The organism is Xenorhabdus stockiae, from assembly GCF_002632825.1.
In the GTDB taxonomy this organism is placed as follows: domain Bacteria; phylum Pseudomonadota; class Gammaproteobacteria; order Enterobacterales; family Enterobacteriaceae; genus Xenorhabdus; species Xenorhabdus stockiae.
Window position 1 is genome coordinate 57672 of record NZ_NJAJ01000013.1, and the last position, 57671, is coordinate 115342.

Annotated in this window: 56 protein-coding genes and 2 tRNA genes (1 of these 58 only partly in view); 33 read left to right on the forward strand and 25 right to left on the reverse strand. The window is 42.8% G+C overall.

Going from position 1 to position 57671, the window contains the following annotated elements; all coding sequences use genetic code 11:
- The 4 genes from Xsto_RS08395 to lolB form a co-directional block, all read right to left on the reverse strand.
- A protein-coding gene (locus Xsto_RS08395) for an autotransporter domain-containing protein (RefSeq protein ID WP_099124761.1) crosses the window boundary here: on the reverse strand, window positions 1-893 show its 5' portion. Its footprint begins 1282 nt before the window's first position; only the first 893 of its 2175 coding nucleotides appear in the window; the start codon lies at window positions 891-893; its stop codon lies off the left edge, out of view.
- A gap of 662 nt (window positions 894-1555) precedes the next feature.
- Complete coding sequence (gene prs, locus Xsto_RS08400; protein WP_141554498.1) at window positions 1556-2503, reverse strand: ribose-phosphate diphosphokinase; 948 nt, start codon at window positions 2501-2503, stop codon at window positions 1556-1558.
- A gap of 97 nt (window positions 2504-2600) precedes the next feature.
- Window positions 2601-3470: a 4-(cytidine 5'-diphospho)-2-C-methyl-D-erythritol kinase gene (gene ispE, locus Xsto_RS08405; RefSeq protein ID WP_099111198.1), complete on the reverse strand. Its 870-nt coding sequence runs from the start codon at window positions 3468-3470 to the stop codon at window positions 2601-2603.
- Window positions 3470-4087 carry a lipoprotein insertase outer membrane protein LolB gene (lolB, locus tag Xsto_RS08410; protein ID WP_099124762.1) on the reverse strand — a complete coding sequence of 206 codons (618 nt, stop codon included), beginning with the start codon at window positions 4085-4087 and terminating at the stop codon, window positions 3470-3472. Before lolB ends, ispE begins: the two co-directional genes overlap by 1 nt.
- A 244-nt stretch (window positions 4088-4331) precedes the next feature.
- On the opposite strand from lolB, the gene hemA reads away from it, so the two are divergent.
- From hemA to kdsA, 5 genes are all read left to right on the forward strand, one after another.
- On the forward strand, window positions 4332-5591 hold the full coding sequence (gene hemA / locus Xsto_RS08415; RefSeq protein ID WP_099124763.1) for a glutamyl-tRNA reductase: 1260 nt from the start codon (window positions 4332-4334) through the stop codon (window positions 5589-5591).
- Window positions 5592-5621: 30 nt separating this feature from the next.
- Window positions 5622-6704, forward strand: coding sequence for a peptide chain release factor 1 (gene prfA, locus Xsto_RS08420; RefSeq protein ID WP_099124764.1), 1083 nt, complete (start codon window positions 5622-5624; stop codon window positions 6702-6704).
- Window positions 6704-7591 carry a peptide chain release factor N(5)-glutamine methyltransferase gene (gene prmC, locus Xsto_RS08425; protein ID WP_099124765.1) on the forward strand — a complete coding sequence of 296 codons (888 nt, stop codon included), beginning with the start codon at window positions 6704-6706 and terminating at the stop codon, window positions 7589-7591. Before prfA ends, prmC begins: the two co-directional genes overlap by 1 nt.
- Window positions 7575-8390, forward strand: a complete 816-nt coding sequence (sirB1, locus tag Xsto_RS08430; protein WP_099111193.1) for an invasion regulator SirB1 — start codon at window positions 7575-7577, stop codon at window positions 8388-8390. Before prmC ends, sirB1 begins: the two co-directional genes overlap by 17 nt.
- Before the next feature lie 105 nt (window positions 8391-8495).
- Entirely contained in the window at window positions 8496-9350 is an 855-nt protein-coding gene (gene kdsA / locus Xsto_RS08435) for a 3-deoxy-8-phosphooctulonate synthase (RefSeq protein WP_099111192.1), read from the forward strand.
- Between the two features lie 197 nt (window positions 9351-9547).
- Here kdsA and dauA read toward each other — a convergent pair whose 3' ends face one another.
- Complete coding sequence (dauA, locus tag Xsto_RS08440) at window positions 9548-11290, reverse strand: C4-dicarboxylic acid transporter DauA (RefSeq protein WP_099124766.1); 1743 nt, start codon at window positions 11288-11290, stop codon at window positions 9548-9550.
- A gap of 555 nt (window positions 11291-11845) precedes the next feature.
- On the opposite strand from dauA, the gene Xsto_RS08445 reads away from it, so the two are divergent.
- Window positions 11846-12868, forward strand: coding sequence for a zinc metalloprotease (locus tag Xsto_RS08445; protein ID WP_099124767.1), 1023 nt, complete (start codon window positions 11846-11848; stop codon window positions 12866-12868).
- 75 nt (window positions 12869-12943) lie between these two features.
- On the opposite strand, the gene Xsto_RS08450 is transcribed toward Xsto_RS08445, so the two are convergent.
- Both Xsto_RS08450 and Xsto_RS08455 read right to left on the reverse strand, forming a co-directional pair.
- Entirely contained in the window at window positions 12944-14713 is a 1770-nt protein-coding gene (locus tag Xsto_RS08450; protein WP_099111189.1) for a bifunctional alpha/beta hydrolase/class I SAM-dependent methyltransferase, read from the reverse strand.
- 9 nt (window positions 14714-14722) lie between these two features.
- Window positions 14723-15346: a CDP-alcohol phosphatidyltransferase family protein gene (locus Xsto_RS08455; protein ID WP_099124768.1), complete on the reverse strand. Its 624-nt coding sequence runs from the start codon at window positions 15344-15346 to the stop codon at window positions 14723-14725.
- 624 nt (window positions 15347-15970) lie between these two features.
- On the opposite strand from Xsto_RS08455, the gene Xsto_RS08465 reads away from it, so the two are divergent.
- The 4 genes from Xsto_RS08465 (at window position 15971) to Xsto_RS08480 (ending at window position 18257) form a co-directional block, all read left to right on the forward strand.
- Window positions 15971-16657 (forward strand): helix-turn-helix transcriptional regulator, encoded by a 687-nt coding sequence (locus tag Xsto_RS08465; RefSeq protein ID WP_099124792.1) that lies wholly within the window; start codon window positions 15971-15973, stop codon window positions 16655-16657.
- Window positions 16658-16745: 88 nt separating this feature from the next.
- Window positions 16746-17177: an SRPBCC family protein gene (locus tag Xsto_RS08470; RefSeq protein ID WP_099124769.1), complete on the forward strand. Its 432-nt coding sequence runs from the start codon at window positions 16746-16748 to the stop codon at window positions 17175-17177.
- A 92-nt stretch (window positions 17178-17269) separates the two neighbouring features.
- Window positions 17270-17644 (forward strand): VOC family protein, encoded by a 375-nt coding sequence (locus Xsto_RS08475; RefSeq protein WP_099111186.1) that lies wholly within the window; start codon window positions 17270-17272, stop codon window positions 17642-17644.
- A 94-nt stretch (window positions 17645-17738) separates the two neighbouring features.
- A complete protein-coding gene (locus Xsto_RS08480) occupies window positions 17739-18257 on the forward strand; it encodes a DUF6622 family protein (RefSeq protein WP_099111185.1) in 519 nt (172 codons plus the stop codon).
- Window positions 18258-18355: 98 nt separating this feature from the next.
- Here Xsto_RS08480 and Xsto_RS08485 read toward each other — a convergent pair.
- From Xsto_RS08485 to Xsto_RS08495, 3 genes are all read right to left on the reverse strand, one after another.
- A tRNA-Ser gene (locus tag Xsto_RS08485) sits at window positions 18356-18445 on the reverse strand.
- A 31-nt stretch (window positions 18446-18476) separates the two neighbouring features.
- Window positions 18477-18566: transfer RNA gene (locus Xsto_RS08490), tRNA-Ser, on the reverse strand.
- A 210-nt stretch (window positions 18567-18776) separates the two neighbouring features.
- Entirely contained in the window at window positions 18777-19364 is a 588-nt protein-coding gene (locus tag Xsto_RS08495) for a TetR/AcrR family transcriptional regulator (protein WP_099124770.1), read from the reverse strand.
- A gap of 193 nt (window positions 19365-19557) precedes the next feature.
- On the opposite strand from Xsto_RS08495, the gene Xsto_RS08500 reads away from it, so the two are divergent.
- The 3 genes from Xsto_RS08500 to Xsto_RS08510 all read left to right on the forward strand — a co-directional run bounded on the left by Xsto_RS08500 (window position 19558) and on the right by Xsto_RS08510 (window position 22558).
- Window positions 19558-20802, forward strand: a complete 1245-nt coding sequence (locus tag Xsto_RS08500) for an MFS transporter (RefSeq protein WP_211284299.1) — start codon at window positions 19558-19560, stop codon at window positions 20800-20802.
- 183 nt (window positions 20803-20985) lie between these two features.
- Window positions 20986-21927, forward strand: a complete 942-nt coding sequence (gene ghrA / locus Xsto_RS08505) for a glyoxylate/hydroxypyruvate reductase GhrA (RefSeq protein ID WP_099124771.1) — start codon at window positions 20986-20988, stop codon at window positions 21925-21927.
- 88 nt (window positions 21928-22015) lie between these two features.
- Window positions 22016-22558, forward strand: coding sequence for a TorD/DmsD family molecular chaperone (locus Xsto_RS08510; RefSeq protein WP_099124794.1), 543 nt, complete (start codon window positions 22016-22018; stop codon window positions 22556-22558).
- A gap of 99 nt (window positions 22559-22657) precedes the next feature.
- On the opposite strand, the gene Xsto_RS08515 is transcribed toward Xsto_RS08510, so the two are convergent.
- Window positions 22658-23221, reverse strand: coding sequence for a lipoprotein (locus tag Xsto_RS08515; protein ID WP_099110180.1), 564 nt, complete (start codon window positions 23219-23221; stop codon window positions 22658-22660).
- Between the two features lie 54 nt (window positions 23222-23275).
- Window positions 23276-24481: a multidrug efflux MFS transporter MdtH gene (gene mdtH, locus Xsto_RS08520; protein ID WP_099110179.1), complete on the reverse strand. Its 1206-nt coding sequence runs from the start codon at window positions 24479-24481 to the stop codon at window positions 23276-23278.
- 175 nt (window positions 24482-24656) lie between these two features.
- On the opposite strand from mdtH, the gene rimJ reads away from it, so the two are divergent.
- Together rimJ and murJ are read left to right on the forward strand one after the other, a co-directional pair.
- Window positions 24657-25229 carry a ribosomal protein S5-alanine N-acetyltransferase gene (rimJ, locus tag Xsto_RS08525; protein WP_099110178.1) on the forward strand — a complete coding sequence of 191 codons (573 nt, stop codon included), beginning with the start codon at window positions 24657-24659 and terminating at the stop codon, window positions 25227-25229.
- A 195-nt stretch (window positions 25230-25424) separates the two neighbouring features.
- Window positions 25425-26963 carry a murein biosynthesis integral membrane protein MurJ gene (gene murJ, locus Xsto_RS08530; protein ID WP_099124772.1) on the forward strand — a complete coding sequence of 513 codons (1539 nt, stop codon included), beginning with the start codon at window positions 25425-25427 and terminating at the stop codon, window positions 26961-26963.
- A 64-nt stretch (window positions 26964-27027) separates the two neighbouring features.
- Here murJ and argS read toward each other — a convergent pair whose 3' ends face one another.
- Both argS and Xsto_RS22840 read right to left on the reverse strand, forming a co-directional pair.
- The gene (argS, locus tag Xsto_RS08535; protein ID WP_099124773.1) at window positions 27028-28758 is read right to left on the reverse strand and encodes an arginine--tRNA ligase; all 1731 of its coding nucleotides are present in this window, start codon (window positions 28756-28758) and stop codon (window positions 27028-27030) included.
- A gap of 233 nt (window positions 28759-28991) precedes the next feature.
- Window positions 28992-29177, reverse strand: a complete 186-nt coding sequence (locus tag Xsto_RS22840; protein ID WP_099124795.1) for a DUF4180 domain-containing protein — start codon at window positions 29175-29177, stop codon at window positions 28992-28994.
- Window positions 29178-29723: 546 nt separating this feature from the next.
- On the opposite strand from Xsto_RS22840, the gene cutC reads away from it, so the two are divergent.
- Window positions 29724-30470, forward strand: a complete 747-nt coding sequence (gene cutC, locus Xsto_RS08545; protein ID WP_099110175.1) for a copper homeostasis protein CutC — start codon at window positions 29724-29726, stop codon at window positions 30468-30470.
- An 85-nt stretch (window positions 30471-30555) separates the two neighbouring features.
- Here the strand turns inward: cutC and cmoB are convergent, their stop codons facing one another.
- The 3 genes from cmoB to Xsto_RS08560 all read right to left on the reverse strand — a co-directional run bounded on the left by cmoB (window position 30556) and on the right by Xsto_RS08560 (window position 32851).
- Window positions 30556-31527 carry a tRNA 5-methoxyuridine(34)/uridine 5-oxyacetic acid(34) synthase CmoB gene (gene cmoB / locus Xsto_RS08550; protein WP_099124774.1) on the reverse strand — a complete coding sequence of 324 codons (972 nt, stop codon included), beginning with the start codon at window positions 31525-31527 and terminating at the stop codon, window positions 30556-30558.
- The gene (gene cmoA, locus Xsto_RS08555) at window positions 31527-32282 is read right to left on the reverse strand and encodes a carboxy-S-adenosyl-L-methionine synthase CmoA (RefSeq protein ID WP_099110173.1); all 756 of its coding nucleotides are present in this window, start codon (window positions 32280-32282) and stop codon (window positions 31527-31529) included. Before cmoA ends, cmoB begins: the two co-directional genes overlap by 1 nt.
- Window positions 32283-32452: 170 nt before the next feature.
- The gene (locus Xsto_RS08560; RefSeq protein ID WP_099110172.1) at window positions 32453-32851 is read right to left on the reverse strand and encodes an MAPEG family protein; all 399 of its coding nucleotides are present in this window, start codon (window positions 32849-32851) and stop codon (window positions 32453-32455) included.
- Window positions 32852-33116: 265 nt separating this feature from the next.
- On the opposite strand from Xsto_RS08560, the gene aspS reads away from it, so the two are divergent.
- The 7 genes from aspS to Xsto_RS08595 all read left to right on the forward strand — a co-directional run bounded on the left by aspS (window position 33117) and on the right by Xsto_RS08595 (window position 39318).
- Window positions 33117-34886, forward strand: coding sequence for an aspartate--tRNA ligase (gene aspS / locus Xsto_RS08565; protein WP_099124775.1), 1770 nt, complete (start codon window positions 33117-33119; stop codon window positions 34884-34886).
- On the forward strand, window positions 34886-35320 hold the full coding sequence (gene nudB / locus Xsto_RS08570) for a dihydroneopterin triphosphate diphosphatase (RefSeq protein WP_099124776.1): 435 nt from the start codon (window positions 34886-34888) through the stop codon (window positions 35318-35320). The genes aspS and nudB overlap by 1 nt, the downstream gene beginning before the upstream one ends.
- Window positions 35321-35410: 90 nt before the next feature.
- Window positions 35411-36154, forward strand: coding sequence for a YebC/PmpR family DNA-binding transcriptional regulator (locus Xsto_RS08575; protein WP_099110169.1), 744 nt, complete (start codon window positions 35411-35413; stop codon window positions 36152-36154).
- Window positions 36155-36290: 136 nt separating this feature from the next.
- Window positions 36291-36812: a crossover junction endodeoxyribonuclease RuvC gene (gene ruvC / locus Xsto_RS08580; RefSeq protein WP_099110168.1), complete on the forward strand. Its 522-nt coding sequence runs from the start codon at window positions 36291-36293 to the stop codon at window positions 36810-36812.
- 91 nt (window positions 36813-36903) lie between these two features.
- A complete protein-coding gene (ruvA, locus tag Xsto_RS08585) occupies window positions 36904-37521 on the forward strand; it encodes a Holliday junction branch migration protein RuvA (RefSeq protein ID WP_099110167.1) in 618 nt (205 codons plus the stop codon).
- A 16-nt stretch (window positions 37522-37537) separates the two neighbouring features.
- Entirely contained in the window at window positions 37538-38545 is a 1008-nt protein-coding gene (gene ruvB, locus Xsto_RS08590) for a Holliday junction branch migration DNA helicase RuvB (protein WP_099124777.1), read from the forward strand.
- Between the two features lie 11 nt (window positions 38546-38556).
- Complete coding sequence (locus Xsto_RS08595; RefSeq protein ID WP_099124778.1) at window positions 38557-39318, forward strand: aminoglycoside adenylyltransferase family protein; 762 nt, start codon at window positions 38557-38559, stop codon at window positions 39316-39318.
- A gap of 226 nt (window positions 39319-39544) precedes the next feature.
- On the opposite strand, the gene znuB is transcribed toward Xsto_RS08595, so the two are convergent.
- The gene (gene znuB / locus Xsto_RS08600) at window positions 39545-40330 is read right to left on the reverse strand and encodes a zinc ABC transporter permease subunit ZnuB (protein WP_099110164.1); all 786 of its coding nucleotides are present in this window, start codon (window positions 40328-40330) and stop codon (window positions 39545-39547) included.
- Window positions 40327-41085, reverse strand: a complete 759-nt coding sequence (znuC, locus tag Xsto_RS08605; protein WP_099110163.1) for a zinc ABC transporter ATP-binding protein ZnuC — start codon at window positions 41083-41085, stop codon at window positions 40327-40329. Before znuC ends, znuB begins: the two co-directional genes overlap by 4 nt.
- Before the next feature lie 92 nt (window positions 41086-41177).
- On the opposite strand from znuC, the gene znuA reads away from it, so the two are divergent.
- The 3 genes from znuA to lpxM all read left to right on the forward strand — a co-directional run bounded on the left by znuA (window position 41178) and on the right by lpxM (window position 44578).
- Entirely contained in the window at window positions 41178-42134 is a 957-nt protein-coding gene (znuA, locus tag Xsto_RS08610) for a zinc ABC transporter substrate-binding protein ZnuA (protein WP_099110162.1), read from the forward strand.
- 21 nt (window positions 42135-42155) lie between these two features.
- Window positions 42156-43478 (forward strand): murein DD-endopeptidase MepM, encoded by a 1323-nt coding sequence (gene mepM / locus Xsto_RS08615; protein ID WP_099110161.1) that lies wholly within the window; start codon window positions 42156-42158, stop codon window positions 43476-43478.
- 131 nt (window positions 43479-43609) lie between these two features.
- Window positions 43610-44578, forward strand: coding sequence for a lauroyl-Kdo(2)-lipid IV(A) myristoyltransferase (gene lpxM / locus Xsto_RS08620; protein ID WP_099121785.1), 969 nt, complete (start codon window positions 43610-43612; stop codon window positions 44576-44578).
- 200 nt (window positions 44579-44778) lie between these two features.
- On the opposite strand, the gene Xsto_RS08625 is transcribed toward lpxM, so the two are convergent.
- Window positions 44779-45102, reverse strand: coding sequence for an AzlD domain-containing protein (locus Xsto_RS08625; RefSeq protein WP_099124779.1), 324 nt, complete (start codon window positions 45100-45102; stop codon window positions 44779-44781).
- Window positions 45102-45764 (reverse strand): AzlC family ABC transporter permease, encoded by a 663-nt coding sequence (locus Xsto_RS08630; protein ID WP_099124780.1) that lies wholly within the window; start codon window positions 45762-45764, stop codon window positions 45102-45104. Before Xsto_RS08630 ends, Xsto_RS08625 begins: the two co-directional genes overlap by 1 nt.
- A 104-nt stretch (window positions 45765-45868) precedes the next feature.
- Here Xsto_RS08630 and Xsto_RS08635 point away from each other — a divergent pair, with 104 nt between their 5' ends.
- On the forward strand, window positions 45869-46417 hold the full coding sequence (locus Xsto_RS08635) for a helix-turn-helix domain-containing protein (RefSeq protein WP_099124781.1): 549 nt from the start codon (window positions 45869-45871) through the stop codon (window positions 46415-46417).
- 53 nt (window positions 46418-46470) lie between these two features.
- On the opposite strand, the gene pyk is transcribed toward Xsto_RS08635, so the two are convergent.
- Window positions 46471-47913: a pyruvate kinase gene (gene pyk / locus Xsto_RS08640; protein WP_099121781.1), complete on the reverse strand. Its 1443-nt coding sequence runs from the start codon at window positions 47911-47913 to the stop codon at window positions 46471-46473.
- 185 nt (window positions 47914-48098) lie between these two features.
- The gene (locus Xsto_RS08645; RefSeq protein WP_099110155.1) at window positions 48099-48947 is read right to left on the reverse strand and encodes a MurR/RpiR family transcriptional regulator; all 849 of its coding nucleotides are present in this window, start codon (window positions 48945-48947) and stop codon (window positions 48099-48101) included.
- A gap of 393 nt (window positions 48948-49340) precedes the next feature.
- Here Xsto_RS08645 and zwf point away from each other — a divergent pair, with 393 nt between their 5' ends.
- The 3 genes from zwf to mdtI all read left to right on the forward strand — a co-directional run bounded on the left by zwf (window position 49341) and on the right by mdtI (window position 52019).
- A complete protein-coding gene (zwf, locus tag Xsto_RS08650; RefSeq protein ID WP_099110154.1) occupies window positions 49341-50816 on the forward strand; it encodes a glucose-6-phosphate dehydrogenase in 1476 nt (491 codons plus the stop codon).
- A gap of 512 nt (window positions 50817-51328) precedes the next feature.
- Complete coding sequence (mdtJ, locus tag Xsto_RS08655) at window positions 51329-51685, forward strand: multidrug/spermidine efflux SMR transporter subunit MdtJ (RefSeq protein WP_099110153.1); 357 nt, start codon at window positions 51329-51331, stop codon at window positions 51683-51685.
- 1 nt (window position 51686) lies between these two features.
- Window positions 51687-52019: a multidrug/spermidine efflux SMR transporter subunit MdtI gene (gene mdtI, locus Xsto_RS08660; protein WP_099124782.1), complete on the forward strand. Its 333-nt coding sequence runs from the start codon at window positions 51687-51689 to the stop codon at window positions 52017-52019.
- A 94-nt stretch (window positions 52020-52113) separates the two neighbouring features.
- On the opposite strand, the gene Xsto_RS08665 is transcribed toward mdtI, so the two are convergent.
- Window positions 52114-52458: a RidA family protein gene (locus Xsto_RS08665; protein ID WP_099124783.1), complete on the reverse strand. Its 345-nt coding sequence runs from the start codon at window positions 52456-52458 to the stop codon at window positions 52114-52116.
- Between the two features lie 399 nt (window positions 52459-52857).
- Between Xsto_RS08665 and yoaA the strand changes: the two genes are divergently transcribed.
- From yoaA to Xsto_RS08680, 3 genes are all read left to right on the forward strand, one after another.
- Window positions 52858-54774, forward strand: a complete 1917-nt coding sequence (yoaA, locus tag Xsto_RS08670) for a DNA repair helicase YoaA (RefSeq protein ID WP_099124784.1) — start codon at window positions 52858-52860, stop codon at window positions 54772-54774.
- Window positions 54775-54838: 64 nt separating this feature from the next.
- A complete protein-coding gene (tsaB, locus tag Xsto_RS08675) occupies window positions 54839-55534 on the forward strand; it encodes a tRNA (adenosine(37)-N6)-threonylcarbamoyltransferase complex dimerization subunit type 1 TsaB (protein ID WP_099124785.1) in 696 nt (231 codons plus the stop codon).
- A gap of 207 nt (window positions 55535-55741) precedes the next feature.
- Window positions 55742-56338, forward strand: coding sequence for a Slp family lipoprotein (locus tag Xsto_RS08680; protein ID WP_099124786.1), 597 nt, complete (start codon window positions 55742-55744; stop codon window positions 56336-56338).
- 50 nt (window positions 56339-56388) lie between these two features.
- Here the strand turns inward: Xsto_RS08680 and Xsto_RS08685 are convergent, their stop codons facing one another.
- Window positions 56389-57555, reverse strand: a complete 1167-nt coding sequence (locus tag Xsto_RS08685) for an MFS transporter (protein ID WP_169926611.1) — start codon at window positions 57553-57555, stop codon at window positions 56389-56391.
- Window positions 57556-57671 lie beyond the last annotated feature (116 nt).

The window sequence follows — 57671 nt, forward strand, 5'->3', positions numbered from 1 at the left end:
ACTTTAGCTTTTTTCTCTGGTGTATCGGCCTTGTCAATTTCAGCTTGAGCGGATTTTGCGGCTGCCTTTGCGGCAACTACTTTCAAGGTGCCTTCAAGGACTTTATTACGGAAAACACCAGAAGGAGTTTCGTAACTATTAATACCATCATGGACTAAGGTTAAGGTTTCTTTGCTTGCTTTCTGGAAGTTAGGATCATTTTTGATTTTTTGTTCAATGGCTACTTTGTCAGCGGCTTCTTTTTTGTCTTTTGTTGGTTCGTTAAAAACATTAGGGTCAATACCTTTAGCGACTAAAGCTTGATTAAACATAGCTTGGCTAAGTAATGTTTCTAACATTCTTGGTGTAGTACCCACATCAGGCACAGTTGGCGCTATGACTAAGCCGGCGCCAGCGTTCACCAATTGAGTGATCTGCCTTGATGCTTCTGTCGCACTTTTCCCGACAATGTCATACGATTCAGAAGGGTCCTTCGGATTTTTACTTCCCGCGATTAATGCTGCTGCAAGATCATTCCCACCTACCCAATGGATATAGATTCCATTAGAGTCAGCCTGTTGATTATGCTGTGCCAAATACTGACTTACCTGTTCCTTAGTCCCAAGACCACGCTCACTATATTCTTTCAGAGCTGTCGATCCTGCTTGTGAATAGTTGGTGCCGCCTTCTTCACTGGAGGGTTTTAATTCGATATTTGCAAGTTTTTTAGCAAGATATTCATTATAAAGCTGGCTAGTTTTACCATCCGTTGTGAAACGTTCTACACCTTTAGTATTTCCAGTATCACTCAAACTATCGCCAAAAACATAAAGATTGTCATAAGCATGGGCATTAGAAATGGTGCTGATTGAAAGTGCTAACAGTGCTGGTGTGAATAAAAATGCCTTTTTCATTAGCATTATCCTTACTTAAATAGTTTTTATTTATCAGCAACATCGGCTTTTTTAATGGCAAAGCCTGAGCGACGCCTCTTCATAAGTTTGAAGGTGCTGATAGGTTGAATATGTCTGATTGATATCTGGCTGGTCAGGTCAATATCTATGGGGAACAACTTTTCTGGATTGAATGGTGTTTCCTGTCTGAGTAGTCCAAATGAGCCTGAAATTTATCTCATCAGATAATTTTAATTTTTTCGATGAAAAATATTTACTAACATAATTGTTGTTTTTTTAAGGTATTTTTATCGTCAGTTTTCAAAACGGCGACAGGTTAGCAGCAACCACACGGGCGCACCAGTATTGTTACGTTTATAGAGGACTGGACGTACCAGATGATTTGTTATGCACAGATATGACTGCTGTTTTTCTGTTCTGATATGTCGATGGTGAGTTTTCTGGATATATAAATCATAAGACAGGTTAACTTGTTGATATTAATTATTATTTTTTGGTTGTGAATATTCTTTTGATTAATTAAATCAATATTTAATTATTTCATCCGATTGTTAAATAAACAGAAAAACCCGCTGGTACAGGCGCACCAACGGGTTTTTGCAGCGATGATTTATTTAATCACTTGTATAAGTTTGTGCTCAAAATCTGCACTGGCTTATATCTTAGTGTTCAAACATTGCAGAGATTGACTCTTCATTGCTGATACGGCGGATTGCTTCAGCGAGCATGCCAGACAGTGTCAGAGTACGAACTTTGTTCAACGCCTTGACCTCATCAGACAGAGGAATTGTGTCACAGACAATAAATTCATCTATCACTGAGTTCTTGATGTTTTCTACAGCATTACCAGAGAAGATTGGGTGTGTCGCATAAGCAAATACCCGTTTCGCTCCGCGCTCTTTCAGGGCTTCAGCGGCTTTACACAGCGTGCCACCTGTGTCGATCATGTCATCAACCAGAATGCAGTCACGGCCTGCAACATCACCAATGATGTGCATAACTTGAGAAACGTTCGCACGTGGGCGGCGCTTATCAATAATAGCCATGTCAGTATCATTCAGCAGCTTAGCAATAGCACGGGCGCGAACAACACCACCAATGTCTGGAGAAACAACAATCGGGTTTTCCAGCCCTTTCTGGAGCATATCTTCCAGAAGGATTGGGCTACCAAATACATTATCAACCGGAACATCAAAGAAGCCTTGGATCTGCTCGGCGTGCAGGTCAACCGTGAGAACACGGTCTACACCAACGCTGGACAAAAAGTCCGCAACGACTTTGGCAGTGATAGGCACACGCGCTGAACGAACACGACGATCCTGACGCGCATAACCAAAGTAAGGAATTACCGCAGTAATACGTCCGGCAGAAGCGCGACGCAGCGCATCGACCATAACGACCAATTCCATCAGGTTATCGTTGGTTGGTGCACAAGTGGACTGGATGATGAATACATCGCCACCGCGTACATTTTCATTGATTTGAACACTGACTTCACCGTCGCTGAAACGACCGACAGCAGCGTCTCCCAGGCTTGTGTACAGACGGTTGGCAACACGTTGTGCTAGTTCAGGGGTGGCATTACCAGCAAAAAGCTTCATATCGGGCACGAGAAAAACCTCAGGCTTGCGTCCAGAGAGATATTGTTGACCAATCAAACCGCTACTCATTAAAGCAAAACAACGATCCATTGGTTCAATAACATGTTTATCCCAGAGCTGTTTGTTTGCAGCGAAATGTATGCAATGGTGAAATGTTAACGCCACGCGCAACAAAGCCCTGCATCCACTCTGGGGCTTGATTTAACACCTTACGGGCCGATGCTTCTGATTCGAACTCGCCGAAAACACATGCACCTGTCCCGGTCAGGCGTGACGGAGTGTATTCTAACAGCCATGAAAGAAGCTGTTCAACCTTACGGAAACGTTTTCTTGCGATTGGCTCACAATCATTTTTGAATGGTGCCTGTAATAATGCGGGTAAAGTGCGGATCGGAGAATTTCTTTTTAATTCAGGATCTGTGAATATTTTTGGGGTCGGGATCTCAATTCCGGGGTGAGCAACCAGAAACCATTTCTCTTCAGGTGAGGCTGGTTGCAATTTTTCACCGATGCCTTCGGCAAAAGCTGCGTGCCCTTTAACGAAGACAGGAACGTCTGCGCCGAGAGTGACGCCAAGTTGTGCCAGTTCATCATCCGACAGGTTTGTCTGCCAGTGATAGTTCAGGGCAATCAGTACCGTGGCTGCATTGGAAGAACCGCCACCCAGACCGCCACCCATGGGCAAACGTTTATGAATGTGGATATCTGCGCCCCGGTATTGGGTGCCGATTGACTGCTTTTCAGCGTGCTCTTGTAATAACCGCGCAGCCCGGACGATCAGATTATCGTCATTTGGCACGCCTTTAACGGGTGTCAGCAGGCGGATCTGATTATCCTGACGGGGAGTGATGGTTATTTCATCACCATAATCCAGAAACTGAAACAGTGTTTGTAGTTCATGATAGCCATCAGAACGGCGTCCGGTGATATACAAAAATAAATTTAATTTTGCCGGAGAAGGCCAGGTTAAAGTCATTATTGGGTAGTCCAGTTATCCATTTTCAGTTTAATACGGTTTTTACCTTGGGTCAGTTCCAGCCGGTTTGGTAAGGCGGGAGTCATTGACGTATCGTATCCCTGATAATTTACCTGCCAGATTTCACCATTTTCTTTATCGCTTACCGATTTAAGCAGATAGTTTTTATCCAGCTGAAAATCGCGGGCATTGCCGGGCAGGCCGATAATCCAGCTTTTCAGATTATCCAAAGGAATATTCATATTGGTAAGCTTATAAATCAGTTCTTCCGGATTATTACTGATATATTTTTTCCCTTCATTGTCCGTAATCTGGGTGATATTAGGCTGAACAGATAATTCCAGTTCAGTTGTTCCTAATGGATTTAGCAGAAGTAGCTTGTAGTTATTTGCCGCATATTGTTGCCAGAAAAAACGGGCATACACTTTCTTTTCATTTGCCAGATAAGCGAAAGATCCCCGGGTTTGATAATGAGTCAAATTTTGCAATTGTGCTTTGCGATCATTCCATTGCGGGGAGCTCATTGACCCTGTTCCGTCTGGTGCCTGTGTAACGGTACAAGCCGTCAGCAGAACAGCGGAGAGGGGGAGTAAACGAAAAAATGATGGTATTTTCATAGGGTAGCCCAATGGTGTGATAGCGAATAATGTGCAATCAAAGTCTATAATCAAGGAGGTAATTTAGCGAAGTTTCGTTAAAATTTCCCGAATAATTATAGCCGAACTGTTTGATTGACTTTTATTGAACTGTTGCATCAAGTAGAATGCTCAACCAATGAGAGTCCTTACGAAAGGTGTAGGTTTATGAGAATGATTATTAATATTGTTATGAGCCAATGCCAGATAACTCAACGCAGTTAAGATGACTTTATTAGCACTCGGTATAAATCACAAAACAGCGCCTGTTTCTTTGCGTGAACGGGTAGCCTTTTCTCCCGATACGATAGGGCTTGCACTTGATAACCTGCTCCAGCAGCCGCTGGTGAGAGGCGGGGTTGTGCTGTCAACCTGTAATCGTACTGAACTGTATCTCAGCGTTGAACAGCAGGACAACCTGAAAGAGCAACTCATCAATTGGTTATGCGAATATCACCAGTTAAGCCACGATGAACTCAACACGAGCCTTTACTGGCATCTGGGGAGTGATGCTGTCAGCCATTTAATGAGGGTTGCCAGCGGACTGGATTCACTGGTGCTTGGTGAACCTCAAATTTTAGGTCAGGTGAAAAAAGCCTTTTCTGAATCGCAGAGCTATCAATCCTTATCAGGGGAATTAGAGCGCCTGTTCCAGAAATCATTTTCTGTTGCTAAACGGGTCAGAACTGAAACAGAAATTGGGGCGAATGCGGTTTCTGTCGCTTTTGCTGCCTGTACGCTTGCGCGGCAAATCTTTGAGTCGCTTTCCCAGTTAAATATTCTGCTGGTAGGAGCCGGGGAAACGATTGAGCTTGTCGCCCGTCATCTTAAAGAGCACCGGGTTAACCATCTTATGATTGCCAATCGCACAAAAGAGCGTGCGTATACGCTGGCGAATGAGGTGAATGCGGAAGTGATATCCCTGTCGGAAATTGATACCCGACTGGCAGAAGCAGATATCGTCATCAGTTCTACAGCCAGCCCTTTACCGATTATTGGTAAAGGAATGGTCGAACGGGCACTAAAATTACGCCGTAATCAACCCATGCTGCTGATTGATATTGCTGTTCCCCGAGATATCGAGCCGGATGTTGAGAAATTGAGTGACGCCTATTTGTACAGTGTTGATGATTTACAGGCCATTATTCAGCAAAATCTTGCGCAACGTAAAGCAGCGGCGGTGATTGCTGAAGGAATTGTACAACAAGAGAGCACTCATTTTATGGATTGGTTGCGTTCGCAGGGCGCAGTTAATACAATTCGCGAATATCGGGAACAGGCAGAAAAAATCAGGGCTGAGATGACTGCAAAAGCATTAATGTCCATACAACAGGGTGCTGACGCAGAACAGGTCATCAACCAGTTAACTCACCAATTGACGAATCGTCTGATCCATACACCAACTAAATCACTCCAAAAGGCTGCCAGTGACGGCGATTTAGAACGCCTGAATCTCCTGCGGGACGGCCTTGGGCTGGATCCATAACCCTATTCTAAATAAGGTCTGATATTACGAATGAAGCCTTCTATTGTCGCTAAACTGGAAGCATTGCAAGAACGCCATGAAGAAGTACTGGCTCACCTCGGTGATGCCGAAGTGATCGCTGATCAAGAGCGTTTCCGTGCATTATCAAAGGAATATGCTCAACTTACCGATGTAACTAGCTGTTTCAAATCCTGGAAAACAATTCAGGATGATTTACAGACAGCCGAGATGATGCTTGATGATCCTGAAATGAGGGAAATGGCGCAGGAAGAACTCAAGGACGCAAAAATTCGTAATGAAGAGTTGGAGCAGCAACTCCAGTTATTGCTGTTACCAAAAGATCCGGATGATGAGCGCAACTGTTTTCTCGAAGTTCGTGCGGGAACCGGTGGTGATGAAGCGGCAATATTTGCCGGAGATCTGTTCCGCATGTATAGCCGTTATGCCGAATCTCGTCGTTGGAAAGTAGAGATTATGAGTGCCAACGAAGGGGAACATGGCGGTTATAAAGAGGTTATCGCGAAAGTTTCTGGTGAGCAGGTTTACGGGCATTTGAAATTTGAATCAGGCGGTCATCGTGTTCAACGTGTGCCGGAAACAGAATCTCAGGGTCGTATCCATACTTCAGCCTGTACAGTAGCGGTATTGCCGGAAATCCCGGAAGCTGAATTGCCGGAAATCAGCTCAGCAGACCTGAAAATTGATACCTTCCGTTCTTCCGGTGCGGGTGGTCAGCACGTTAATACCACCGACTCCGCGATCCGAATTACCCATATTCCTACCGGAATTGTGGTGGAATGTCAGGACGAACGTTCGCAACATAAAAATAAAGCTAAAGCATTATCTGTGCTGGGTGCCCGTATTCGTGCTGCTGAAATGCAGAAGCGTCAGGAAGCTGAAGCCTCTGAGCGCCGCAACCTGCTTGGTTCCGGTGACCGTTCAGATCGCAACCGGACTTATAACTTCCCGCAAGGGCGAGTGACTGACCACCGCATCAACCTGACGCTATACCGCCTTGATGAAGTCATGGAAGGCAAACTGGATATGTTGATCCAGCCAATCATTACCGAATATCAGGCTGACCAGTTATCTGCACTGTCAGAGCAGGATTAATGAACTATCAACATTGGCTGCAATACGCAGCGGCTCAGTTATCTGATAATTTGCCTGCTGGTAGCAGCCCTAAGCGAGAGGCGGAGATCCTGTTGGGGCATGTGACAGGTCGCTCCCGTACCTACCTGATAGCATTTAGTGAAACGTCCATTTCAGGAGAAGAATCCCTTCAGCTTGATGGCTTACTGGCTCGCCGACTGAAAGGTGAACCAATCGCTTATATTGTCGGTGAGAAAGAGTTCTGGTCATTACCACTCGCAGTCTCACCCGCAACCCTGATCCCGCGACCTGACACGGAGTGTCTGGTGGAAAAAGCGCTTGAATTGTTGCCGGAAACGCCGGCACAAATCCTCGATCTTGGCACGGGAACGGGCGCGATCGCTCTGGCACTGGCAACTGAAAGGCGTAATTGCCATGTCACGGGGGTCGATATTAATCCTGAAGCAGTCATACTGGCAAAAAACAATGTTGAAAAGATCAATATTGGAAAAGTCAATGGACAAGAAGCCATTCACAATGTGAATTTTTTACAAAGTGAGTGGTTTTCTGCAGTGGGTGACAGACAATTTGATATGATTGTCAGTAATCCCCCGTATATAGATGAGAATGACCCTCACCTGAAAGAAGGGGATGTTAGGTTTGAACCGGCCACTGCATTGATTGCCGCACAAAATGGTTTGGCGGATTTACAGGCAATCGTGGAACAGGCCCGCCATTTTCTATTACCGAATGGATGGCTGTTATTGGAGCATGGCTGGAAACAGGGAGCAGTTGTCAGGAACCTGTTTTTAGAGAAGGGTTATCATCAGATAGCGACTTTTCAGGATTATGGTGGTAATGAACGTATCACGGTAGGTCGATGGAATAAAAATGAAACCCATAACTAATTATGAATTCAATGATGCTCCCCTGATTGACGGTATTATTCTGGTATCAAAGGCTATTCGCCCTGATTTCCCTCAGGCATTAGTGTCAGAGCAGTTAACTGCGTTAGTCGAAGAAGCACAGCAGGCACTTTTTTCAATCAATGGCCATAAAGAAAAACTGCAATCATTACTGACACTTTTTTATCAGGAGTGGAAGTTTGGTGGAGCAAATGGGGTGTACTGTCTATCGGATACTCTATGGCTGGATAGTGTAATTGTTTCCCGTCAGGGTGCACCGGTTGCACTGGGTGCGCTATTTGTGCATATCGCTCAGATGTTGGATATTCCTATAACGCCGGTAATATTTCCGACCCAGTTGATATTACGTATTGATTTGCCTGATCAACCTGCCTGGTTTATTAACCCCATGAATGGGGAAACGCTTAATGAACATATCCTTGATGTCTGGCTGAAAGGTAACATTGGCCCGACTGTCCGGCTGGAAAAGAAAGATTTACAGGAAGCCGATAACAGCAGCTTAGTACGCAAAATCACTGATACGATCAAAGTTTCTCTGATGGAAGAAAAAAAGATGGAACTGGCACTCAAAGCCAGTGAAGTGGTGTTGATGTTTGATCCGGATGACCCGTATGAAATCCGTGATCGTGGGCTTATTTATGCCCAGCTTGACTGTGATCATATTGCGGTTTCAGATCTGAGTTACTTTGTAGAACATTGTCCTGAAGACCCTATCTCAGAGATGATAAAAATGCAGATTAATTCTATAGATAGAGAACGCCGAACCATAGTGCTGCACTGACTACCGCATTGGTAGTCAGGTATTAAGCGGATGGTGGCAGAGTTACTCACACCTGATTTGGTGTTTTATTAAAATTTTTTACCCTTAACAACAGAAGGTATAAGCATGCAACAGAAAGTGGTTAATATTGGTGATATCAGGGTCGCAAATGATCTGCCATTTGTGTTGTTTGGTGGCATGAATGTCCTGGAATCACGGGATTTGGCCATGAAGATTTGTGAACACTATGTCACGGTGACACAAAAACTGGGCATTCCTTATGTTTTTAAAGCCTCTTTTGATAAGGCTAACCGCTCTTCTATCCGTTCTTACCGTGGCCCGGGCCTTGAAGAGGGAATGAAAATTTTTCAGGAGCTGAAACAAACCTTCGGCGTAAAAATTATTACTGATGTACACGAACCCGCGCAAGCGCAACCTGTAGCTGAAGTGGTTGATGTTATCCAACTTCCTGCTTTTCTTGCTCGCCAGACCGATCTGGTGGAAGCGATGGCGAAAACGGGTGCAGTGATTAATGTTAAAAAACCCCAGTTTGTCAGCCCGGGGCAAATGGGCAATATCGTCGAGAAATTCAAAGAAGGCGGTAATGATCAGGTGATTTTGTGTGACCGTGGCAGCAACTTCGGTTATGACAATCTGGTTGTAGATATGCTGGGCTTTGGTGTGATGCAACAGGCAACCAACGGTTCACCGATCATTTTCGATGTGACTCATGCTTTACAGTGCCGTGATCCATTCGGTGCAGCTTCCGGCGGACGCCGCGGGCAGGTTGCTGAACTGGCTCGTGCGGGAATGGCTGTGGGTATCGCAGGTTTATTCCTCGAAGCACATCCAGACCCGGAAAATGCAAAATGTGACGGCCCATCTGCACTGCCACTGGCAAAACTGGAAGCATTCCTGATGCAGATGAAAGCCATTGATGATGTAGTGAAAAGCTTTCCTGAGCTGGATACCAGTAAATAATTCTTGAGCTGGTCGGATGTATTGCTGAAATTGCGGTTGCAGATAAATATATACCCAATGGATTTCAAGTTGCATCGCGGCGGCAAGGGAGTTCATCCCCGGGAGCATAGATAACTATGTGACCGGGGTGAGTGAGCGCAGCCAACAAAGAGGCAACTTGAAAGACGAAGGGTATACCTTGTAACCGCATATTTTAATTATTGATGGGAGGCTTTATCCAGTGAGACACAAATTTCAGGTGGATATTCCACTTTCATCTCTTTTAATGCCTTAGGTAAAGTCGCATAAAAACTGAGTTGCCCTGCAATGGGTGTGACTTTAGCTCTTGCCAGTGTTTTCAAAGGTTGGAAGGGGATATCACAGACAACAACCTGTTTCGACTCTTTAGCCATCTCGCGAACAAAACTCTGAAAAGCATGTAACCCGCCTGCATCCAGTACAGGAACCGCATCCCACTGCATAATGATGTTTTGATATTCAGCACTTTCTTCTTTTAATTCAGTAAAAATGCGCTCCGCAGCTGCAAAGAAAAGTGGCCCGTTAATCCGAACAACCAAGAATCCTTTCTCAGCATCTGTTATGGCAGAAGTGCTGATACGGGTCATATTGGCGATTTTACGCATAAACAGTAGTGATGCCAGAACGATGCCTACAGTAATTGCGATCACCATATCAAACAGAACGGTCAATGACATGCATAGCAGCATCACAATAATGTCATCTCTGGGAGCATGGCGAATTAAATCCACCACTTTATGGGCTTCACTCATATTCCAGGCCACAATCAGTAAAATAGCGGACATTGCAGCTAACGGTAAGTACGAAAGCATGGGGGCCAGAAACAGTAAAGTTAATAACACCAATAAAGAGTGAATCACTGTGGCGACAGGGGAGGTTGCTCCGGCTCGCACATTAGCTGCAGAGCGGGCAATAGCGGCGGTGGCTGTGATACCACCAAAGAAGGGTGCAGCAATATTGCCTAAGCCTTGCCCGACCAACTCACTATTGGAATGATGTTTTTTTCCTGTCATACCATCAAGAATGACTGCACACAGTAAAGATTCAATCGCGCCTAACATAGCCATTGAAAATGCAGCAGGCATTAATGCGGAAATCGTATTCCAGTTAATATCGAAAGAAGGAGAATTCGGTAAATTCCACGGCAATACAAACTGTGGCAGGATTGGCGGAATGCCCTGACCTTGTGTTCCATCCTCCAGCGTATAACTGAATGAAGAGCCGATAGTGGCTACATCATGCCCCAGTAGATGCATTATTCCCATAACAGCCGTTCCGGCAGCTAAAGCGGGTAAATGCCCGGGTAACTTTAATCCCAGTTTGGGCCAGAAAATTAATATCAGAAGGGTAGTCAAGCCAATAATTGTGTCACTAAAATGAAATGAAGGAATTGCCTGAGAGAGAGTAATGACTTTATCGATATAGTTTTCCGGAACTTCGCTGATTTGCAAGCCAAAGAAATTTTGTATCTGCATGGTGGCAATCGTGATAGCAATGCCGGAAGTGAACCCAAGGGTTACAGAAAGCGGAATGTATTCGATAAGGCGACCCAGACGAGCCAGACCCATAACAATCAGGATAACACCGGACATGAGTGTCGCTATCAATAGGCCACTCAGGCCAAATTGTTGTGATACCGGATAGAGAATGACGACAAAGGCGGCAGTCGGCCCGGATACGCTATAACGTGAACCGCCGGTAATGGCGATAACGATACCGGCGATTGCTGCGGTATAAAGACCATACTGTGGTGCCACTCCACTCCCTATAGCCAGAGCCATTGCCAGAGGAATAGCGATAATACCCACAGTGATACCAGCAATGATATCTTTGATAAAACGGGAGAAAGAGTAAGATTCTTTCCAGCAAGCGTCAATAAATGCGCTAAAAATCCGTATTCCATTGATTTTTTTAGTATTCATTTCATGTAAGACCTAAGAATAAAAGATCCATTTATACACTTTGTCATTCAAGTTGCTTGCCGCCGCGATGTATCTTGAAGTCCATTGTGTATAGTGGATTGAAATAAGAAACAGGGATAAGGATATCGCTTTAGTTACCTAATAAAGGTGTTATACGTCAAAAAGTTACCTGATAGGTTAGCGTTGAATAAATAAAAATCAAACGAATGCTGTTTTTGATGATATTGTTTTGAAATCAGAGATGATGAATTTTTAAATGTAGATTTATTGACAGATAGCAACATGAGGTACTATTTTTATATGTAATTACTATTTTTGGTAACGATCAAGGTTAGTGAATAAAAAATTATAAATCAATAAGTTGTTCAAATTTCCTGTATCAGTACAAAAGTATTAATGGCGAACGCTATAAGACTGGCCATTATATGTGAGTGACTTATTAATATAAGAGACTTTTAGCTTAATAACAGGTTAATTATATTTTTATAATGGTTAAATTTAAAAAATTCTTTATGGATTGAAGTAATTGTTTGATAATGGTAGGAGGAGTGTTTTATGGGCTTAATAAATAAAATATTTATTTTAATAGTCATAGTATTATCATTTTCATCATTATCTGGCATAGCAGCAGATGATATGGATGATAACCCGTTATCTGAAAATGATATAAGATCCTCTGTTGTCGGATTATTTTATGATTTGGATCGTAATCCTTATAATCCTGTAGTAGGGTATGGCAGTGTAATGCGATATATATTGCCTGATCCTCTTTTATTTATACGTTACATTTATCCGCCGGAGGGGCATGTTGATATTTATATAGCACCACTTATGCGCCGCGCTGTAAATTATTGGAATAATGTATTAGGTGTACATTTCACTATTGCTGAAGGGCATGTTGGGGGGCCTTCAAATTTCGTGGTACAAACTATGTTGCCCACTATGTTAGATACCAGTCATAGTGACTATTACTTGGGGGATTTAGAAGCGTTCACGATTTTTCCTTATTCGAGACAATACGAAGAAGATCGATTTGATTATGGTATTACGTCATCAGGAATATATATGGCACCAGAAATCGAAGTATCTTCTTTACTTTTCACTACCTGGATAGAAACTATGGGGCTCGATCATTCTTTTAGAGAGTATGCAGAGCTTCATACATATACAATTCTACTTCATGAGATTGGTCATGCTCTAGGATTAGTACATCCTGAAGATTTAATTCGTGGAAGAAGAAACACTGTTACAGATACGAGTCCGGGACATTCTAGAAGGCATCAATACGTCGAATATTCGGTTACCAATCAGCATCATGTACCGATAATGCTTATAAGTTCAGTGGCTTTTCTACTAAGTTTGCATAACCAAATTGGTGAAGACTTAAACTTTAATAATATTGTTGTATCTAGTGAGGAAAGAAGATTGGTGGAAAACCAGGTTTCTATGATTTGTCTTCCAAGACAGATTCAAAATAATGCCAAAATATCTTCTAGTAAAAAAAATGATGAATGTAATTATCATGGAGTTTACCCTGTAGCAAAAATGATAGTGCCAATTATGTCTATATTAAATTAACGAAGGTCTTAATTTATCATTATGAAAATTTTTAATAAAATAATATGAGCCAGTGAATACTGGCTCATATTATTTTCAACGATAAACACGCTTAGCAATTGAAACGGAAAAGATACCCCAGTTATCTGTTAACTGGTATAACTTCTCAAATCCGGCCGCTTCCACCAATGCATCCATTTCACCTTGTGTGCGACGTCGCATGATCCACGGTTCATTTTCTCGGTGGCTTGAAAGAACACGAGCAATAATTTCAAGCTGCGGATGCCACGGCTGGCTGGTATATATCAGATAACCATTTTCTGTAATAGCTTCAGCAAGCCCGTGTAGGGAATTTCTGACCAGATTATTATCAGAAAATAATTCGTAGAGGCCTGAAACAATTCCCAGTGTTGGCGCGGGTGTTATTGAGGCTATGCTATCAGCATCAAAAGCATTTCCGATAACAAACTGAATCTTTTCTGACAAATGGCGTTCTTCAATATAAGCCTGCCCCTGACGTACATTAATATCGCTATAATCTCTCAATAAAACAGAATCAACTTTACTGAACTCATTGATGGCATCGAGAACATAGCGCCCATGCCCGGCAGCAATATCCACAATATGTACTGGCATTTTTTGTTCATGCAAACAACGAATGGCCTGTCGGATCAGCGTTTCGATATGAATTTTACGTTGCCGTATACCACGCCAGCCAATGCTGTTCAGGTAGTGTTTATCCAGCAGTCTCCCCCAAATTCCCTGACCTTGTGGCTGATCACGGTAGATATAATCCAGTGTAGAACCCGAATCAAATCCTGTTGTAAGACCCAGCCGTATTCCTTCTGAAGCCTTACCTAAGTGACTTTTCATGGCCTTACGCATTAATTTATAAGCGAGGTTTTTGGCACTGAAATGAGGAAGAGAGGTACTGAGTGCACGAAACTCATCGGCGGAGTAGCTCCAGATATCTTGTTGCTCATAGTTATGCTGGTAACGTGGAATAGCAAAAATACGTTCCAGAAAAAGCCGGATCTTATCAAAAATAAGGTGTCGATCTTTTTCACCCAGCGTATCGTGATAGAAACCTGCCATGACATGTTTCTCTTTTATTGGGCTACTTAATTGCTGGTAGAACTGGTGCTGTGGTTTTGAATTCACAACATAATCACTGCCTGAAATGAATAATTGAGTAGGAAGTGTGATCGCGGCGGCATCTTTAACGACACGTTCTGAGGTTTGATAAAGCTCCAGCAAGATATTGACTGCAATCTCACGGGTAATCAGTGGATCGTTATTATAAGACGCAATACGGGTTTCATCGTGAGTTAAAAATTTCGCTTTTACATAGGAATTGACGAAGAAAATTCCGCGAATCTTCTGCATCAACTGCAATCCCTGCGTAGCGAAAGGAATATATAATTTAATATCAAAAGCCGGAGCAGCAAGGATCATCGCCCGGATTTTCGGCGCATAATCATGTACCCAAGCGGACACTAATACAGCGCCGACACTCTGACCAATCACTACGATATTTTCCATCGCAATATCATATTTAGCGGCAATAAACCGGACAAATTCATCTACATCACGAATTGATGTGCCGACTGACGGACTATAGCCACGTGCTCCTTTTGTCTGACCATGACCACGGGCATCCCACGCAAAGACAGCAAAATCAGGCAGATTGAGTTCATCAACAATATGCTGAACGCGTCCGGAGTGTTCATGACCACGGTGAAAAATAATAATCGCTTTTTCTGCTTTGATTTGTTGCTGTGGCCAGTGACGATAAAACAGAGATACATCATCAGATGTAGTGAAGTAGTGTTCTTCAGCAATACGTTGTTTGAATAGCTGTGTCATTATGGGGCCTTATCTGGATTGGGATTGTTCAATTTGCCTGATCTCGTACAGGGCTTTGACAACCCGCTGATAGCAAGTCATTACAAGTAAGATAGCGATAAAAGGAAACAGGTAACTACTCCAATTTAAAGCCGAAGGAAAAATGGCAATAATCAACCCATAAGTGCCAAAAACAAAAGCGCGATCACTTTTTCCCATTGGGCCATCATAGCGTCGTGATGCGCCGATGGTTTGTGCTAATACACCAATAAACTCAGTCAAAATGGTAAGAAATAGAATAATCAGTAAACTGATATTGCTGACACCGGGTAAAAAACAGAAGGGAAGATAGAGGGCAACATCAGAAATAATATCTCCTAACTCATTATAAATAGCACCTAAATGAGATTTTTGGTTATGTTCCCGCGCCAGCATTCCATCAATTGCATTCAGTGCCATACGAATAAATAGAAAAACAGGAAGTATCCAGTATAGGGAAGGTGTGGGAAATAAACTTAATAATAAACCGATAAAAAGTGATAAAAACAGAGCGGATAATGTGACTTGATTGGCTGTATATCCCAGATGATGAAGACGAATGACGATAGGCCGTAACAGGTTCTGAAAACGGGGTTTTAGATCATATATAGTCATTATTTCCCTAGATCCGTTAGAGGTAAAAATATCAGTGTTATTAATGTACCATGTGATGTCAAATATTATGTGTAGAAAAACATACTGATATGCTATTCATTTTCCAGGTTACTTTTCAGTGAGTAATCACCATTATTCCCTGCCGTGTATAAGTCACCAAAACCAGTTTAAGTATCACTATTATGGTGACTACTGGTATGGTGGTACCTATTTTCTTTGTTGTACACGCTCTGTCAGAGATACGGCGGCTTATTCGGATGCTTTGGCAGGAGTACTTCCGGATGAGCCTTACACACCTCCGACCCCGGATTTACCATGGTTAGAACTGTCAGAGCGTGATACGGGAAAATTACACATTAGGTTTACTGTTTCACCGCCACATGGACAGATTCAGTGTTTGCCTATCCTTTCAATATTTCTGGTCAGCTAGCTATTTCACTGCCACTTGGCTGGAGTGATGAGGGTATTTCTATTGGTATACAGCTTGTCGGGCGTTATAAAAACGGGCTATTTTATGGATCTCTCGGCGTATATATTTACCAAGATCCCTTCAGATTCATTTGAGTCCACTTCAGTAGTTATCCTATGATTTAATGAATAAATAAATTGGATGAGGATGGAACATTGTCCAGAGCACAGCGTCTGTTATCTTTGATTGAAATATTACGTAGCTATCATTTTCCTGTGCAGGGAAAAGTATTAGCCCAGAAGATGAATATTAGCTTAAGAACGCTTTATCGGGATATTGCCACTTTACAGGAGCAGGGAGCGATTATTGAGGGGGAACCGGGGGTGGGGTATGTCTTAAGGCCCGGTTTTGTATTGCCGCCTTTGATGTTTACCCAGAATGAAATCGAAGCGCTGGCATTAGGTGCCAATTGGGTGGCGAAACGTGCAGATCCACAATTGAGGGAAGCGGCAAAGGGTGTTGTCAATAAAATTGCAGCGGTTATCCCAACAGAATTGAAGCAACTTCTGGAGAGCAGTTCTTTGTTAGTTGGGCCTGCTGCGGCCGCTACTCAGCCCGTGATCGATATTTCATCAATCCGGCAAGCAATTCGTGCCAGACGTAAAGTGACTTTGACTTACCGGGACTTGAAAGAACAGGATTCCGAAAGAACTATCTGGCCATTCGCATTAGGGTATTTTGAAAATATCAGTATTGTGATTGGTTGGTGTGAATTACGTGGAGAATTCCGCCATTTTCGGTCTGACAGAATCTTGAGTCTGCATGTTGAAAAACAGTGTTACCCCCGATCAAGGCAATCCTTACTGAAAGAGTGGAGAGAATTTAAGAAAATACCTCACTGATTAAGTCAGGCTACTGACAGAAACTGTCACTCAGTGTTGATACCTTACAACTATTCTAAGCCGCACAGACAATAGTTGGAGGTATTTCATGTTAGTTCTGTCTTTTTCTATCCCGGTAAAAGCTGAACCATCGCATATTTGGGCTCATTATGTTGATTTTGAGTTAAGGAAGAAATGGGAAACTGATCTTGAGTCTTTGCAGTTTGAAGGTGAGGTAAAAACCGGTCAATACGGCAGAATGATGTTAAGGGGAAAGCCAGAAATTCGATTTTACCTTTCAAATATTGAAATCAATAAAGAATTCACTGATCAGGTTAGTCTTCCGCATATAGGAACTTTACTTTTTTCTCATCAAATTATCCCACGTGAAAGCAATATGGAATATCTGATTAAGGCAACAGTATCACTTATGCCTGATTCGAATGTGCCTGCTATTCAGGTTCAGAATTTCTTTAAACAAGTCACACATGATTTAGTTGAAACAGTATTAAGGCTGAAAGCTACTGTTGAAACCTATTAAATATGAAAAATATTGATCAGGGAAAATTGAATTACATCAGTCTCTTATTTAAATACAAATAAAAATTTTGATAAAATTAATATGAGGTTAATATGGAAACAATAACTGCTAAACCTAATCTTCAGCTTGTCTATGTTTCTGATATAGAGCGTTCGACATCCTTTTATACAAAAATATTTAATTCTGAACCGGTTTTTGCTGGCCAACGTTACGTTGCATTTTCTGCTGGTGCTGAAGCTTTATTTTCCATTTGGTCTGGGGGTACGAAACCTGATTTAAATACTCCCCGATTTTCCGAAATTGGCATCATGTTACCAAATAGCGAAGATATAGATAAATTATTTGTAAAATGGCAACAGGAACTAAAAGTTAAAGTATTACAGGAGCCTCATACTGAAGTATTTGGCCGGACGTTTGTTATTGAAGATCCTGACGGTCATATGATTCGCGTTTGTTTATTGGATTAAGATGACAAAATAGAAAGCCCATTGAGGAACAATTATAATAAGAGTCTATATGGTTAGGCTCTTTTAAAAGTAATAGGACTCAGTGAGGAAAGATATGTCAATCCTGATGATTATCAAAGATACACCGGTATGGGTTTGGATCTTATTTGTTTTTTTGGTTCTCCGTGGCATTAAAGCATTAGATGACAGGGAAATGACGGTGAGTCGTCTATTTTTATTGCCAATCGTGTTTTTTATCTGGGCAGTTTATGTTGTACTACATGAAACGGTTTTTCAGGCTTCGGCATTATTAGCGCTTGTTGTGGGGATATTGGCAGGTATTGCAATAGGCTGGAAATTATGGAGTACTCAGCCCCGCTTAAGAAAAAAGCCTGACAGCGATTTGATTATCCGTTCAGGTACTCCTTTGACCTTGATTTTTATCCTGATTATATTTTGCGTTAAATTCATTATTTCCGCCTCGGCAGCAATACATCCAGCGCTAACACACTCTTTTAGCTTCAATTTATTATTTGGTTTTGCCAGTGGTTTGTTAGATGGTATTTTCTGGGGTGGAACACTGAATCTCTACATTCCTTATTATAAGGATCGGCAGAAACGAAGAGTTGAATAAGAATAAAAGGGGGAGTTTTAACCAGGATAAAATCAAAAAGCCCCGTTATTTTAACGAGGCATCATATCTTTATAAGTTATTCAACTGATATTAAATAATGGCGGTGAGGGAGGGATTCGAACCCTCGATACGTTTTCACGTATACACACTTTCCAGGCGTGCTCCTTCAACCACTCGGACACCTCACCGTTTTCTAATTTTTCAGTTGATTACAAAATATGGCGGTGAGGGAGGGATTCGAACCCTCGATACACTTTCGCGTATACACACTTTCCAGGCGTGCTCCTTCAACCACTCGGACACCTCACCATATTTTGTCATTTCAGCGATTTTGTTTGTATTCCTCGCTGCAACGGGGCGCTACTATAGGGAAAAGCAGCGCAGGCGTCAACAGGCTTATCACGATTTTTTCGTGCTTTTTGATTGATTAGACAAATAAAAAACAATTTGCATACGTGATAAGCATTTATAGCACTTTTGCAGTTGTTTTTAATCAAGGCTCTGATAGTTTTTTGTAATTTAGGGTACTGATGCTAAGCGCCGGGCAGCTTCAACAACAGAAGCCCGACGTCTTGCATGTTCTTGCTGGCTATCTGAGCCAGTGAGCATACGTGCTACCTGAGGGACTGCTGACCACCATCCGGCTAGGGACAATATCAAGAATGCCAGATGGTCGGGAGCCAGAGTCTGTGTGATTGAACCCTGTTGCTGTCCATCAGCGACAGCCTGAACCTTGGAACTATAGTATTCGCGTCGTTGCTCCTCGTCCGGCACTTCACCATCGAAAATAAGCCCTTCCCAACGCATAAGCCGGCTTAATTCAGGATGTTCGCGGTGATAATCGTAGGCTTTACCAGCATATTCAGCAAGTTCCTCAATTGTGAAAGGCTTAACCGGTACTTCTTGAGCAACTCTGGCTAATTCACTGCGTAGCACAGTTGAAAATAATGCCCGTTTATCACCAAAGTAATTGTAAATACGTTCTTTATTTACTCCGGCCAATTTAGCAATCTTATCGATAGTAGTGCCATCGGGTCCAAGGTAGGCAAATTCTTTTACTGCCGCTTCTAAAATCCTGCGCTTTGTTGCCTCTGTATCCCAAGCCATAATTTGCTTTCCTATTAATCAGTTGTTGCCATTACAAAAATCATACTATAATAAATTCCAACGTTTTAGTTGGAAATTGAGTGGTGACACACTCGATACTAATTAACAGGTGTGGCTCAGGTATTCCACACTATTCCCAGCTTTGGCGGGGTGGATATCCCATCAGCATTATCAGGATCGGAGGCTGTAGATTATGAATAATCAGATAGACCATATAAAAGAGGCTGCTGGCAATATAAACAACCAAACCGTTTCATCCGAACAAACCTATGTAGTAGGTACCGGTGTGGTTATGTTGTTGGCGGTAATAGCATTGTTTGTCTTAACTCAGCTTTATTTGGCGATCCCTTTGCTCGCGCCTGTCAGTCAGAATTTTAGTTCGGTAGATTCGGAAGAAGTTACATTTGCGCTTGCCACAAGTTTTAGTTTGGCTTATGCCATAGGATTCCTGATTTGGGGACCAATATCGGATCAGTATGGTCGTCGCGTTGTGATGTTATGGGGATTGATGGCAATATCGGTTGCTACCCTCGCATGTTCGTTTGCTCCGTCACTATCATGGTTGGCCAGTCTGCGGGTGATTCAGGGGCTGGCAGCATCTAGCTTTGCCCCCATAGCGTTGGCATATCTAGCTGAAACAGTACCAGAGCGTTATCGTGCTACCGCAATTGGAACTATGTCCACGTCGTTTCTTGTGGCAGGCATTTTTGGGCAGGTTTTAGCAGCTTGGATAGCTCTACGATGGAATTGGAACGAAGTCTTTCTAGTGACGGGAGTATTTCTGATGGCGATGATCCCACTGTTTATTATCGTGGTCAAAGAATCGAAACGTTTTGTTACCGAAGGGCATCTTGGGCACCGCTTTATCGCATTGGGAAGAATTATTGTTCGCCCGGCAGTTTTACTTCTGTCATGCGCGCATATTACGCTGTTGTTATCATTTGTCGCCATGTATATAGCATTAGGCCCCCATTTATGGGAGTTGGGACTGACGCCGGATAAAGTAATTTTACTGCGCTTAATTGGATTACCGGGTATGTTTGCGGCACTGTTGGTGGGTGTATTAGCTCGCAGAGTCAGTATGCCTGCAATTGCCATCATTGGTTATATTACTGCTGCTATCGGGTTGTCACTGGAAGCTATATTGTCACAATCCCTGACTGGCATTGCCATTGGTAGTCTGGTTTTTGTTATTGGTATCGCCCTTGCTATTCCTGCGATGATTACGCAGTTTGGTTCGCTATCAGCGCCCAATCGAGGTGCTGGAATGGCGCTTAATGGATTCATTCTATTTATTGGGGCCAGTATCGGGCCATTAATTGCGGCAGAAATATCTCACTTTGGCATATTACTATCTGTGTTTGTCGTCATGCTTCTTTTGGGGGCCATCTGTGTGGCGGGTAGCGCGTCACTTACTGCAATGCTGAAAAGACCATAAACATAGCATTGCTGCTTAAATAATTCTCAGTACACGAAAATCAGCAGGAATATAAATTGATTTAATTCAATTAAATAGTAGATATTGATGAGCGAATGGACGACATTCAGCTATGTTTTTCTTGACATTTCACCTTTCGGCAATAGTTTTAATCTATTAAAAAATAAAAAGGGATAAGATTATATGAATATCATTTTTTTTAGTCCTGCGTCTGATGCCGATAAGTGGGTTCAAGGAATAACTGAACGTTTACCTGATGCTAAAGTGAGAAAGTGGGCTAAGGGTGATAACGCTCCCGCAGACTATGCTCTCGTTTGGCATCCTCCCTATGAAATGTTGACTGAGCGCTCAGATCTTAAGGGAATATTTTCTCTGGGTGCAGGTGTTGATTCTATTCTCCAGAAAGAGTTGGAAAACCCCGGAGCTTTGCCAGCTAATGTCCCGTTAATCCGCCTCGAAGATACGGGGATGGGGTATCAGATGCAGGAGTATGCAGTGAGTGCGGTGTTACATTATTTCCGGCGAATGGACGAGTATAAACGTAATCAGGAGCAGCGCATTTGGCAGCCATTATCTCCTCACGATCGAAAAGAATTTGTTATCGGTGTACTGGGTGCCGGGGTTTTAGGGCGCTGTGTGATTGAGAAATTAACAGAGTTTAATTTTACGGTACGGTGTTGGAGTCGGACTCCAAAACAACTTACCGGCGTTGAAAATTTTTATGGTGAAGAGCAATTTGGAGAGTTCCTTTCTGACTGTAAGGTATTAATTAACTTACTTCCCAGCACGTCTGAAACCCGTGGTGTGTTAAACTTTTCGGCATTTAGTCAATTAAAAGAAGGTTCATATATCATCAACATAGCGAGAGGTTCTCATCTTGTTGAACAGGATTTACTGACTGCCATTGATAAAGGATATGTTGCCGGCGCAACACTTGATGTCTTCGCTGAAGAGCCGCTGTCAAATATGCACCCATTTTGGACTCATCCCCGTATCACTATTACGCCGCATATTGCTGCAAACACCATTCCGGAACAGGCTATGGATGCCATTTGTAATAATATTCGTCGGATGGAGCAGGGACAAACACCAACTGGCCTTGTGGATATATCGCTTGGCTATTAATAAGCTGCTTTACAGCATGGCGGATGATTAGCAAAATAACGCCATTTGAATGAGTCGTTATTTTAAATTATTGGGATTTAATGAAGTCATGAATGAATTTTCGATTGTCTGCCGCATTTTAGGCACCCTATTTAACCGCGCACCGCAAGATCCTATGTTACAGCCTCTGATGAACATGATTGCTGAAGGTAAATTAAAGCAGGCATGGCCTTTAGAACAGGATGAGTTATTGGTTCGCCTACAACAAAATAGCGATTTATCTCTAATAGAATCAGACTATCAGGCGTTGTTTGTCGGGCAGTCGGCTAAAGTTGCCATTTGCCGCTCTGATTATACTGATGGAACAGAAAATGAAGTGCGTCAGTTCCTGAGCGAGCGGGGTATGCCATTATCTGATACAGCAGCCGATCAGTTTGGCTCTTTATTACTGGCTGCGTCATGGTTGGAAGATCAGGCGGCAGAAGATGAAGTTCAGGCTCAGATAACATTATTCGATGAATATTTATTGCCGTGGTGTGGGCAGTTCCTTGGAAAAGTTGAAGCTCATGCTGTCAGTGGTTTTTATCGGACTCTGGCTATGATTACCCGTGAAGCATTACAGGCACTACGTGAGGAGCTGGAAGCGGAGTGACGTTGTCACTTAGCCGAGGCTAAGTGGATTGATTATCGATAAAATAAGGGCAAATTATTTATGAATAATTTGCCCTTATTATTTCAATGGCAATAAAAATTATTTATCAGTTAAACCAATCACCAGTTTTCCCGGCTTAATTTCCAGTCCCTTAGCGAATTTTGCCGCTGCTGCTTCGGACTTGCTTTTTTCCGGATTAAGAACATAAACCGGATGAGTATCAAAAAACTCAGTTAACGAGGTATTCAGATAAGGAATCAATGCCTTGATCGGTCCAGCTACTTTTTCTGGGGTAGTCTGATAATCGATAATTTCCAGCCCTTTGACAAAAATCGCCCCTTTCTCTGCATCAAATACAGGCTTGGCCCTGATAGCCAATGTCATATCTGCTTGTGTTGAACCAAATAATGTTGAAATTTCAACTTTTCCCTTGCTGGTCAGGATGATTTTTTCCGGATCCTGACGGCCTATCTGACTACTTAAATTTCCCAGAGAAACATTGAAATTTGCTATGCCAGCAATCCCAATTTCTTTCTGATAATGCACTTTTTTTAATAAATAATCATTGAGCAAGCCTTCACTGATGCTGAGATCTTTAAACTGACCGCAACCACTGAGTAAACCAATCAGTACTAACGCTGCCCCTAATAAAAACTTTTTCATGCCGGCTCCTATATTTATTTTTGCTGGGCAGATTCTACACCATTATTCATATTGTTAATGTCTACTAATGGTTACTGGTTCGATTTTTTTCTGATTAAATTGGCGATGAAGAGCATAAATGGTGAATAAGCCGATCAATCCTAATAAAACCCACGGCAATTGAGGCATATTCAAAGCATGACCGGTATCGTAAAGCCAGCCGCCACCGGTATAGCCCAATACGCCACCTAGCGCCAGCCCTAATCGACTGAATCCCATATAACTGCCACGAGCTCTTGGGTCTGCCAGACCGGCGCTGAGGGTTTCCCGGGCAGGCTCTGCCGTAACAGTTCCCAAGTAAAACAGGGCAATAAGGGCAAAAAGCAGGTGCAATTGGTTAATCCAGCCGATAGGAAACATGCAAAGGCTCATTAAAAATAAGCCTATCATCAGGCGCTGTTCCATGCGGAAATGTTTTTCACTCCACCGGGCGATAGGGTAAAGCAATGTCAGGGAAATAACCGCTTCGATAGCATACATCCATTTTACAGCTGTGTGGCTGCCGGACATTTCATGGATAATAATCGGGAACATCAGCATCACTTGTACTGATAAAATAAAATACCCTGTCAGGGTCAGTACATAATAAAAGAAGCGGCGATCTTTAATGACCCGCATCATACCTTCTTTGATGGGGGTGCGGATTGTCGAGATACGATATGCAGGTAGTAACCAGGCATTTGCAATGGCTGCCAGAACAAAAATCCCGGCACCTATCCAGCACACCATATTGAAATTGTATTGTAATAACCAACTTCCTATCAGTGCACCAATTACAGCGCCTGCGCTGTCTTGCATTAATAATAGTGAATAGAAACGACCGCGTTCATGTGGACGGGTTAGTTTAATAACCAGCGCCGCTCGTGGTGGATCGAACAATGTTCCGCCCAAACCAGATAAAATACAGGAAAAGATTAATATCCACGGTTCAGAAGCTATTGCCATCAAAGCGAAGCCTAATGCGCGCAGTAACATACCGCAGACAATCATCGGCTTGGCACCAAATTTATCAGCAATGGCACCACCAAAAATGCCCAGCCCTTGCTGAACAAACTGTCGAGTCCCCAGAGCGAGCCCGACAATGACGGCTGCCCAACCCATTTGCTCGACGAAACGGATCGAAATTAATGGAAAAACAACGAAAAATCCCAGAACAACCAATATGTTATCAAGTAATAAAAAATATTTACCTAAACTACGGGCCTGTGAAACCAATGACATTTCGCACCATCAATATATGAGAAAATAAAAATGAAATTTCTATCATTTTGTACGCAATTCTATTTTTAAGATAGAGGATTTATATATGATATTTTTTTATCGTAAAACAATGATATTGGCTTTTATTAGCTATAAATTATTCAGAATCTTTTTAAAATAAATATCGGGAGAGGGCATGTTTGGTTATCGGTCTACATCGCCTAAAGTTCGTTTTATTACGGACAGGATGATCGTCCGTCTGGTATATGAGCGTGATGCTTATCGTTTGGCTGAATATTATTCAGAAAATAAAGATTTTCTTAAACCGTGGGAGCCGATAAGAGATCGGAGTTTTTACCAACCTTCTGGTTGGACGAATAAGCTAAGTTATGTTGCGGAATTACAACGGCAAAATGCGACATTTAATTTTGTGTTGTTGGATCCTAATGAGAACGAAATTTTAGGTGTGGCAAATTTTACCAATGTTGTACGTGGTGCATTTCACTCCTGTTATTTGGGTTATTCGCTGGCGGAAAAATTGCAAGGGCAGGGGCTTATGTATGAAGCATTGCAACCGGCTCTTCGTTATATGCAAAATCACCAGAAAATGCACCGGATCATGGCTAACTATATGCCGCATAACCAACGAAGTGGAAATTTGCTTAAGAAACTGAATTTTGAGCAGGAAGGTTATGCAAAAAAATACTTAATGATAGATGGTGTCTGGCAGGATCATGTTCTGACGGCATTGACCAACAATGATTGGTGAACGGGAAAGAGCATACAGGGTTAAAAATAATTAATAAAAAGGAGATAGCCAATGTAGGTAGGGTTTTTGTCTGTTAAACTTTGCCTATCAGTGCTATCTCATCGGATCATATTCGGTTCCATTTTAAGCATATCTGATGACGTTGCTTTACGCTTTCACGCTCATTTCATAGAAATATACTTATTAAACAATATCATGAACTTACTAAAATCACTGGCAGCCGTCAGTTCAATGACGATGTTTTCCCGCGTTCTGGGTTTCATCCGTGATGCTATTATTGCCCGTATATTTGGGGCCGGCGTAGCAACAGACGCCTTCTTTGTTGCGTTCAAGTTACCTAACCTATTACGTCGTATTTTTGCTGAGGGGGCTTTTTCACAGGCTTTTGTTCCCATTCTTGCCGAATATAAAAATCAGCAGGGGGATGAAGCAACACGAACTTTTATCGCTTATGTGTCCGGTATGCTGACATTAATCTTAGCGATTGTTACCGTAATTGGGATAATTGCTGCGCCGTGGGTTATTTATGTAACCGCGCCGGGCTTTGTTGATACACCGGATAAGTTTACGTTGACCCGTGATTTACTCAGAATCACATTCCCTTATATTTTCTTAATATCTTCGGCATCTTTGGCAGGGGCAATTCTGAATACATGGAACCGTTTTTCAGTACCTGCTTTTGCACCAACTTTGCTTAATGTCAGCATGATCTTCTTTGCGTTGTTCGTGGCACCTTACTGTAATCCTCCCGTGATGGCGCTAGGATGGGCTGTGGTTGCTGGTGGTATTTTGCAACTGGCTTACCAGCTCCCTCATCTGAAAAAAATAGGTATGTTAGTGCTGCCTCGGGTTTCTTTCCGTGATAGCGGTGTATGGCGTGTTATTCGCCAGATGGGACCGGCTATTCTCGGAGTATCAGTCAGCCAGATTTCTTTGATTATCAATACGATTTTTGCTTCATTTCTGGTTTCCGGCTCTGTTTCATGGATGTATTACGCTGATCGATTAATGGAATTACCTTCTGGTGTCTTAGGGGTCGCATTGGGAACGATTTTATTGCCATCTCTGGCGAAAAGTTTTTCCAGTGGAAATCATGATGAATACCGGAAACTGATGGATTGGGGGCTACGCCTTTGCTTTTTGCTGGCATTGCCTTGTGCTGTGGCATTGGGGATTTTGGCTGAACCATTAACAGTATCACTGTTTCAGTATGGTAATTTTTCTGCTTTTGATGCAGCCATGACACAACGGGCATTAATCGCCTATTGCTTTGGCTTAATGGGGTTGATCGTTGTTAAGGTTTTGGCTCCCGGTTTTTATTCCCGTCAGGATATTAAAACACCGGTCAAGATTGCGATTGCAACCTTGATTTTAACTCAGCTAATGAACCTTGCTTTTATCGGGCCTCTGAAACATGCAGGATTAGCCCTTTCCATTGGTTTAGCCGCCTGTTTCAATGCAGTGATGCTGTACTGGCAATTGCGTAAGCGTGAGATATTTAAACCATTAGCAGGATGGGGAATATTCTTGCTTAAATTGCTGGTGGCAATTGTAGTTATGGTTGGCGTTCTGCTGGCGATGCTATGGCTCATGCCGAACTGGGAACAGGGCAATATGGCAATGCGTTTGTTGAGATTGATGGGCGTTGTGGTTGCCGGGGCAGGCAGCTATTTTGCCGCATTAGCTTTGTTGGGATTCCGGTTAAAGGATTTCGCACATCGGGGATTACAGTGATTATTTAATCTATTAGTGTGTTTAAATCCCCCGCCGCAAACGGCGGGGTATTTTTATAGTTCGATTACATCCGTTCTACAGTCTGAATCCCCAGAGTATCCAGACCCTGCTTCAGGGTTTTTGCCGTCAGTAAAGCCAGTTTCAGTCGGCTCTGACGCAATTCTTCATTTTCTGCATTCAGGATTGGGCAGTGTTCATAGAAACCGGAGAACAGGCCAGCCAGATCATACAGATAAGCACACATCACATGTGGTGTCCCTTCACGAGCTACTGTTGTGATTGTTTCTTCGAATTGCAGAAGGCGGGTAGCCAGCGTTTGCTCGCGTTCTTCATTCAGTACAACGGGTAGTGTCAGGCTGTTTTCATCGATTTCAGCGCGTTTGAAAATAGAGGAGACACGGGTATATGCATACTGCATATAAGGAGCAGTGTTGCCATCAAAAGCCAGCATATTATCCCAGTCAAATACATAGTCTGTTGTGCGGCTCTTGGAGAGATCAGCGTATTTTACTGCGCCAATACCAACTGCCTCGATAACTTTTTTAAGTTCATCTTCCGGCATATCCGGGTTTTTCTCGCGGATAAGTGCATCTGCACGTTCAATGGCTTCATCCAGCAGATCAGCTAATTTCACTGTACCGCCAGCGCGGGTTTTGAATGGTTTGCCATCTTTGCCCAGCATCATGCCGAACATGTGATGTTCCAGTGACATGGATTCAGGGATGTAGCCGGCTTTGCGTACAATTGTCCAAGCCTGCATTAAATGTTGGTGTTGGCGTGAATCGATGTAGTAAAGCACACGGTCTGCATTCAGGATTTCATGGCGGTATTTGGCACAGGCGATATCTGTCGTTGTATAGAGGTAGCCACCATCTTTTTTCTGGATGATAACGCCCATCGGTTCACCTTCTTTATTTTTGAATTCATCAAGGTAAACCACGGTTGCGCCATCACTTTCAACAGCAATACCACGTTGTTTCAGGTCAGCAACGACCCCCGGCAGCATATCGTTATAAAGGCTTTCGCCCATCACGTCTTTTTCTGTCAACGTGACATTCAGGCGGTCATAAGTTGCCTGATTCTGTGACATGGTTATTTCAACCAATTTACGCCACATATTGCGGCAATATTCATCACCACCTTGTAGTTTTACAACATAGCCGCGGGCGCGAATGGCAAATTCTTCGTCTTCGTCATAATTTTTCTTGGCGGCGCGATAAAATTCTTCCAAATCTTCTAATGCCATATCACTGGCATTTTCATTCTGTACTTTTTCCAGATAGGCGATCAGCATGCCGAACTGAGTACCCCAGTCGCCAAGGTGGTTAGCACGAATAACTTTATGGCCGAGGAATTCAAGGGTACGCGCTGCAGCATCACCGATGATGGTTGAGCGGATATGACCAATATGCATCTGTTTAGCGACATTAGGAGCAGAATAATCGATAACGATAGTCTGTGGTTCTACAGGAGATACCCCCAGTTTTTCTGCTGTCAGCGCGTTTTCTACATTTGTGGCAACCCATGTTTTATCAAGGAAGATATTGATAAAACCCGGACCCGCGATTTCAACTTTGCTGGCAATTCCTTGCAGATCCAGCAAATTGACAACTTTTTCTGCCAGTTGTCGTGGTGGCATACCAACTTTTTTCGCGGCCGCCATGACACCATTTGCTTGATAGTCACCAAATTGAGCTTTTGCAGATTGACGAACGTGAGCCTCACTATCGGCTGGAGCACCAGCTGCAATCAGCGCACTACTGATTTTTTCTGAAAGAATAGCCTGTATATTCACAGTGTTACCTTAAATTACGTGCCAAAACCCATACATTTTTATAATGCAGCATTTTCTGGCATGCGGGTTATGAGAAAATAACGGGGTTTATACCATATTCAATACCCTGCATGCTACTATCAGCCCAGTTGGCAGGGGGACTTTTTGTTTTTGCTTCTTCTTTTGGTGGATTCTTCGTCGAGGGAAGATATCTGATAGCATCATTAATCTCTGATACGAAGAAAAGCTGGTTATTACGATGACTTTCCACAAACAAAATCACGCAAACTAGTACTGATATGGGGGCACTTCGTAATATCCCTTAAAATAGCGATTTTTACCCGATAATTAACGAATGCTTGCAGTATTTCGCCAGCAATTTCCGTTTTTAATATGAAGCCAGCAATATTTCTGCATTCATGACTAAGGATAATATTAATGGCATCCTGCCGTTAGCGGAAAGGCTATGGGGTATCTGTAATATGGATAAATAATGTGTTTGTTATTACGCCAAAATAATAGAAATATTAATAATTATTATCCAATACAAAGAATTAATGAGTAATTATCATAATATACTCGCTTAAATTAAGAATTAGTGATTGAACAAAATATGAGCCTCTATGCAGGCAATCATCGCGCTGATAAAGAGTCATATAAATGTGATTAATACTCTGATATTTAGAAAGTATTTAGCTAATTGATTTGTTTTGATGGATGTTCAGGTTGTTATAATTGTGCAGCTAATAGCTGATAATGCCACTGTGATCAAGCATTATTCTTTTTCTATCTATTAATCTTGATAAAAATGCGGACATATCAGCAAAATTGACTTTTTCATAACGATTTATCAGCAAAAAATTCTGTTCTTGTGATTTGCAATATGTCATTTTGAAAAATAGTTGTCATAGTTAATAAGTTCGCTAATGGAATATTTCGAATCTATTTATGACGCATTGACAGATTTGAATTCAGAGGAGGGGTTAATGCTAAAACTGGAAATTTGTTGTTATAGCGTAAATTGTGCACTTATTGCACAAGAGGCAGGAGCTGATCGAATCGAATTGTGTGCAGGGCCATTGGAAGGGGGGCTGACCCCCAGTATGGGAATATTAAAACAAGCGTTGCAATGTTTATCTATTCCTGTACATCCGATTGTTCGGCCCAGAGGCGGAGATTTTTGCTACAGTAAATTCGATTTTGAAGCGATGAAAAATGATGTTTCCTTTATCCGCGATATGGGGTTTCCCGGTGTTTCTTTCGGTATTTTGAACGAAGAAGGGAAAGTTGATATGTTGCGCATGAGGCAACTGATGTCTTTGGCTGGAGATATGGCTGTTACGTTCCATCGCGCTTTTGATATGTGTTGTGATCCGCTGTATACGCTGGAGCAGCTGACCGAACTGGGTGTAAAGCGGATATTAACTTCTGGTCAGCAAAGTAGTGCAGAGTTAGGCTTACATTTATTAAAAGAATTGGCGCAGGCCAGTCGTGGCCCTAGTATTATGCCGGGAGCGGGTGTCCGGGCCAGTAATATTAGTAAGTTTTTAGAAATTGGCGTGAAGGAAGTGCACAGCTCAGCAGGGAAGATTGTATCTTCTAAAATGGTCTACCGTAAGGCTGGTGTAAGAATGAATTCCGAAGACCGTGAAATAGAGGAATACACCAATTATAGTGTCGATCCTGAGTTAGTAGAATCCATGAAAGGAGTAATGATCCTGATTGATCATTAAATCCCGGCTAAAATCACCTCTGAACATTGAAGGTGTGAACTGCCACAACGAGCAATTCACACATCAATATTTAAATTTGCAGGTTTTAAGGCTTGCGGGCAATAAGAACGGCGCGCAATGGTGCCGGATAGCCTTCAATTGTTTTGCGCTGATCTGACGGGTCAAGGAAATCAGCCAAAGATTCGGTTTTCATCCACTCTGTCTGACGTTGCTCATCTGTCGTTGTCACGGCCTGATCAACGATCCTGACATCGACAAAACCACATTTTTCCAGCCATGTTTTCAACATTTCAGCTGAAGGAATAAAGTAAACATTGCGCATTTGCGCGTAACGTTCACCCGGGATTAGGCATTGATATTCATCTCCTTCAATGACTAAACTTTCCAGAATCAGCTCTCCGCCGGAGACTAACTGATTTTTCAACTGCCACAAATGGTCAAGAGGTGAACGGCGATGGTAAAGTACTCCCATGGAGAAGACAGTATCAAACGCTTTTAATTCAGGTAACTGTTCAATACCCAGTGGGAGTAGGTGAGCACGTTGGTCATTACCCAAGAGTTTTCTGACGGCTTCAAACTGGCAAAGGAAAAGTTGAGTAGGATCGATACCGACAACTAACTCCGCACCTTCACCCACCATACGCCACATGTGATAACCACTGCCACAACCGACATCAAGTATGGTTTTTCCTTCGAGAGGGGAAATATGTGGTAAAACACGATCCCATTTCCAATCAGAGCGCCATTCAGTATCAATTTCAACACCGTATAACGAAAAAGGCCCTTTGCGCCAGGGCATCAGGATTTTCAGTATATTGCGGATACGTGCTTTTTCACCATCGGGTAATTCGGGAATGTGTGTGGCGATGACACCGTTCTTCAAATCAAGGTGAGAGGGTTGAATTTCAGGTAAGTTTTCCAGATTCTTTAACCACGAACTGAATTGGCCGTGCAGTGAGGCTTTCTGCCAATGGTTTAATTGTGCCGGTAAACATTCCAACCAATGGCTCAGATGGTTTTTGGCAATTAATTGATAAAAATTCCCGAAATCGATCATTATTCGGCTCCCTTAACAGCTAATAGCGAACCGAAATTGAAACACTGGAACCAGACTTCGCTATGTTGGAAACCGGCTTGTTTCAGGCGTGATTTATGAGTCTCAACAGAATCTGTCCGCATGACATTTTCCAGCATGCTGCGTTTTTGACTTATTTCCAGCTCACTGTAGCCATTAGCCCGTTTGAAGTCATGATGCATGCTGAACAGTAATTCACCAATGTTCTGATCTTCAAAATTGAACTTCTCAGACAGAACCAGAACACCCCCGGGTTTTAGTCCGGTATAAATTTTATTTAATATTTTCTGGCGATCATCCGGCTGAAGAAACTGCAATGTGAAATTCAGTACCACCATTGAAGCATTTTGAATGTCGGTATCAAGAATATCCTGTTCGATGATTTCAACGGGAGTTTTTGCCTTGAAAGCATCAATATGACGGCGGCAGCGTTCGACCATAGCCGGTGAGTTATCAACAGCAATAATACGGCAGCCGTCAACATTAATATTGCGGCGAATAGATAAAGTGGCTGCACCGAGGGAGCAACCAAGATCATAAATCTGGCTGTCCGGCGTGACAAAGCGGCTTGCCAGCATGCCTATCATGGAGATGATATTTGAGTAACCAGGAATGGAGCGTTTCACCATATCTGGAAAGACTTCGGCAACACGTTCATCAAAACTCCAGTCACCTAAGTTAGCGATTGGAGCAGAAAACAGGCTGTCCCGTTGGTTGTGCGGATCTTGATTTGACATAACAACATTGATTTTGGAAACAATTAAGAATTGGCTATTCTAGCAGAATGCAGGAAAAGGCAGGAAGCGCTAATCTAACAGAACTGTTTTGAGCAGTAAGATCAGGTAGTAAAGATGCCAATTGAAATGAATAATTGGCCTCTTTAATAATCAGTCAATCCGGGGGCTGGTTACGAATAAGGAGAAAATATTGGCTCCCAAGGCAAATAATATATGTTGGCAACAACCATTATGATCATTGACATAAAGGTCGCCCCCATACCCATTCGCCGCCATCGGAGTTCACGCTGCTTTAGGCCATAGAAATGCAATAACCTGCCAGCAAGTAGTAATATTCCGCAAATATGCAGCATCCAGACTGTTGCTCCATTCATTTCCATGACCAGTAACAGAAGTAAGGAAATAGGAATATATTCAACAGCATTACCATGAACGCGAATCGCTGTTTGTAATTCGTAAAAACCGCCATCACCATATGCAACCTGATACTGTGTTCTTAATTTAATCACATCAAGAGACAGTTTAATTAACAATAGTGCGCCCAATACAATATAAAGTGAGCTAACCATTTCTAACTCCATTGCCTAACCCAAAAACGGCTTACTGATGATAAACCTCAAAAGTAAAACTGTCGCTATAAATCATCATATTTAATGATAAATTGGATTTGGTTTATCTGATTGTGAAAATTGTCTTGTCATGAAACGTGTTATAGCCTTATCTCCAGATAGAATTTCCAGTATAATGGCTTCCTTTTTTGACAATTCTTCCTAAAAGAACAATGCCAAAATTTCCGCAGCAGAATGCATAACGAGCTGAGTAAAAGGATATTGTATGCGTACTAATTATTGTGGGCAGTTGAGCCGGGCCCATGAAGGCCAAAAAGTGACTTTATCAGGTTGGGTAAACCGCCGTCGTGATTTGGGTGGTCTTATTTTTATTGATATGCGAGATCGTGAAGGTATCGTTCAGGTATTTTTTGATCCGGATAGAAAAGACGCATTTGCTCAGGCTTCTGAACTGCGTAATGAGTTTTGTATTCAAATTACCGGGATTGTACGCGCCCGTCCTGACAGCCAGATCAATAAAGATATGGCGACAGGGGAAATTGAAGTTTTTGCTGAAAGTCTTGAAATCTTCAACCGTTCAGAGCCATTACCGCTGGATAGCAACCAAAACAACAGTGAAGAACAGCGCCTGAAATATCGCTATCTTGATCTGCGTCGCACGGAAATGTCTCAGCGTTTCAAAACCCGGGCAAAAATCACGAGTTTTGTCCGTCGCTTTATGGATGATGCCGGTTTTCTGGATGTGGAAACTCCGATGCTGACTAAAGCAACACCAGAAGGTGCGCGGGATTATCTGGTACCAAGCCGTGTACATAAAGGCAAGTTTTATGCACTGCCTCAGTCTCCACAGCTGTTCAAGCAATTGCTGATGATGTCCGGTTTTGACCGTTATTATCAAATCGTCAAATGTTTCCGTGATGAAGACCTGCGTGCTGATCGTCAGCCAGAATTCACTCAGATTGATGTTGAAACTTCATTTATGACCGCTGAGCAGGTTCGCGAAATCATGGAAAAAATGATCCGTGAACTGTGGCTGGAAATTCGTGGTGTCGATTTGGGGACTTTCCCTATCATGACGTTCGCTGAAGCCATGCGCCGCTTTGGTTCGGACAAACCGGATCTGCGTAACCCGCTGGAATTAGTTGATGTTGCTGATTTGGTTAAAGACGTTGAATTTGCTGTTTTTGCTGAACCCGCAAATAACCCTAAAGGACGTGTAGCAACCATTCGTGTACCGGGTGGCGCTGAGCTGAGCCGCAAACAGATAGATGAATACGGCAAGTTTGTCGGGATCTATGGTGCGAAAGGATTGGCATGGATGAAGGTTAATAACCGTGCCGCTGGTCTGGAAGGTGTTCAAAGCCCGATTGCCAAGTTCCTGTCCGCAGAAGTGGTTGAGGGCTTGTTGTCCCGTACTAATGCACAAGACGGTGATATTCTGTTCTTCGGTGCTGACCAGAAAAATATCGTTACTGATGCCATGGGCGCACTGCGTCTGAAAGTGGGTCGTGACCTGAGCCTGACCGACCTGACCAGCTGGAAACCGCTTTGGGTTGTTGATTTCCCAATGTTTGAAGGCGATGGAGAAGGTGGTCTGGCTGCAATGCACCATCCATTTACTTCTCCATGCGATATGTCTGCTGAAGATCTGGAAAGCAACCCTGAATCTGCTATTGCGAATGCATATGATATGGTTATCAATGGCTACGAAGTGGGTGGTGGTTCAGTCCGTATCCATCGTAATGAAATGCAGCAGGCGGTATTCCGCATTCTGGGTATCACCGAAGAAGAGCAACAGGAAAAATTCGGTTTCCTTCTGAATGCCCTGAAATATGGCACGCCTCCTCATGCAGGGCTGGCTTTTGGTCTGGATCGCCTCGTCATGTTGCTGACGGATACTGATAATATCCGTGATGTGATTGCATTCCCGAAAACAACCGCAGCAGCATGTCTGATGACTGAAGCACCGGGTTACGCAAGTTCGGCAGCACTGGAAGAGTTAGCTATTTCGGTTACTAAAAAAGAGAGCGAATAATGGATTACAAGCGCCCTGAATCTGTGCTGGTTGTTATTTATGCTGCCGACAGCAAAAGGGTGCTGATGTTACAACGGCGGGACGATCCTGATTTCTGGCAATCCGTTACGGGGAGCCTCGAAGAGAACGAAAAGCCGTATGAAGCAGCGTTGCGTGAAGTGCAGGAAGAGATTGGGATTGATATTGTCAGTGCCAATCTTGAACTGATAGATTGTCAGCGCAGCCTCTATTATGAGATTTTTTCACATTTACGTTATCGATATGCTCCTGGGGTAACACGGAACAAAGAACACTGGTTTTTGCTGCCGTTGCCCGGGGAGTGCGAGATCCTGCTGACAGAGCATCTGGCTTATCAATGGCTGGCAGTAGAAAAAGCGGCCAGCCTGACTAAGTCATGGAGCAATCAGCAGGCAATTGAAGAGTTTGTTATTTAGTCTGCTAAACCTGACAGATTTCACTTTACCGCAGATAAAGCAGGTAAACTGAATGATGAAGGGTACAGACGTTTTATCGGAGATATTTTCATGGCAGGTCATAGTAAGTGGGCCAATACGAAGCACCGTAAAGCGGCGCAGGATGCAAAACGCGGTAAAATTTTCACTAAAATTATCCGTGAGTTAGTCACTGCGGCACGTTTGGGTGGTGGTGATCCTGACTCTAACCCACGTCTTCGCGCAGCGATTGACAAGGCGCTGTCCAATAACATGACTCGTGATACCTTAAACCGTGCTATTGCCCGTGGTGTGGGTAATGACGAGTCAGATAACATGGAAACCATCATTTATGAAGGTTATGGCCCGGGTGGTACAGCTGTAATGGTTGAGTGCCTGAGTGATAACCGTAACCGTACAGTTTCCGATGTTCGTCACGCATTCACCAAAACAGGCGGTAATTTGGGTACGGATGGTTCTGTTGCTTATCTGTTCACCAAAAAGGGTGTCATTTCCTATGCGCCGGGTCTGGATGAAGATGCTGTGATGGAAGCGGCTTTGGAAGCAGGCGCTGATGATGTTGAAACTTATGATGATGGTGCGATTGATGTCTATACTACACCAGAGAGTTTTGGTGAAGTTAAAGATGCACTGGATGCAGCGGGTTTCAAGGCTGATTCTGCCGAAGTTTCCATGATCCCATCGACGAAAGCAGAACTGGACGCAGAAACAGCACCTAAATTACTTCGTCTAATTGATATGCTTGAAGACTCTGACGACGTTCAAGAAGTTTATCACAATGGTGAAATTTCTGATGAAGTTGCAGCTTTGCTGTAATTCACATTAGGGTTCACAGCGTAGAGAAAGTGCACCTTATGTCAGGGCACTTTCTCTAACGTTTTTATTTATGCATTCTTATTCCGGATTCCTTTATTCCATAGTTTTTATTCCATACAACAGGTGAATAAACAGCATGGCGGTTATTCTTGGTATAGACCCTGGTTCCAGAGTGACAGGGTATGGTGTTATCCGCCAGCAGGGACGACAGCTTATTTATCTTGGCAGCGGTTGTATCCGGACAAAAGTTGATGATCTTCCCGGTCGTTTACAGCGAATATATGCAGGTGTTGCTGAAATAATCACTCAATTCCAACCTGATGTTTTCGCAATAGAGCAAGTTTTTATGGCGAAAAATGCAGATTCAGCCTTAAAACTCGGGCAGGCGCGTGGTGTCGCTATTGTTGCGGCAGTTAATGGATCCATTCCTGTATTTGAGTATGCCGCACGTCAGGTGAAACAAACGGTTGTGGGCACCGGCGCAGCAGATAAAAGTCAGGTTCAGCATATGGTTCGTTCAATGCTGAAATTATCAGCCAATCCGCAGGCTGATGCGGCAGATGCTTTAGCGATTGCGATTACACATTGTCATATGAGCCAGAATTTACTCCGTATGGGCAATGCGAGGTTAAATTTAGCGCGAGGGCGTCTGAAATAACCTTTCAATTGTTTTGGCTGGATATGCATCCAGCTTTTTTTATGCTATAAGCTTTATCGAATCATTTATTTTTATTTTCAGGGGGTAAGTAGTGATAGGGCGTTTGAGAGGAACTGTATTGGAAAAACAGCCACCACTGGTTTTGTTAGAAACGAATGGTGTAGGTTATGAAGTTCATATGCCAATGACCTGCTTCTATGAACTACCTGAAATTGGTCAGGAAGCCATATTATTCACTCAGTTCATTGTACGGGAAGATGCTCAACTATTATATGGTTTTAATGATAAGCAAGAGCGTGCTCTTTTCCGTGAACTGATTAAAGTCAATGGCGTCGGGCCAAAACTGGCACTGGCGATCCTTTCTGGTATGTCTGCTCAGCAATTTGTTACTGCTATTGAGCAGGAGGCTATTTCTTCTCTGGTTAAGTTACCGGGAGTGGGTAAAAAAACAGCGGAAAGATTAGTCGTAGAAATGAAAGATCGTTTTAAAGGGCTTAACGGCGATCTGTTCAATCAAAATAGCGATATTAATTTGCCAGCAGCAACTCAACCAGCTAATTCCGATGCTGATATTGAAGCAGAAGCTGCGGCAGCTCTGGTTTCACTGGGATATAAACCACAGGAAGCAAGCAGAATGGTCAGCAAAGTGGCTAAACCGGGTGCAGATTGTGAAACCCTTATCCGAGAAGCGCTTCGTGCGGCTCTATAATGGCAGGAGTTAAGTGATGATTGAAGCTGATCGTCTGGTTTCAGCAGAAGTTCTGCAAGATGATGAGGCGGTTGATCGCGCTATCAGGCCAAAATTCTTATCTGAGTATGTTGGTCAGCCCCATGTCTGTGAGCAAATGGAGATTTTTATTCAGGCTGCACGGCAGAGGGGGGATGCGTTAGATCACCTGCTGATTTTTGGCCCTCCCGGGTTGGGTAAAACTACGCTGGCTAATATCGTTGCCAACGAAATGGGTGTGAATCTGCGTACAACTTCAGGGCCAGTATTGGAAAAAGCAGGCGATCTTGCTGCAATGCTGACGAATCTTGAACCCCATGACGTTCTGTTTATTGACGAAATCCACCGTTTATCTCCGGTTGTAGAAGAAATTCTTTATCCGGCGATGGAAGACTATCAGTTGGATATCATGATTGGCGAAGGGCCGGCTGCCCGTTCAATCAAGATTGATTTGCCTCCGTTTACATTAGTCGGTGCTACAACCCGTGCCGGTTCTTTAACTTCTCCTTTGCGCGATCGATTCGGTATCGTGCAGCGCCTTGAGTTTTATAACGTCGATGATCTGCAAAGTATCGTTTCCCGTAGTGCCCGTTATATGGGATTGGAGATTTCAGACGATGGGGCAAGGCAAATTGCCATGCGTTCCCGTGGAACGCCGCGTATTACAAACCGTTTGCTGCGGCGGGTACGTGACTTTGCTCAGGTAAAAGGTGATGGTTCAGTTGACAATGATATCGCCGCTAAAGCCCTTGATATGCTGAATGTGGATTCAGCGGGTTTTGATTATCTTGACCGCAAATTATTGGTTGCCATTATCGATAAATTTATGGGCGGCCCGGTTGGTTTGGATAACATCGCCGCAGCTATTGGTGAAGAGCGGGAAACCATAGAAGATGTTCTGGAACCTTTTCTTATCCAGCAGGGCTTTATCCAGCGTACACCGCGGGGCCGAATAGCAACCAACCATGCTTATCGGCATTTTGGCTTGAGCAAAGAAAGCGAGTAAAAATTACGTTAATGACTACTCCTCCTGAAGCAGATAATGCATTGTTAATCATCCAGAGGAGATTAGCTGAGTCGCTGGTGGCTGTTTACCTTCATGGTTCGGCTGTGGCAGGAGGTCTTCGTCCAAACAGTGACGTAGATTTATTGGTAGTTGTTAATAAACCGCTGACGACTGAAATCCGGGAATGTCTTGCTGCTGATTTAATGCTGATATCGGGCCGATATCCTTCTGATCCTGATGGACGTCGCCCGGTTGAACTGATTGTTTTTTTGCTCACTGATCTGAGAGCATCGCATTATCCTGCCCGAAGCGAGTTCATGTATGGCGAATGGCTACGTCATCAATGTGAACAAGGAAAAATGCTTAAACCTGTTTATGATCCAGAACTAACTTTAGTGTTGGCTCAGTCACGACAGGAAGCGATCCCTCTGATTGGCCCACCCGTAAGTGATCTAATTCCAGTTATTCCAAAGTCGGAGATTCATCGGGCTATTAAAGATGTTCTGCCGGGATTAATTGAGACCTTACAGGGAGATGAACGTAATGTTCTGTTAACGCTGGCGCGTATGTGGAGAACGTTAGTTACCGGAGAGTTTGTTCCTAAGGATATTGCTGCTGACTGGGCAGCGGCACGTCTTCCTTTTATGCAATCCACAGTCTTGGCTGATGCGAGGAAGGCTTATTTGAGTGGGAATGAAGAAGATTGGGAGAGTCGTCAGCAGGAACTTCATATTACGATAAGTTCTCTGCGTGACTGTGTGATGAAGAGTTAATAACATCTGATCATGCTACTAGCATTAATATTAAGACTATTTGTTAAATCTTTTATATAGTGACATTATTACTGCTTTATAATTCAATGTCGCTGTCTCTGGTTAATCAATAAATTGATATCATGAGCAATTTTGGCTTAGATAAAAAGTCCCATAATTATTAAAGCCATAATACAAGGGCCATAATTATTTAAATTATGACCCAACTATTTATTTGGTCAAAAAGTTAACTTTTTGCCTTACAAGTTAAACTTAAAGCAAATAACACCGCAGCACAAAGCACAACAGAAGGCCCTGCTGGTGTGTTATAAAACGCGGATAAAGTCAATCCGCCGGTAACGGAAAACATACCTATACCAATTGCACAAATTGCCATCTGTTCAGGTGTGCGAGCAAAACGACGAGCAGTAGCTGCCGGGATAATAAGTAAGGAAGTGATTATCAGCGCTCCGACGAATTTCATCGCCAATCCGATAGTCAGTGCAGTGACCAGCATCAACAATACACGTAACCGCTGAATATTAACTCCATCAACGAAAGCCAGATCCTGACTGACGGTCATTGACAGTAAAGCACGCCATTGCCATGCCAGTAATCCAGCCACAATAACAACACCTGCCGTAATCAGCCAGAGGTCTTCATACGTTACAGAAAGTAGGTCACCGAACAAATAAGCCATCAGATCAACTCGGATGCCGCTCATAAAGCTGACAACCACTAAACCCAGTGATAATGCGCTATGAGCCATAATACCCAGTAACGTATCAACGGCTAATTGTGGGCGTTTTTCCAGCCAGACCAGAATAACAGCCAGTATCAGTGTCACTGCAATCACCGCATAAAACGGATTCACATCTAACAGGAAGCCGAATGCCACACCAAGCAATGAAGCATGGGCCAGTGTATCGCCAAAATAGGACATTCTGCGCCAGACAACAAAAGAGCCAAGAGGCCCTGCGGCAATCGCCAATAAAACTCCGGCCAGCCAGCCCGGAAATAGTAGTTCGATCATTGGCGAGGCTCTCCACCCTTTTTCAAAATAATTTTCCCTCTTAAATCGTGATGATGATTATGATGGTGGCGATAAATTGCTAGCTGTTCGGCACCGCGGTGACCAAACATAGCAATAAATTCCGGATGCATGGATACCACTTCTGGGGTACCTGAACAGCAAATGTGTTGATTAAGGCATAAAACCTCGTCTGTTTTCGCCATCACCAAGTGCAGGTCATGCGATACCATAAGGACAGCGCAATTTAGTTCTGTTCTGATTTGATTAATTAAATCATAAAGTGCTAATTGACCATTCACATCCACACCTTGTGTCGGTTCATCGAGAACCAGCAGTTGAGGATGATTGAGTAATGCTCTGGCGAGCAAAACTCGTTGAGTTTCTCCTCCTGATAGTTTTTGCATGGGTTGCTGCAATAAATGAGCAGCTTTGACTCGTTCTAAAACAGGGGTGATATCGGCTGATTTAACCCCCGGTTTAAGCATCATGAAGCGTTTAACAGTCAAAGGAAGAGTAGGGTCAAGATTTAATTTTTGTGGAACGTATCCTATCCTTAGTGTTTGGTTGTGCTCAATGACACCGGAAGTAGGACGAATTAATCCTAGAACAATGCGTACTAACGTTGATTTGCCGGCTCCATTTGGGCCGATTAACGTCAGGATCTTACCTTGTGTAAGGCTGAAAGAAATATTGTTTAATACCGTGCGGCTACCAAACTTAACCGTAATGTTTTTCAGGGTGATCATAATTGGCATGTTACATAACAGGCATGTTAAAAGTGTCTTGCAGAATCATTGGAATGTTATAATATAACATTTTTAGATTCTATGCATGGGATATTCATAATATGTTACACAAACCACAAAGATACGCGCATACATTTTTTCGTCAGGCAGCTCTGATTTCTGTGCTGACCGCGGGTATTAATTATTCTGCACAGGCGGATGTTGTCACATCTATTCGTCCTCTGGGCTTTATTGCTGCAGCTATTGCTGATGGTGTAACTGAGACGCAGGTACTTTTACCTGATGGCGCCTCTCCACATGATTACGCTTTAAGGCCTTCGGATATCCGCAAACTTGATCAGGCGGATTTGGTTGTCTGGATTGGCCCGGATATGGAAACATTTTTAGCGAAGCCAATAGAGAAAACTGCACAAAATAAACAACTGGAATTGGCTAATTTACCTACCATCAAACCTTTATTACTGAAAAATAGCGAAGATAAACATGATTCAGGTGAATCGAATCAGCATAAACATGAAACAGATCACGAACATCATCACCATGGCCAATATAATATGCATATTTGGTTGTCACCAAACATTGCACAGAAGGCTGCTCAGGCGATATATACCCGTCTTGTCGAGCGATATCCTCAACATAAGCAACAATTAGAAGTAAACCTACGTAAATTCAATGGACAGCTTGTACAAACTGACAAGAATATTACAGACATGCTAAAACCCGCGTTAGGGAAGGGGTATTTCGTTTTTCATGACGCTTATGGCTATTTTGAAAAACACTATAAGTTGACACCGTTGGGTGTTTTTACTGTTAACCCTGAAATACAACCTGGTGCGCAGAGATTACATAACATACGAACACAATTGGTTGAGCAAAAAGCGAAGTGTATTTTTGCTGAGCCTCAATTCAGGCCAGCCGTCATTCATGCCGTTGCAAAAGGTACTGATGTACGTATTGGAACACTTGACCCATTGGGAAGCGGCATTGTATTGAATAAAGACAGTTATATGAAATTTATAACTCAGTTGTCAGAACAATACTCGAGCTGCCTGAATTAATATAATAAGGAATTATAAATAGTGCAGCAGATGGTTAAAACTATCGTTCTGGTATATAACAACCTGCCTAGACCACACAAAATCATGCTTGGTTCTTTGACATTGGTCACTTTAGCTGTGGCTGTGTGGCGTCCGGTTGTTTATCACGAACAAGAAGAAAGAATGGAAAGATCGGGGAGTATCACCATCACAGCTCCCAGCACTATCCCTGATGCAACAGATGACACGATTGGTGATAGTAATGAGCAGTTCTCTGATGAAGGGATCAGAGATGAGGAAAATGAATCGGAAGCCGCTGTAAATGTTCCTCATAAATATGTTGTTTCCAGTGGTGATACCTTAAGTTCTATTTTAAATCAGTTTGGTATTGATTCGTCCGATATTGCTTTATTGGCGAATCAGAATAAGGCACTGCGTGGCCTGAATATTGGTCAGTCATTATCATGGACTGTCGATGAAAACGGCGGTCTGAAAACGTTAACATGGGAAATGTCGCGTCGTGAGACACGGGTTTATACTCGTGAAGGTGATATCTTCAAAGAAACAAAAGAGTTTCAGAAAGGTGAGTGGGTAAACAGTGTCATAAAAGGCGCTGTGAATGGTAACTTTACCGGAAGTGCTTTAGCCGCAGGGTTAACCAGCAGCGAAGCAAGGGATGTGACTAAAGCGCTTCAATGGCAGATCGATTTCCGCAAGCTACGAAAAGGTGATCAGTTTTCTGTATTACTGTCCCGCGAAATGCTTGGCGGAAAAAGTGAACAGAGCCAGCTATTGGGTGTTCGCTTACGAAGTGGTGGTAACGACTATTATGCATTCCGGGCTGATGATGGTCGTTTTTACGATAGTAATGCATCTGGTTTGGAGCGTGGTTTTTTACGTTTCCCAACAACAAAACAATTCCGGGTCTCTTCTCCTTTTAATCCGCGTCGTTTAAATCCTGTCACGGGAAGAGTGACAGCTCATAGAGGCGTTGATTTTGCCATGCCTGTAGGAACACCTGTTCTGGCTGTTGGTGATGGCGAAGTTATTGTTGCCAAATTTGATGGTGCAGCGGGTAATTTCATTGCTATCCGGCATGGTCGTCAGTACACAACCCGATATATGCACTTAAGAAAGTTATTGGTAAAACCGGGCCAAAAAGTGAAACGTGGTGAGCGTATTGGTCTGTCAGGTAACACTGGCCGCACAACTGGTCCTCATTTGCATTTTGAATTCTGGGATAATCAGCAGCCGGTGAATCCATTGACTGCAAAATTACCTCGTTCCGGCGGATTAAGTGGTAAAGATCGTTCGGAATATATTGCGATGGTTAAGGAGCTTAAACCGCAACTATCACTAAATTAAAAATCCAGATTGTTAACACATAAAAGCGGATGATTGGTATCATCCGCTTTTATCTTTTATGTTATGTTTGTTGAAAACAGATTGAAAACAAATGATTTGGAAGTTTATGTTGGAGCCAGCAGAGTTAGCTCATGAATAAAGAAAAAGATACAGATAGCAAACTGGGTTATATCCCAACGTTTCATTTATCCTATTTGCACCCTCGTTATTGGGGTATTTGGGCTGGTGTTGGAATATTGGCGGGTTTGGCTTATATCCCCGCTAAATGGCGTGACCCTTTGCTGGCTAAAATAGGCGTTTTTGCTGGCCGGAAGGCAAAAAGTGCCCGGCGAAGAGCGAAAATTAATCTGCTGTATTGTTTTCCTGAATTATCAGAACAACAGCACGAAATATTAATCGACAAAATGTTCGCAACAGCGCCACAATCTTTTGTTATGCTTGCCGAGCTTTGCCTGAGAGGTGTGGAGCCTACACTACAACGCACTCAGTGGCATGGAGAGGAAATCACTCAGGCTTTAAAAGAGCAGGGCAAAAATGTCATTTTTATGATCCCACATGGCTGGGCTATCGATATTCCGGCCATGTTATTGGCTGCTCGGGGTCAACCAATATCAGGCATGTTTCATCACCAGAGTAATCCGGTGGCTGATTATTTATGGAACAAGGCGCGTTGCTATTTTGGCGGCCGCTTACATTCCCGTGATGCGGGTATAAAGCCTTTTATTGCATCAGTGCGTCAGGGATATTGGGGATATTATCTGCCGGATCAGGATCATGGCGAAGAACACAGTGAGTTTGTCGACTTTTTTGCAACTTATAAAGCTACTCTGCCTGCTGTCGGGCGCCTGATGAAAGTGTGTAAAGCGGCAATTGTTCCTTTGTTTCCGGTTTATAACTGCGAAACGCATCAACTGGATATTTATATTCGTCCACCGATGGACGATATAGCAGGGCAGGATGATGCTTATATCGCCCGCCGTATGAATCAGGAATTGGAAGAATTGGTGAAGCCTAATCCTGAGCAATATACTTGGATATTGAAATTGCTTAAAACCCGTAAAGAGGGTGATATCGAGCCTTATAAAAGGAAAGATATTTGATTTAATATACACAATGGATTTCAAGATGCGTCGCGGCGGCAAGGAAGAAAGTCTCCAGGAACATAGATAACTATGTGACTGAGGTGAACGAACGCAGCCAACAAAGAGGCAACTTGAAAGACGAAGTGTATAATAATCAGGGGTAGAAGCCGCCCCTGATTATTATCGAGTAAATATTATTTTGTAAATTTAAGCGCTTTTTAATTTATTCCTGCATAGCGTAGTAATGCAGTTATGAACGCCGCCGACAGAATTACCACAATTAAAGGCACTTTTCTCCAGGCCAGAAATACCGCGATAACAACACCCAATACACGCGCCATACCAGCAAAATGTTCACCTTCGTAGAAAGTTGCAGCCAGTGCTACAGCAAACAACAATGTAGTTGCAGCATCAGAAAGTAGTGCCTGAGAACGCTCAGATAAAGCTAACTTATTACCCAGTTTTGCTCCACCGAAACGCATTAAATAAGTGCCAAGCGATAGTATTGCAATACCAATAATAATCAGAGAGTAATCAGCCATTATTTTTTCCTCGCGAATAAGCCCAATAACGAAAGCAGAACCGGTAAACCCACGGGAACAAAAGGTACAACGGAAAGTGAAAGTGCGGCTCCACTGGAAGCACGAATAAGTGACGTTTTATTCTTGAATGCAGGGATCACCATCGCCAGCAGTATGGTTGGAAAGACCGCATCTAGACCAATCGTTTCTGGTGCAGGGATAAATTTGCCAACTGTACCGCCAATAAGAACACCTAATGGCCAGAATAGAGCGACTCCGATACCACAAAACCAGTATGCGGCCTTACGTTGCTCGGGAGTCGATTGTGACAGGCCGAATACCACACTCTCATCGTTCATAATATGGCAGCCGAAAAACTTTGTTTTACCTTTTCCGACTAATTCGCGTACCGCTACACCAAAAGGTAAATGACGAGCATTTACCAATAAACCCGCAGCTGCTGCAGCAAGTGGATTACCACCACTGGCAATAATACCGATAAACATAAACTCAGATGCGCCTGCCAGCACGAATGTGGATAACACAAGAGGAAGCCATAATGGAAAGCCATAAGCAATGGCGAGCGATCCGTAAGAAATTCCAACAACGCCGACAACCAGATAAACCAGAAATATTGCTTTTTTTATCTCTCCTGACAAACAGGAAAAATGGTGTGTGAACATATACATTTACCCATATCGAACAAAATTACATTATAATGAACAGTATTAAAATGTAGGTCAAGATGAACATTTTGTTCATTAAAATGAACAGTGGAGCAGCAATAATGACACAGCCAATCAGCATAATTGCGAAGAGTTTAGTTCGTGAACGTACGCGAAGTGGTCTTTCGCTGACGGAAGTAGCACGGCGCGCAGGTATTGCTAAATCTACACTTTCACAGCTGGAAGCAGGGAATGGAAATCCCAGTCTTGAAACGCTTTGGGCATTGTGTGTGGCATTAAATATTCCTTTTGCCCGTTTGCTGGAACCTCAAAGTAATAAAACGCAAGTGATCCGACGTGGTGAAGGAACTAAAGTCACGGCTGAACAAGCAAACTATCAGGCAACTTTATTAGCAACCTGTCCACCGGGCGCTCGTCGCGATATCTATTTACTGATGACTCAGCCGGGAGCCGATCGCCTTTCAGATCCGCATCCAGCCGGTTCGGTAGAGCATATTATTGTTACGAAAGGTCGGGCTTTGGTGGGGCTAACAGAAGCCTCGGAAGAATTAAGTGAAGGCGATTACATCTGTTATCCGGCAGATCAGGAGCATATATTTAAGGCACTGGAGCCAGATACACAGGCGATATTAGTTGCTGAACAAAATTAATATTATTTTGTTATTCTGCGCGTTTTTGAGATCGCGCAGAATAAGCATTTGCGTTATTCGACTTCAAGCACACGGCAAGTATTGGTACTGCCGATAGTTCCCATCTGATCCCCCTGAGTGACCAGCACCAAATCGCCAGAAGCTAAGTAACCTCTGTCACGCAGGCGGCTGACTGCTTCACTCGCCGCGGCAATACCATCAATGTGGCTGCTACAATAAACCGGTGTGACACCGCGGTATAATGCAGTACGGTTCAGCGTTGATTCATGGCGCGACATAGAGAAAATAGGCAGACCGGAGCTGATACGTGACATCATACGTGCTGTACGACCTGATTCGGTCATAGCGATAATGGCCTTGACCCCTTTCAGGTGATTGGCTGCATACATTGCAGACATTGAGATAGCTTCTTCAATACTATCAAATGTGATATCCATCCGATGCTTGGATGCATTGATCCCCGGCATTTTTTCTGCGCCCAGGCAGACTTGAGCCATTGCAGCAACAGTTTCTGCTGGATATTGACCCGCCGCTGTTTCCGCAGATAGCATAACCGCATCAGTACCATCAAGGACGGCATTGGCAACATCCATCACTTCCGCTCGTGTTGGCATTGGGTTGGTAATCATCGATTCCATCATCTGAGTCGCTGTGATTACGACACGATTCAGTTGACGAGCACGACGAATAAGTTTTTTCTGGACTCCAACTAATTCAGGATCGCCGATTTCAACACCCAAATCGCCACGGGCTACCATGACTACATCAGATGCCAGAATAATTTCATCGATAATTTCATCGCTGCTGACCGCTTCAGCACGTTCTACTTTGGCTACAATTTGCGTTTCGCAGCCAGCGTCCCGTGCCAACCGGCGGGCATAATTCAGATCTTCACCAGAGCGAGGGAAAGAAACTGCGAGATAATCAACGCCGATTTTTGCGGCAGTGATGATATCTTCTTTGTCTTTCTCTGTCAGTGCTTCGGCAGATAAGCCGCCACCCTGTTTATTAATACCTTTGTTATTGGAAAGCGGGCCGCCTACAGTCACTTCTGTAAATACTTTCATGCCCTGCACATCAAGTACTTTTAATTGAACTCGTCCATCATCCAGCAGCAGAATATTGCCGGTTGTGACATCTGATGGCAGTCCTTTATAATCAATACCGACTTTTTCTTTATCACCTTCTCCTTTTCCTAAGTTGGCATCAAGCAGGAATTTATCCCCGATATTGAGGAATATTTTCCCTTCTTTAAACGTCGATATACGTATTTTAGGGCCTTGTAGATCACCAAGGATAGCAACATGGCAACCCAGCCGGGCTGCTATTTCCCGTACTTTGTTTGCGCGCAGGATATGATCTTCTGCGGTACCATGAGAAAAATTAAGGCGGACCACATTGGCTCCCGCATTGATCACTTTCTCTAAATTGTTGTCACGATCTGTAGCAGGACCAAGTGTAGTGACGATTTTAGTTCTTCTGAGCCGTCTGGACATGTATTACTCCGTTGACCTGTAAAGTATGGATGCTTGGTTACCGTGAGATAACCATACAACTTTTTTGATTATCAACCCCGAAATATGTGTAGTATGCATGATATTGACGGGGATAAACTTTCCATTATGCTATCAGGCTGGAGAGTTGATAAATAGTGAACAAAAACACAGTCTATTTTTATGCTTTAGTCGTGCTTATCAAACCGCGAATTGCGTAATGCTTCCTTGACTTTCTTCAAGTTATCTCTGAATTTTGAACCCCTGCGCAATGTAAAACCCGTTGCCAGCACGTCAATGATGGTAAGCTGAGCAATCCGGGAAACCATTGGCATATAAATATCGGTATCTTCGGGAACATCCAGCAGAATAGAGAGAGTGGCTTCCTGTGCCAGCAATGAATCTGTTGAAGTGATGGCAATTACTGTTGCGTCATTTTCACGGGCAAGTCTGGCCAGTTCCACCAGATTTTTAGTCCTTCCTGTATGAGAAATCAGCACGACAACATCACCTTCAGTACTGTTAATGCAGCTCATTCGCTGCATAACAACATCATCAAAATAGCTGACAGGGATGTTAAAGCGGAAAAATTTGTTCATGGCATCGTGTGCGACAGCAGCAGAAGCACCCAGACCAAAAAAAGAGAGTTTTCTTGCCTGTGTCAGCAGGTCCACAGCACGGTTAATGGTTGCGATATCCAGATTACTCTTGACTGTTTCCAGATTAGCCATCACCGATTCGAAAATTTTATTGGTATAAGAGGTGACGCTGTCACTTTCTTCCACATTGCGATTTACATAAGGAGTGCCATTCGCCAGACTTTGTGCCAAATGCAGTTTAAAATCAGGAAAGCCTTTGGTATTCAGGCGACGGCAAAAACGATTAACCGTAGGTTCACTGACATTCGCCATTTTTGCCAGAGTAGCGATACTTGAATGAATGGCAGTATTGGGTGAATCGAGAATGACCTGCGCAACTTTTTTCTCAGACTTACTCAAAACATCAAGGCTATTTTGGAGCCGTTCCAGTGTGTTCATAAGACGCAGTTAAACCTCGGTTTTAACGATTTCATTAACAGGGGAAATCTATGTAATTTTCGTGAAAATATACTACTTGTTATTGAAAGCTGGCAGAGGTAAAAGTCAATAACTTGATATTTTTCATGAAAATATGACAAACATCTAACTTTCAACTTGGTAAGATTACTTCTTACTCGTAGTAAATTTTCATCTGATTACCACTTTCTGATGCAAATATCATTCATAATACAAGATGAAATGTAAAAATTTATGCACAGTGAGTCAGGTAGTAAGATTCATGCAGGCCATCATGATCTAGGAATGAAGTATTTACTGCATATAACCAAAAGAGTACATTACCTGCAATTTCTGTAAAAAAATTACAATATCCCGTAATTGAGGAGATGCAATATGGCGGTGACGTCTACAGCTCAGGCTTGTGATTTGGTGATTTTTGGGGCAAAAGGAGACTTAGCACGCCGGAAATTAATGCCTTCCCTTTATCAGTTGGAGAAAGCGGGGTATATCCATCCGGATACCCGTATTATCGGGGTTGGTCGCGCTGACTGGGATAAAAAAGCCTATACAAAGTTGGTTGAAGAAGCATTAACGACATTTATGTCTGAAAAACTGGACCCGGAATTATGGAAGAAACTCAGTTCGCGTCTGGAATTCTGTAATCTGGATGTCAACGAGACGGAACATTTCTCCCGACTGGCTAAAATTCTCAATCAGGATAAATTACCTGCCATTCATTACTTTGCTATGCCTCCAAGCACCTTTGGCTCTGTCTGCCATGGGTTGGGTGTTGCGGGATTGAATAAAGAACCCAATCGTGTCGTGATGGAAAAACCATTGGGTACAGATCTTGCCTCTTCTCGTGCTATCAATGATGAAGTAGCAAAATATTTCAGTGAAAATCAGATTTACCGCATCGACCATTATCTGGGTAAAGAAACCGTACTGAACCTGCTGGCGTTACGTTTTGCTAACTCTTTGTTTGTTAATAACTGGGATCATCGCACAATAGATCATGTGCAAATTACAGTTGCTGAAGAGGTTGGTATTGAAGGGCGCTGGGGATATTTCGATCAGGCCGGCCAGATGCGGGATATGATCCAGAATCATTTGCTGCAAATCCTGACCATGATTGCTATGTCACCTCCGTCTGATTTGTCGGCAGATCGTATTCGTGATGAAAAAGTTAAAGTGCTTCGTTCATTACGCCGGATTGACCATACTAATGTACGGGAAAAAACAGTTCGCGGGCAATATACTGCCGGATTTGTGCATGGTAAAAAGGTTCCGGGTTATCTGGAAGAAGAAGGGGCAAATAAGGCCAGCAAAACGGAATCCTTTGTTTCGGTTCGTGTCGATATTGATGACTGGCGTTGGTCGGGGGTGCCTTTCTATCTGAGAACGGGTAAACGCTTACCGGCTAAATGCTCTGAGGTTGTGGTTTATTTTAAAGAGCCTGCATTAAATCTGTTTGCTGGCTCTTATCAGCAGTTACCTCAAAATAAGCTGACTATCCGTTTACAACCGGATGAAGGCATTGATATTGAAGTGCTGAATAAAGCACCGGGGTTGGAGCATAAGCACCGTTTACAGACAACAAAACTTGATTTGAGCTTCTCTGAAACATTCAATCAAACCCACCTTGCTGATGCCTATGAGCGCTTATTGCTGGAAGCAATGCGCGGTATTCAGGCACTGTTCGTCCGTCGGGATGAAGTGGAAGAAGCCTGGAAATGGGTTGATTCCATTATGGAAGCATGGGCGGCGGATAACGAGCCTCCAAAACCTTATCAGGCAGGAACCTGGGGACCGGTTGCCTCTATTGCGATGATCACCCGTGATGGACGTTCATGGAATGAGTTTGAATAACTAAATATCATTGGATCTGGCCGCGTTAGCGGTCAGATCCTGCTCGCACTATCCATATATTGTTTAAGCTAACTCAAATGAGTTAAGTGATTTCATTAATTGTGTTTATTGTTTGAATATGCTAAAAATAGAGCGCAATCAGTTACACCACTAATATGAGGGTTCGTAGTATATTACACAGTGATTTCCGTGTGATGAAAGAATAAAACATCATGAATAGCGCCAAAAGCGTAAAAATCCAACGTAGTACCAAAATTCAAAGCAATACCCACGTCTTATTCCTCTCAGCTATTTTATCCAGTGAACACTACTGGTGCGGCGCACTTTAGCTTCTTTTTCTCCTATTAACCGGCTTGTTCCGGAAAATTCTAGCGACTTTTCAGTCAATTATTAGTCAACTAATTATTTGCCAAAATATCAGGCTTTTTTGATATCGCATTTTTAGGTGATGTTATTGGCATGAATAGTTTGATGTCTTGGCATGCCTGTTTGGTATGTTTGGGAGAAAAAAAATGATTTATTGGATATTTCTTGCACTGGCGATTGTGACAGAGGTTATTGGTACGCTGTCCATGAAGCAAGCCAGTATTTCAGGTGATTTCACCGGTATGTTTGTGATGTATTTCATGATCACAACGTCTTATATTTTATTAGCAATAGCGGTTAAGAAAGTTGCTTTGGGTGTTGCTTATGCTCTGTGGGAAGGGATCGGTATCCTGTTTATTACAGCGTTTAGTGTGTTGTGGTTTGATGAATCACTGTCACCCATGAAAGTAGGTGGGTTGTCACTGCTGATAGTGGGTATTGCACTCATTAAAGCAGGTGCAAAAAAAGCACCAAAACTCCAGATGAAAGAGAAGGAGGCATAATATGCTGGCGCATTTTGAATGGTGGCATATCGCTTTTCTGATTCTGGCTGTTTGTTTAGAAATTGTGGCAAATATTTTGTTGAAACTCTCCAATGGATTCGAGCGCTTCTGGATGGGTATTTTATCGCTGGCGGCTGTTTTAGGTGCATTCAGTGCACTGGCACAAGCGGTAAAAGGTATTGAACTTTCCATTGCATATGCGCTTTGGGGAGCATTCGGAATTATTGCTACAGTTGCGGCGGGCTGGATTATGTTTAACCAGCGTCTGAATTTTAAGGGATGGGGAGGGATTGTGTTATTGTTGATCGGTATGGTTATGATCAAAATGGCATAAATTCAGCTTAAACCTGACTGCTAAAATGGCATTGAATAAGTTAATAACTTTCAATGCCATAAATTTTATTTCAGTATTAGAGCGATATTAGAGCTTAACAAGCTGCAATAATTTTGATTTCCACTTTGTATTTTGGATGCATCAGCTCAGCCTGAACAGTGCAACGTACAGGCGCATTGCCTGCAACAACCCAGTCATCCCAAGCGGCATTCATGCCTGCAAAATCGGCTTTATCAGCCAGAAAAATTGTTGCATCAATGATTTTACTTTTATTTGAACCCAAACGTTGCAACATAGCATCAATGTCAGACAGTGTACTGGCGGTCTGCGCTGTGATATCACCATCCAGATTTTCTGGCACACTGGTATAATAAATGGTGTCGTTGTGGATAACAGCTTCTGACCAACGGGTATCTGGGTCAATGCGTTTAATTGTCATTTAATTTCCTGTTGATTGGTACAATTTTGATCCTGAATTGGCGGGTTATTACCCCTGTAAAAGGTCTATGGAAATAAACCCATAGACCATTTTATCCTGATAGGGGTGTTCATTATTGTAATGTCATAACCTGTTGTCCAGCTCCGTCTGCAAGCTCTTGATTATCATAATTCACAGGGATATATCAGGACGTAATGTTTGCGAGAAATGTCTGGGATTAAAGTTAATATCTATCCATTCCTTGAGTAATAAAAGGGCGCTGCTAATACATACTGTCATTTTGCGCTGTGCATCTGCAGACTAGCGGCATTTTTAGGTGAAATGAATTATCCTGATCTTAATTTCTATGTTTATATTATGATTTTTAAATCAATCTTATTCTATTAAAAGAGACGATCTGTGTCAGACGATTTTGCAGAAAATGGCATACTTGCCAAAACCATACAGGGCTTTAAACCCCGCGATGCGCAACGGGAAATGTCTTCTGCGATTACTGCGGCAATTCAAAATAAGCAACAGTTAGTGGTAGAAGCGGGGACAGGAACGGGGAAAACTTTTGCCTATCTGGTACCTGCATTGCGATCGGGCAAGAAAGTGATTATTTCCACAGGTTCAAAGGCGTTACAGGATCAACTCTATAGCCGGGATTTGCCTGCTATTACTGATTCGCTGGCATTTTCCGGTCGTCTGGCACTGCTAAAAGGACGTTCAAATTATTTATGCCTTGAGCGCCTTGAACAGCAATCAATCGGTGGCTCTCAACTTGAGCCAGAAACACTCTCAGAAATAATTACGCTGAAAAATTGGTCGTCACAAACCGAAGATGGTGATATCAGTACTTGCCATAAAATTGCGGAAGACAGCACTGTCTGGCCGTTGGTAACAAGCACTAATGATAACTGCCTTGGTCGCGACTGCCCGAATTATCAGGAGTGTTTTGTACTGAAAGCCCGCCGTAGGGCGATGGAAGCAGATATTGTCATCGTCAATCATCATCTATTTATGGCGGATGCAGTTGTCAAAGATACCGGATTTGGCGAATTAATTCCGCAGGCGGAAGTGATGATTTTTGATGAGGCGCACCAAATTCCTGACATCGCCAGCCAGTATTTTGGGCAGCAGTTAAGCAGCCGACAATTACTGGATTTATCCCGGGATATCATCATGGCTTACCGCACGGAAGTCAGGGATCAGGCTCAGTTACAAAAAAGTGCGGATCGACTGAGCCAGAGTACGCAAGATTTTCGTTTAGAACTCGGAGAAAACAGTTATCGTGGTAATCTCCGTGAAGTTTTGCAGCAGCAACATATTAAGCGGGCATTGGTGCGGCTGGATGATGCACTGGAACTTTGTTATGACGTTATGAAACTGTCACTGGGGCGTTCAGCAATGCTGGATGCAGCTTTTGAACGGGCTACAATCTATCGTAACCGTCTTAAAAGACTGATTGATGTGACTGTGCCTGATTATAGTTACTGGTTTGAAAGTTATGGGCGGCACTTTTTGCTGGCTTTAACGCCTCTGTCAGTTTCTGATAAATTCAGTGAGATGATCCGTGAACAATCCGGTTGTTGGGTTTTCACATCAGCAACGTTGTCAGTTAACGATCAACTCGAACATTTCACCGCGCGTCTGGGGTTAAAACAGGCTCAAACTTTACTCCTTCCCAGCCCGTTTGATTATCAGCGCCAAATGTTATTGTGTGTTCCGCGTCATTTACCACTACCTAATCAGAATGGTGGGGCGAAATGGTTAGCGGGTATGTTAAAGCCACTGATCGAAAGTAATAAAGGGCGCTGTTTTTTCCTGTGTACTTCCCACCAAATGATGCGCAGTTTGGCTGAAGAATTCCGGGCAAGTATGACATTACCTGTATTGGTACAGGGCGAAACCAGTAAGGGAAAATTATTGTCACAATTTCTCGCAGCAGGTAATGCTTTGCTGGTGGCCACCGGAAGTTTTTGGGAAGGCGTAGATGTGCGAGGTGATGCACTATCCTGTGTCATTATCGATAAATTACCTTTTACAGCGCCGGATGATCCGCTATTTAAAGCGAGAATCGAAGACTGTCAGCACAAAGGGGGAGATGCTTTCAGTGAAGTTCAGCTTCCTGATGCCGTACTTAGCCTGAAACAGGGAGTCGGGCGTTTGATTCGTGATGTTGATGATTATGGCGTGGTAGTCATTTGTGATAATCGACTAGTCATGCGCCCTTATGGTGAAGTCTTTCTCAACAGTCTGCCCCCGTCTCCCCGTACCCGAGATCTGTCGAAAGCGGTGGAATTTCTTAAATCCCGTCAATCACAGTCGCAGTAAAATCTCTGGGGGTATGATAGCATAGCCCCCTTATTTCGAATTCTATTCTTGCCGGAGTTAAGGCATGTCCACACGGATTTTAGCTATTGATACAGCAACTGAAGCATGTTCTGTTGCACTTTGGAATGATGGTCTCATTGAGGCGCAGTTTGAAATTTCCCCACGGGAACATACTCAACGTATTCTACCTATGGTGGAGGCGGTATTGTCCAAAGGTTGTATAAAGTTACAACAATTGGATGCACTGGCATTTGGCAGAGGGCCGGGCAGTTTTACTGGTGTGCGTATTGGAGTGGGAATTGCTCAGGGGCTGGCCTTAGGAGCTGATCTGCCAATGATAGGTGTTTCTTCCCTGAAGACAATGGCTCAGGGGGTATTCCGTCTTAAAAATATATCGAATGTCTTGGTTGCCATTGATGCCCGTATGGGAGAGGTTTATTGGGCACAGTATACCCGTGATGAACAGGGTATATGGTCAGGGGATGAAACTGAATCTGTGTTAAAACCTGAGCAGGTACAGGCCATTATGTCTAATTTAACAGGGGAATGGGCAATAGCTGGAACGGGATGGGAAGCTTATCCTCAATTACTGGAAAGCCACTTAACTTTAATTCCGGGAGATATGGCGTTACCTCATGCAGAAGACATGCTGCCGTTAGCCGTTCAGATGTGGAAAGAGGGGGAGGCAACCGCAGTTGAGCTGGCAGAGCCCGTTTATCTACGTAATGAAGTCACATGGAAAAAATTACCGGGCCGCTAAAATTATTCAGGTAACTTTAGGGGAGAGGTTGCATAAATTTAATGCAACTTGCAGCGGAAACTGGTGTCCATGAAATATTGATATCCATAAAAACAGGACTGGCTATACCCACCGTCTTTCAGGTTGTATCTCAGCCAAAGAAGAGGCAATCTGAAAGACGAAGAAGTCGCATTCTCTGATTTTTTTCCTGTATGGGAGGTATTTATTATGCTCAATGGAACATACTGTCGGGTCATATTGCAATCTATTGTATTTATTGGGGCAATGGCACTCATCGGTTGTGCATCAGTTCCGGACTCAATAAAAGGAGCGACTAAACACCCGGAGGAAAACCTGATTAGTGTCAAAAACAAACCCGATTTATATATTGGGCATGAAGGGCGCTTTGGTGGAAAAGTCCTAAGCGTCTTAAATGAAAAAGGACGGACACGGTTAGAAATTTCAACAATGCCACTGGCAAGTAATGCTGCTCCTCTTATTGGTACTCCTTCACTCGGTCGGCTTTATGCTTACGTGAATTATTTTCTGGAGCCTACTGATTTCAAGAACCATTATGTGACTGTTGTTGGCTTGATTACGGGAATAGAAAAAGGAAAAGTCGGGGATAGTCCATATAACTATGTTGTGATGAATGTTAATGGTTTTAAACGCTGGCATGAAATAAGACGTATTTCATTACCATCTTCAGTAGGGAATATGTGGGGTTATTATGGTGATCCCTATTTTAATGAATGGATAGAACGTCCAGAAATTCAGTCTGCGCCTGTTGAAACTATCTTGACTGAGAAACATCCAGCTGAGTGATAAAGGTGGTCTCATGTTTGTTACGAATATGAGACTACTTTAAATAAATACTAAATTGTATTTTTACCAGACCGGAATCGTAAAGAAAAATATATTACAAACAAAAGGATAGTAAAAATCATGAAAATATTAATTAACTGATGAAACTCAGTTATATGAAATAAATCAAAACATATCATAAATACGCCGGTGAAACTCATTTTTAATGCACCCTGTAAAGCACTGGCAGCACCTTTATTCTTAGTTACATTCTCCATGCATAACATCAATGATAAAGGGGCAATAACACCTGATACTGTGGCTAATAAAAAAGAGAATATCATAATATTAATGGGTGTTTCTAAGTTTTGTAATGAGAAAAAAATAAGAATAAAGCTATAAAATATGAGTGATAGCAAATAGAGTTTTTTAGACGTTATTTTTATAAATTGCCTTCCTAACAACCATGATCCGAAAATAATTCCAGCAGCATAAATAATGAAGAATAGGCTGTTTTCTATCGGGCTATAGCCAATTTTATGAAAAATATAAGGAGAAGTGGAGTAATAGCCTATTGTATAAGAAAAAATGAGTGATGATGCAATGCTGAATGCAATAAATTGTATATTTTTTGCCAATTGAATATATGGCGTTAGGAATGTTGACGGTTTTGGTTCCTTTTTCTTCGTTTCACCCATTGTGAGTAAGGTAATAATTAGACCAATAAAATAAATAACAGCCAGTGTAAAAAAGGATATATGCCAGTTATATTTCATTTGTAGCCAGCCTCCAAAGACAGGGGCAAGAGCCGGAGATAGCTGGCTGGACATTGAAAAATAAGAAAATGCTTTTTTCAATTTTATACTTTCCTGAAAGATATCAACGATAATAGCCCTTGAGATAACAGTAAAACTAGCTGCACCAAATGCTGTAATTATTCTGGACAAATAGAGGTAACTGATTTTTTCGCTATAGTCTGATAAGAACAGACCAATAATAGAAATGGCAAACCCGATAACAACAGCAGGTTTTCTACCATAGCGATCACTGATACTGCCATAAAAAAACTGAGAAATACCCAGTATTGCCATATAAACTACAATTAAATTTTTGATGCTTTCTTGTGAAGCATTGAGTTCTTTTAAAATAAAAGGTAGTGAAGGATTAAAAAAATCAACAGCCATTAAACCAACAACGAGTAAAAAGCATGAAAAAAGAATTGTTTTTTGTTCGTTCATTAAAGTACCTTCACTTCTACATGACTCGTACATGTAAATTTTATTGCTGATGACAAAATACCCGTTTGATCACACCTAGGTTATTCACGAATAAAATGATTTTGTCCTAATATAGT

Coding starts and splice junctions, on each gene's coding strand:
- ispE (WP_099111198.1), bottom strand. CDS start 3,470: ATGACTTTAACCTGGCCTTCTCCGGCAAAATTAAATTTATTTTTGTAT.
- lolB (WP_099124762.1), bottom strand. CDS start 4,087: ATGAAAATACCATCATTTTTTCGTTTACTCCCCCTCTCCGCTGTTCTG.
- hemA (WP_099124763.1), top strand. CDS start 4,332: ATGACTTTATTAGCACTCGGTATAAATCACAAAACAGCGCCTGTTTCT.
- prfA (WP_099124764.1), top strand. CDS start 5,622: ATGAAGCCTTCTATTGTCGCTAAACTGGAAGCATTGCAAGAACGCCAT.
- prmC (WP_099124765.1), top strand. CDS start 6,704: ATGAACTATCAACATTGGCTGCAATACGCAGCGGCTCAGTTATCTGAT.
- sirB1 (WP_099111193.1), top strand. CDS start 7,575: ATGAAACCCATAACTAATTATGAATTCAATGATGCTCCCCTGATTGAC.
- kdsA (WP_099111192.1), top strand. CDS start 8,496: ATGCAACAGAAAGTGGTTAATATTGGTGATATCAGGGTCGCAAATGAT.
- dauA (WP_099124766.1), bottom strand. CDS start 11,290: ATGAATACTAAAAAAATCAATGGAATACGGATTTTTAGCGCATTTATT.
- Xsto_RS08445 (WP_099124767.1), top strand. CDS start 11,846: ATGGGCTTAATAAATAAAATATTTATTTTAATAGTCATAGTATTATCA.
- Xsto_RS08450 (WP_099111189.1), bottom strand. CDS start 14,713: ATGACACAGCTATTCAAACAACGTATTGCTGAAGAACACTACTTCACT.
- Xsto_RS08455 (WP_099124768.1), bottom strand. CDS start 15,346: ATGACTATATATGATCTAAAACCCCGTTTTCAGAACCTGTTACGGCCT.
- Xsto_RS08470 (WP_099124769.1), top strand. CDS start 16,746: ATGTTAGTTCTGTCTTTTTCTATCCCGGTAAAAGCTGAACCATCGCAT.
- Xsto_RS08475 (WP_099111186.1), top strand. CDS start 17,270: ATGGAAACAATAACTGCTAAACCTAATCTTCAGCTTGTCTATGTTTCT.
- Xsto_RS08480 (WP_099111185.1), top strand. CDS start 17,739: ATGTCAATCCTGATGATTATCAAAGATACACCGGTATGGGTTTGGATC.
- Xsto_RS08495 (WP_099124770.1), bottom strand. CDS start 19,364: ATGGCTTGGGATACAGAGGCAACAAAGCGCAGGATTTTAGAAGCGGCA.
- Xsto_RS08500 (WP_211284299.1), top strand. CDS start 19,558: ATGAATAATCAGATAGACCATATAAAAGAGGCTGCTGGCAATATAAAC.
- ghrA (WP_099124771.1), top strand. CDS start 20,986: ATGAATATCATTTTTTTTAGTCCTGCGTCTGATGCCGATAAGTGGGTT.
- Xsto_RS08510 (WP_099124794.1), top strand. CDS start 22,016: ATGAATGAATTTTCGATTGTCTGCCGCATTTTAGGCACCCTATTTAAC.
- Xsto_RS08515 (WP_099110180.1), bottom strand. CDS start 23,221: ATGAAAAAGTTTTTATTAGGGGCAGCGTTAGTACTGATTGGTTTACTC.
- mdtH (WP_099110179.1), bottom strand. CDS start 24,481: ATGTCATTGGTTTCACAGGCCCGTAGTTTAGGTAAATATTTTTTATTA.
- rimJ (WP_099110178.1), top strand. CDS start 24,657: ATGTTTGGTTATCGGTCTACATCGCCTAAAGTTCGTTTTATTACGGAC.
- murJ (WP_099124772.1), top strand. CDS start 25,425: ATGAACTTACTAAAATCACTGGCAGCCGTCAGTTCAATGACGATGTTT.
- cutC (WP_099110175.1), top strand. CDS start 29,724: ATGCTAAAACTGGAAATTTGTTGTTATAGCGTAAATTGTGCACTTATT.
- cmoB (WP_099124774.1), bottom strand. CDS start 31,527: ATGATCGATTTCGGGAATTTTTATCAATTAATTGCCAAAAACCATCTG.
- cmoA (WP_099110173.1), bottom strand. CDS start 32,282: ATGTCAAATCAAGATCCGCACAACCAACGGGACAGCCTGTTTTCTGCT.
- Xsto_RS08560 (WP_099110172.1), bottom strand. CDS start 32,851: ATGGTTAGCTCACTTTATATTGTATTGGGCGCACTATTGTTAATTAAA.
- aspS (WP_099124775.1), top strand. CDS start 33,117: ATGCGTACTAATTATTGTGGGCAGTTGAGCCGGGCCCATGAAGGCCAA.
- nudB (WP_099124776.1), top strand. CDS start 34,886: ATGGATTACAAGCGCCCTGAATCTGTGCTGGTTGTTATTTATGCTGCC.
- Xsto_RS08575 (WP_099110169.1), top strand. CDS start 35,411: ATGGCAGGTCATAGTAAGTGGGCCAATACGAAGCACCGTAAAGCGGCG.
- ruvC (WP_099110168.1), top strand. CDS start 36,291: ATGGCGGTTATTCTTGGTATAGACCCTGGTTCCAGAGTGACAGGGTAT.
- ruvB (WP_099124777.1), top strand. CDS start 37,538: ATGATTGAAGCTGATCGTCTGGTTTCAGCAGAAGTTCTGCAAGATGAT.
- Xsto_RS08595 (WP_099124778.1), top strand. CDS start 38,557: ATGACTACTCCTCCTGAAGCAGATAATGCATTGTTAATCATCCAGAGG.
- znuB (WP_099110164.1), bottom strand. CDS start 40,330: ATGATCGAACTACTATTTCCGGGCTGGCTGGCCGGAGTTTTATTGGCG.
- znuC (WP_099110163.1), bottom strand. CDS start 41,085: ATGCCAATTATGATCACCCTGAAAAACATTACGGTTAAGTTTGGTAGC.
- znuA (WP_099110162.1), top strand. CDS start 41,178: ATGTTACACAAACCACAAAGATACGCGCATACATTTTTTCGTCAGGCA.
- lpxM (WP_099121785.1), top strand. CDS start 43,610: ATGAATAAAGAAAAAGATACAGATAGCAAACTGGGTTATATCCCAACG.
- Xsto_RS08625 (WP_099124779.1), bottom strand. CDS start 45,102: ATGGCTGATTACTCTCTGATTATTATTGGTATTGCAATACTATCGCTT.
- Xsto_RS08630 (WP_099124780.1), bottom strand. CDS start 45,764: ATGTTCACACACCATTTTTCCTGTTTGTCAGGAGAGATAAAAAAAGCA.
- Xsto_RS08635 (WP_099124781.1), top strand. CDS start 45,869: ATGACACAGCCAATCAGCATAATTGCGAAGAGTTTAGTTCGTGAACGT.
- pyk (WP_099121781.1), bottom strand. CDS start 47,913: ATGTCCAGACGGCTCAGAAGAACTAAAATCGTCACTACACTTGGTCCT.
- Xsto_RS08645 (WP_099110155.1), bottom strand. CDS start 48,947: ATGAACACACTGGAACGGCTCCAAAATAGCCTTGATGTTTTGAGTAAG.
- zwf (WP_099110154.1), top strand. CDS start 49,341: ATGGCGGTGACGTCTACAGCTCAGGCTTGTGATTTGGTGATTTTTGGG.
- mdtJ (WP_099110153.1), top strand. CDS start 51,329: ATGATTTATTGGATATTTCTTGCACTGGCGATTGTGACAGAGGTTATT.
- mdtI (WP_099124782.1), top strand. CDS start 51,687: ATGCTGGCGCATTTTGAATGGTGGCATATCGCTTTTCTGATTCTGGCT.
- Xsto_RS08665 (WP_099124783.1), bottom strand. CDS start 52,458: ATGACAATTAAACGCATTGACCCAGATACCCGTTGGTCAGAAGCTGTT.
- tsaB (WP_099124785.1), top strand. CDS start 54,839: ATGTCCACACGGATTTTAGCTATTGATACAGCAACTGAAGCATGTTCT.
- Xsto_RS08680 (WP_099124786.1), top strand. CDS start 55,742: ATGCTCAATGGAACATACTGTCGGGTCATATTGCAATCTATTGTATTT.
- Xsto_RS08685 (WP_169926611.1), bottom strand. CDS start 57,555: ATGAACGAACAAAAAACAATTCTTTTTTCATGCTTTTTACTCGTTGTT.